The organism is Nocardioides sp. IC4_145, assembly GCF_011250565.1.
Taxonomy (GTDB): Bacteria; Actinomycetota; Actinomycetes; order Propionibacteriales; family Nocardioidaceae; genus Nocardioides.
Map to the genome: position 1 here is coordinate 56,214 of NZ_JAANMS010000003.1, position 57,103 is coordinate 113,316.

Consider the following 57,103-nt stretch of genomic DNA (forward strand, 5'->3'; position numbering starts at 1 on the left):
CCCGGCCAGGACCGCCGGCCGCGCGACGTCGTCCAGCACGACGAACCGCAGCTGGGAGCCGCGCGCCTTCTTGTCCACGCGCATCAGCTCGAGCACGTCGTCGAAGGACGGGCCGGACATCCCCGTGGGGAGGCCGAAGCGGCCGAACAGGTCACGGTGCCGCTGCACCAGGTCGGGGCCGATCCGGCCCTCGAGCCGCGCGAGCTCGGCGACGTACACGCAGCCGAGCGAGACAGCCTCGCCGTGGCGGATGGAGTAGCCGCTGATCGCCTCGATCGCGTGCCCGAGGGTGTGGCCGTAGTTGAGGACCTCGCGACCCGGGTGGCCGTCGCGGCCGCCGGTCTCGCGCAGGTCGGCGACCACGACGTCGATCTTCACGCGGATCGCGCGCTCGACGAGCTCGCGGAGCACCGGGTCGTCGACCCCGAGCGTGCCGGGCTCGAGGGACTCGGCGAGCCGGAGGATCTCCGGGTCGGCGATGAAGCCGCACTTGATGACCTCGGCCAGGCCGGAGACGAGCTCCTCGCCGGCGAGGGTGCGCAGGTAGGACAGGTCGCACAGCACGCCGGCCGGCTCGTGGAAGGCGCCGACGAGGTTCTTGCCGGCCTCGGTGTTGACCGCGGTCTTGCCGCCCACGGCGGCGTCGACCATGGCGAGCAGCGTGGTGGGCACGTGCACGACGCGTACGCCGCGCAGCCAGGTGGCGGCGATGAACCCACCGAGGTCGGTGGTCGCGCCGCCGCCGAGGGTGACGACGACGTCGGAGCGCGTGAAGCCCTCCTGGCCCAGCGCGTTCCAGATCTCGGCCGCGACGTCGACCGACTTCGCCTCCTCGCCCTCGGGCACCGCGAAGACCAGGACCTCGCGCTCGCCGAGGGTGTCGACGAGGTCGTCGGCGTAGGGCTGCAGCCGCGTGTCAACGACCAGCGCGACCCGCTCCGCGGCGTCGCCGACCATGGCCGGCAGGTGGCGGGCCAGGTCGGTGCCGACCACGACGTCGTACGGCGAGGCGCCGCCGACGTGCAGCGTGGTCTCGGCGGTGCCCGCGGTGGGGGTGGGGTCAGTCATCGGGGAAGGGCCTCCAGGATCTCGTCGGCGACCTGCTGGGGGGTGCGCCCGTCGGTGTCGACGACCAGGGTGGCCACCGACTCGTACACCGGCGCCCGCTCGTCGAGCAGCGCCTTGACCCGCGACCGTACGCCACCGACCAGCAGCGGGCGCGACGTGCCGAGGCCGACCCGCTTGACCGCGTCGGCCAGGCCCACGCGCAGGAACACCACGGGGTGGCCGGCGAGCTGCTCGCGGGTCGCGGGGTCGAGGACCGCTCCCCCGCCGAGCGCGAGCACGCCGTCGTGCTCGGCCAGCGCGGTGGCGACCGCGGCCGCCTCGAGCCGCCGGAAGTGCGCCTCGCCGGAGTCGACGAAGATGTCGGAGACCGAGCGGCCCTCGGCCGCCTCGACGTCCTGGTCCGTGTCGCGGGCGGCCACGCCCCACGCGTCGGCGAGCAGCCGGGCGACAGTCGTCTTGCCGGCGCCCATCGGGCCGACGAGCACCGCGCGCGGGCCGTGCGTCGCGGCGCTCACCGGTAGCGCAGGGCGGCGAGGTAGGACTCCGCGTTGCGCCGCGTCTCCGCCACCGAGTCGCCGCCGAACTTCTCCGTCACCGCGTCCGCGAGCACGAGCGCGACCATCGCCTCGGCGACGATGCCGGCGGCCGGGACCGCGCAGACGTCGGAGCGCTGGTGGTGCGCGACCGACTCCTCGCCGGTCGCGACGTCGACGGTGCGCAGGGCGCGCGGGACGGTCGCGATCGGCTTCATCGCGGCGCGCACCCGCAGCACCTCGCCCGTGGTCATGCCGCCCTCGGTGCCGCCGGAGCGGCCCGAGACGCGGCGGATGCCCTCGTCGGTCGGGACGATCTCGTCGTGCGCGAGCGAGCCCGGCGTGGCGGCCAGCTCGAAGCCGTCGCCGACCTCGACGCCCTTGATCGCCTGGATGCCCATGAGCGCGCCGGCCAGGCGCGAGTCGAGGCGGCGGTCCCAGTGCACGTGCGAGCCGAGGCCCGGCGGGAGGCCGTGGACGACGACCTCGACCACGCCGCCCAGGGTGTCGCCGTCCTTGTGCGCCTGGTCGATCCGCTCGACCATCCGCCGGGAGGTGTCGGCGTCGAGGCAACGCACCGGGTCCTCGTCCAGGCGGGCGACGTCGTCGGCCTGCGGCCAGAGCCCGTCGGGGGCACGGACCCCGCCGAGCTCGATGACGTGGGAGACGATGCGGGCGCCGACGGCCTGCTCGAGGAAGTTGCTGGCCACCCGGCCGAGGGCGACGCGCGCCGCGGTCTCGCGGGCCGAGGCGCGCTCGAGGATCGGGCGGGCGTCCTCGAAGTCGTACTTCTGCATGCCGGCGAGGTCGGCGTGGCCCGGGCGGGGGCGGGTCAGCGGCGCGTTGCGGGCCATCGACGCGAGCTCGTCGGGGTCGACCGGGTCGGCCGCCATGACCTTCTCCCACTTGGGCCACTCGGTGTTGCCGACCTGGATCGCGACCGGCCCACCCTGGGACTCGCCGTGGCGCACGCCGCCGACGAGCGTGACCTCGTCCTGCTCGAACTTCATCCGGGCGCCGCGGCCGTAGCCGAGCCGGCGACGGGCCAGGGAGTCCTGGATGTCGGCCGAGGTCACCCGCACGTGGGCGGGCAGACCCTCGAGGATCGCGACCAGGGAGGGGCCGTGGGACTCGCCCGCGGTGAGCCAACGAAGCATGGGCGTCAGTCTCCCACGAGCCCCCGACGCGACCGGACGCTCACCCGGTGACGAGACCGTCGAGCACCGGCTCGCCGATCCACACGCCGAGCAGCGCGGCCACCAGCATGAACGGCCCGAACGGGAACGCCTTGCGCTCCACGACCCGCAGCAGCGACAGCAGCCCGCCACCGACGCCGCCGAGCAGGAACCCGCCGTACACCCCGACGAGCAGCTCGCCCCAGCCCAGGTGCCCGAGCGCGATGCCGAGGAGGCCGGCGAGCCGCACGTCGCCGTAGCCCAGGCCGCGCGGGTGCACGAACCACAGGACGAAGAAGATGCCCCCCGCGAGCAGCCAGCCCCAGAACGCGCGGACCAGGTCGTCGGTGTCCCGCGTGACCACCCAGGTGACCAGCGTCAGGGCGATCGTGAGGAGGTACGTCGGCGCGATCACCTTCGTCGGCAGCAGGCGGGTGCGCCAGTCGACCACCGCGAGGGCGACCGAGACCGGCACCAGGGGCGCCAGCGGCAGCAGGTCCCAGTCGGCGCCGACCGACCAGCCGACCAGCGCCCCCGCCGCGGCGGAGGCGAGCGCCGCCTTCCACACCAGCCCCGGCAGGCGGGCGATGTCGGCGTAGGGCTCCTTGGGTTCCTCCGCCCCCTCCGTCTCCTCCGCGCCGGCGACGACCGGGGCGTCCTGCTCGGCGACCGTGTCGTCGGTGGTGGTCGGCTCCGGCTCGGGGATCCACGCGATGAGCGCCGGCACCACCAGCCCCAGTCCGCCGCAGACCAGCGCGAGCGCCACGGCGGCGACCACCTGGTCGTTCACCGAGCCTCTCCCCCGCTCGCGCTCCCGCTCCCGTGCGTCGCGCCCCCGTGCAGCGCCGCCTCCCCTGCGGCCCGCATGACGGCGACCGACGGCAGCCGGCCGGTGAACAGCTCGACCTGGAGCGCCGCCTGGTGGACGAGCAGGTCGAGCCCGCCGACGAGCACCCGCCCGCCGTGCGCCTCCTCGACCACGGACGCGGCCAGCGGGGTCGGCCACGGGTCGTAGACGACCTCGAAGAGCACCGGCACGTCGCGGCAGCCGGCCACCAGCGCCTCGGTCTGCGCCGCGGCCGGGATCGTCGAGACGACGACGTCGGCCCGCGGCGGGTCCGCCAGGGACGCGAGCACGACCTCGGGCGCGGAGGGATGGCGGCGTACGGCCTCGGCGGCCTCCGCGCCGCGCGCCTCCGAGCGCACGTGCAGGGTGACCCGCTCCGCCCCGAGCTCGCACAGGGCCAGCCCGGTCGACGCCGCGGTCGCACCCCCGCCGAGCACGGCGCCGGCACGGACCGGCCCGTCGTGGCGCTCCCGGACCGCCGCGACCGCGCCCGGCAGGTCCGTGTTGTCCGCGTGCCGGGCTCCCCCGTCGAGCACCAGCGTGTTGGCGGCGCCGACGAGCGCGGCACGGTCGGAGACGTCGTCGGCCAGCCCCATCAGCTCGCGCTTGAGCGGCATCGTCAGCGACAGGCCGCGCCACGAGTCGTCCAGGCCGGCGAGGAAGTCGGGCAGGCCGCCGGCCGGCACGCGGACGGCGTCGTAGGTCCAGTCCAGGCCGAGCTCGGCGTACGCCGCCCGGTGCAGCACCGGCGACAGCGAGTGGGCGATCGGGTCGCCGAGGACGGCGCAGCGCATCAGCAGCGGTCGGACTCGTTGGCGCAGTAGTCCTGCAGCTCCCTCTTGAACGAGAGGAACTCGTCGTAGCTGTCGGTGAACTTGGTCTCGCCCGTCGAGAGGTCGACCGTCACGTAGTAGAGCCACGAGCCCTCGGCGGGGTTCGCCGCCGCCTGGATCGCCGCGTCGCCCGGTGCCTCGATCGGGCCCGGCGGGAGCCCCGGCTGGGTGTAGGTGTTGTACGGCGAGTCCGCCACCGAGTCGATCTGGTCCTGGCTGAGCACGGCGATCGGCTCCTTGCCGAGCGCGTAGTTGACCGCGGCGTCGATCTGCAGCAGGCCGTTGGTCTGGCCGTTGTCGGGGTTCTCGATGCGGTTGTAGATCACCCGCGCGACCTTCGGCATGTCGTCACCGCGGCCCTCGGCCTCGACCAGGCTGGCCACGGTCATCAGCTCGTGCGGGGTGTAGCCGAGCTCGGCCGCGGCGTCCTCCAGGCCGGCCTCGTCGGCCGCCTGGCGCCAGCGGGTCACCATCGCCTGGACCATGTCGAGCGGCTTGGCGTTCGGCCCGAAGGAGTACGTCGAGGGGAACAGGTAGCCCTCGGGGTTGCCGCCGGCGTACTCCGGCAGGCCGATCTTGTCGGGCTGGCCGAGGACCTTCTCGAAGGCGCCCGCGCGGAAGTCGGTGCTCTCCGCGAGGATCTCGACCACCTGGTCGGTGTTGAGGCCCTCGGGGATCGTCACGGCGTTGGTGATGATGTTGGCGGGGTCGACGAGCACGTCGATCGCGTCCTCGGCGGCCATCTCCTTCTTGAGCGGGTAGAAGCCGACCTGGATGCCCGGCGCGTCCGGGTTCGCGGCGGCGGCGTCGATGCAGGCCTGCACCGAGGCGACGACGCCCTCGGCCTTCAGGCCACGGCAGATCGCGGCGCTCGAGTCGCCCTCGACCACCTCGAACGCCACCTCGCCCGTGCCGGGGCCGGCGAAGTCGTCGGGATCGGCGAACTGGTCCTCGACCCACGCGATCCCCCGCGTCACCGCGAAGTAGAGGCCGCCGGCCACGATCGCCAGCGCGACGAGGACGGCCAGGCAACCGGGCAGGCCGCGGCGCTTGCGTCGGCGACGACCGCCGACGGGCGCGGCGCCGTCCCCCGGCAGCAGCGTGTCGCTGGGGTGGCTCGGGTCGCTCACTGGGTCTCCTCGGGCTCCTCGGGCACTGCCCGGACGATCTCGCCGGGGGCGGTCCCCGTCGTGCGCTCGGTGTCGAGCGCGTGCTGCAGGATCAGGACCGCGGCGGCCTGGTCGACGACCGCCCGGCGCTTGCTGCCGGACCGGCCCCGGTCGCGGAGCATAGCCTCCGCCGAGACCGTGGTCAGCCGCTCGTCGACCAGCCGCACCGGTGTCGGCGCGACCCGCTCGGCCAGCCGCGCGGCGAACTCCCGGGTCTTGACCGCCGCCGGCCCCTCGCCGCCGGACAGGCTGCGGGGCAACCCGACGACGACCTCGGCGACCTCGGACTCCTCACGGATCTCGCGCAGGATCCGGGCGATCCGGGCGAGGTCGCCCTTGCCGCGGCGCACGGTCTCGACGGGCGTGGCGAGGAACCCGGTCGGGTCGCTGCGCGCCACGCCGATCCGGGCATCCCCCGGGTCGATCCCGAGCCGTACGCCGTGCCTCAAGCGCCCGCCGTCCGCGCGACCTCGGCGGTCACCAGCGCGAGCGCCTCGTCGACCCGGGTCGTGTCGGTGCCGCCGCCCTGGGCGACGTCGTCCTTGCCGCCGCCCTTGCCGCCGACGAGCGGGCCGACCGCGCGGACCAGCGCGTTGGCCGACAGCCCACGCTCGCGGGCCGCGTCGGTGACGGCCGCGACGACCGCGACCTTGCCGTCGGCCACGCCGATGACCACGACCACGCCGGGCTCGCCCTGCGGCAGCCGGCTGCGGACGTCCATCGCCAGCGTGCGCACGTCCCCGCCGGCCGCGCCGTCGGCGCGGTGGGCGACGACGTGGACGCCGCCCACGACCTCGGCGCCGGCCGCGAGCTGGCCACCGGCGGCGAGCAGCTGGGCGACGCGGGCCTTCTCGGCCTCCTTCTCGACCGCGCGCAGGCGCTCGACGAGCTCGGAGACCCGGCCGACGAGGTCGTCGGGCTGGGTCTTGAGCAGACCGGTGAGCTGGCTGACGACGTCACGCTCGCGGGCGAGGTAGGCGAAGCCCTCGACGCCGGTGAACGCCTCGATCCGGCGGTTGCCCGAGCCGACCGACGACTCGCCGGTGACGACGATCGTGCCGATCTGGGAGGAGTGGTCCACGTGCGTGCCGCCGCAGAGCTCGCGCGACCACGGGCCGCCGATCTCGACCACGCGCACCTTGGAGTCGTCATACGTCTCGCCGAACAGAGCGATCGCGCCCCAGTCCTTGGCCTCGGGGAGCGTCATGTACTGCCAGGAGACCGGCAGGTCGGCGCGGAGCGCGTGGTTGGACACCTGCTCGATGTCACGGACCTGCTGCGGGCTGAGGCCGGTGGTCCACCCGAAGTCGAGGCGGAGGTAGCCCGGCCGGTTGTAGGAGCCCGACTGCAGCGCGGTGGGGCCGAGCACCTCGCGCAGCGCCGCGTGCACCACGTGGGTGCCCGAGTGCGCCTGCCGCGCGCCGGTGCGCCACTCGGGGTCGACGCGGGCGTGCAGCTGCGCCGTCGAGGAGGCGTCGAGCTCACCGTCGACCACGCGCACCTGGTGCACGACCAGGCCGCGGACCGGCCGCTGCACGTCGAGCACCTCGAGCCGGCCGCCGTCGAAATCGATGAGGCCGGCGTCCGCCGCCTGGCCACCGGACTCGGCGTAGAACGGGGTGCGGTCGAGCACGAGCTCGCCGACCTCGCCGGCCGCCAGGGACCGGGCCGGCGCACCGCCGGAGAGCAGCGCCAGCGGGCGGGACTCGGTCTCGAGGGTCTCGTAGGCGAGCCACTCGGTCGGGCCGTGGGCGTCGAGGATGCCGCGGTAGACGCCGGTGTCGGCGTGCTGGCCCTTCTTGGCGCGCGCGTCGGCCTTGGCCCGCTCGCGCTGCTCGGTCATGAGCGCGCGGAATCCCTCCTCGTCGACGCTCAGCCCGGCCTCGGAGGCCATCTCCAGGGTCAGGTCGATCGGGAAGCCGTAGGTGTCGTGCAGCGCGAACGCCTGGTCGCCGGCCAGCCGGGTCGACCCGGAGGCCTTCACCTGCTGGGCGGCCTGGTCGAAGATCTGGGTGCCGGCCTGGAGCGTCTTGCGGAACGCGTCCTCCTCGGCGTACGCCACCCGGCTGATCCGCTCGAAGTCCGCCTCGAGCTCGGGGTAGGACGCCTTCATCCGGCTCATGCTCACCGGCAGCAGCTCGGGCAGCGCGCGGTCCTCGTAGCCGAGCAGCCGCATCGAGCGGACCGCGCGGCGCACCAGCCGGCGCAGCACGTAGCCGCGGGCCTCGTTGCCGGGGGTCACGCCGTCGCCGATGAGCATGAGGGCGCTGCGGACGTGGTCGGCCACGACGCGGAACCGCACGTCGTCGTCGTCGTTCGCGCCGTAGGTCTTGCCGGTCAGCTCGCTGGCGCGCTCGATGACGGGGAAGACCTCGTCGATCTCGTAGAGGTTCTGCTTGCCCTGCAGCAGGTACGCCACCCGCTCGAGGCCCAGGCCGGTGTCGATGTTCTTCGCCGGCAGCGGCCCCTCGACGTCGAAGTCGTCCTTGGCGCGCACGGCGCTGAGCGACTCCTGCATGAAGACGAGGTTCCAGATCTCCAGGAACCGGTCCTCGTCGGCGTTCGGACCGCCATCGGGACCGAACTCCGGCCCGCGGTCGACGTAGATCTCCGAGCACGGGCCACCCGGCCCGGGCACGCCCATGGACCAGTAGTTGTCCTTGAGCCCGCGCTCCTGGATCCGCTCGTCGGGCAGCCCGGCGATCGACCGCCACAGGTCGCGCGCCTCGTCGTCGGACGGCAGCACCGTCACCCAGATCTTCTCCGGGTCGAAGCCGAGGCCACCCTCCTCCACCGAGCCGGTGATCAGGCTCCAGGCGAAGCGGATCGCCCCCTCCTTGAAGTAGTCGCCGAAGGAGAAGTTGCCGCACATCTGGAAGAACGTGCCGTGCCGCGTGGTCTTGCCGACCTCCTCGATGTCGAGGGTGCGCACGCACTTCTGCACGCTCACCGCCCGGTCGTACGGCGCGGACTCCTGCCCGAGGAAGTACGGCTTGAACGGCACCATGCCGGCGTTGACGAACAGCAGGTTCGGGTCGTCCAGCAGCAGCGACGCCGACGGCACGACCGTGTGCGCGTTGGCCTCGAAGTGGGCCACGAACCGCCGTCGGATCTCCGCGGTCTCCATCAGGTGGTGCCTTCCTCGTTCGGTGCTTCGGTATCGGTGTGTTCGGCTGGTAGGGCGGTCGGACCCGCCGGGGCGACGAGCTCCGGCGTCCCGGCCGGCGTGAGGCCCAGCCGGGACCGGAGGTCGACCTCGGCGTCCGCCTTGCCCTGGGCGACCTCGTCGCGGAGCAGCCGGGCGCCGAGCGCCAGGCCGTTCCACCGGTCCCGGAGCCCGTCGGCGGTCAGCGCCTCGGCGGCGCGGCGGCCCCGCACCATGGCGTAGACCCCCGCTCCGGCCCCGGCGACGAACCAGAGGCCGCGGCTCATGCTGCGCTGCCCTCGTCGAGGGCGCCGCGCCGACGCGCCTCCCAGTCCCTGCGGGCGGCGCGCAGGTCGGCACGGCGCTGCTTGCGCGAGCGGCGGACCTCCCGCTTGACCTCGAACCGGATCCGGTTGCGCACCTCGGGAGAGAGCGCCCGGCGCACACCGGCGGCCAGCGACGCCGCCTGCACGACGGACTCGCGCAGCACCAGGTCGGCGAAGAGCGGAGCCGGCACCGCACCGACCGGCTCGACCGGTGTCGGCTCCGGCTCGCCGGCGCGGGTGATGACGAACTCCTCGGCGCGGGTCGCAGGCACCGGGGCGGCGACCCGGCGCTCGAGCGCGTCCAGCCGCTCGTGCAGCGCCGTGGCCTCGGCACGGGCGGCGGCCAGGTCGGCCCTCGCGCGCGCCCGCGCACGTGCGCCGGCGACCCCGACGACGAGCAGCAGCACGAGGAGGACCAGCAGCGCCGCGGCTGCCGCGACCACCGCCCAGCCCGGCAGGCTCCACTCCTCGACCATGGTGCCCGACCCTACCGTCCGGACCGGGTGCCCTTCGCGTCCGGACCACCCGCTCCGCGCACCAGGCGGCGTACCCGCTGCCAGCGCTCCTTGACCGCCGCCTCGGCGCCGAGCGAGGTCGGCTGGTAGTACTCCCGGTCGAGGACGACGTCGGGTGCGTACTGCTGCTCGGCGATGCCGAAGGGCTGGTCGTGGCTGTACTGGTACGTCGACCCGTGCCCCAGCTTCTTGGCGCCGGAGTAGTGGGCGTCGCGCAGGTGCGCCGGCACCGGTCCGATCTTGCCGGCACGCACGTCGGCCATCGCCGCGCCGATGGCGGTCGTGACCGCGTTGGACTTGGGCGCGACCGCGAGCGCGATCGTCGCGTGTGCCAGGGTCAGCTGCGCCTCCGGCATGCCGATCAGCTGCACCGTCTGGGCGGCCGCGACCGCGGTCGGCAGCGCGGTCGGGTCGGCGAGGCCGATGTCCTCGCTGGCCAGGATCATCAACCGGCGGGCGATGAAGCGCGGGTCCTCCCCCGCCTCCATCATCCGCGCGAGGTAGTGCAGCGCGGCGTCCGCGTCGGAGCCGCGCACGCTCTTGATGAAGGCGCTGGTGACGTCGTAGTGCTGGTCACCCTGCCGGTCGTAGCGGACCGCGGCCTGGTCGACGGCCGTCTCGGCCATCTCCAGCGTCACGACCTCCGAGCCGCGGGCCGCGGCCGCGCCGGTGGCGGCCTCGAGGTACGTCAGTGAGCGGCGCGCGTCGCCGCCCGCCAACCGGACGAGGTGCTCGAGCGCCTCCTCCTCGACCGTGAACCGGCCGGCGAGCCCGCGCTCGTCGACCAGCGCCTGGTCGAGCACGTCGCGGACGTGCTGGTCGGTGAGCGACTCCAGCCGCAGCAGCAGGCTGCGGGAGAGCAGCGGCGAGATCACGCTGAAGAACGGGTTCTCCGTGGTGGCCGCCACGAGCGTCACCCAGCGGTTCTCGACCCCCGGCAGCAGGGCGTCCTGCTGGGCCTTGCTGAACCGGTGCACCTCGTCGACGAACAGCACGGTCTCCCGGCCGGTCGCGACCAGCTCGGCCCGAGCGGTGTCGATCGCCGCCCGCACCTCCTTGACCCCTGCGGAGACGGCTGAGACCTCCACGAACCGGCGGTCGGTCTGCTGGCTGACGATCGAGGCGATCGTGGTCTTGCCGGTGCCAGGCGGTCCCCAGAGCAGCAGCGACATCGACTGCTCGTTCTCGATCAGCTGCCGCAGCGGCGCGCCGGGCGCTCGCAGCTGCTCCTGGCCGACCAGCTCGTCCAGGGTCCGCGGTCGCATCCGCACCGCGAGCGGGCTGGACGCGTGGGCCGCCGACGAGAGGGAGCCGCGGCCGGTCACCGGCCGCGGCTCCTCCGCGTCGAACAAGCCTTCCACGAGGTCGGGCTCAGGCGCTCTCGTCCCGGACGATCCGGCGGCCCGGGAAGTCGTACCAGGTGTCGCTGTAGCCCGAGTCGGTGCCGATGTCGGTGTTCCGGTCGGCCCCGGGGACGGGGTCGCCGTGCCGGTCGACGCCGAGCAGCGGGGCGGTCACCGGCTCGGCCGGGTGGTGCCCGATCTCGCCGGCGAAGTGGCACGCGACCTTGTGCCGGCGACCGATCTGCATCAGCGGCGGCTCCACCGCGGCGCAGATGTCCTGCGCGAAGGGGCAGCGGGTCCGGAACCGGCAGCCCGACGGCGGGTTGATCGGGCTCGGCACGTCACCCTGCAGCTGGATCCGCTCGCGCCGGCCGCCGATCGCGGCCTGCTTCACGTCCGGCGCCGCGGAGAGCAGCGCCTGGGTGTAGGGGTGGTTGGCGTGCTGGTAGATCGCGTCCCGCTCGCCGATCTCGACGATCTTGCCCAGGTACATGACCGCGATCTCCGGGCAGAAGTGCCGGACCACCGCGAGGTCGTGGGCCACGAAGAGGAAGCCGATGTTGAACTCGCGCTGGATGTCCTGGAGCAGGTTGATGACCTGCGCCTGGATCGAGACGTCCAGTGCCGAGACCGGCTCGTCGGCGACGAGCAGCTTCGGCTGGAGCGTCAGCGCGCGGGCGATGCCGATGCGCTGGCGCTGGCCGCCGGAGAACTCGTGCGGGTAGCGGTTGTAGTGCTCGGGGTTGAGGCCGACGATCTCCAGCAGCTCCTGGACCCGGCTCAGCACCTGCTTCTTGGGCACCACGTCGTGGATCTCCAGCGGCGCGCCGATGATGCTGCCGACGGTGTGCCGCGGGTTCAGCGAGCCGTAGGGGTCCTGGAAGATCATCTGGATCTCCCGGCGCAGCGGCTTGAGCTGGCGGGCGCCGAGGTCCGCGATGTCGCGACCCTCGAAGTGGATGCTCCCGGCGGTCGGCTTGTAGAGCCGCGTCACCAGGCGGCCGGTCGTGGACTTGCCACAACCGGACTCCCCCACCAGGCCCAGCGACCCGCCGGACTCGATCTGGAAGCTGATGCCGTCGACCGCCTGGACGTGACCAACGGTGCGTCGGATCAGCCCGGACGACTTCACGGGGAAGTACATCTGCAGGTCACGGACGTCGAGCAGGGGCGCGCTCCCGTCCGTGGCGGTCGAAGGGCCTGTGGGGGCCGCATCGGTCATGGTCATGACCGGGCCACCTCCTCCTCGTTCGGGACGGTCGGGTCGGTCAGGTGGCACCGCTTGAGGTGCCCCGGACCGCGCGTGCCGGGGGTGAGATCCGGCTGCTGCGTGACGCACAGGTCGCCTGCGACCTGGTCCTTGTAGCGGCAGCGGGGATGGAAGGCACAGCCGCTGGGCGGGCTCAGCAGGCTCGGCGGGGTGCCCGGGATCGGGACGAGCTTCTCCTCGACGTCCGCGGTGAGGTCCGGGACGCTGGAGAGCAGGCCCCAGGTGTAGGGCATCTCCGGGTGGGTGAGCAGCTCCTTGGTCGGGCCGTACTCCACGGCCTTGCCGGCGTACATCACCAGGACGTCGTCCGCCATCTCCGCGACGACCCCGAGGTCGTGGGTGATGATGATGATGCCGGTGTTGAACTCCCGCTGCAGCTTCTGCAGCAGGTCGAGGATCTGCGCCTGCACCGTCACGTCGAGCGCGGTCGTCGGCTCGTCGGCGATGACCAGGCCCGGGTCGTTGATGAGCGCCATCGCGATCATCGCGCGCTGGCGCATGCCGCCGGAGAACTGGTGCGGGTAGTCGTCGACCCGCCGGTCCGGCTGCGGGATCCCCACGAGCTCGAGCATCTCGATCACCCGGGCGCGGGCGGCCTTCTTGCTCACGTCGTGGTGGACCCGGTAGGCCTCGCCGATCTGGTTGCCGACCGTGTAGTAGGGGTGCATGGCCGACAGCGGGTCCTGGAAGATCATCGCGACCTCCCTGCCCCGCCGCAGCCGCATCTCCTCGTCGGTGATCGTGAGCAGGTCCGTGCCCTCGAGCAGGATCTGCCCGCTGACCTGGGCGCTGGTCCCCCGGTGCAGACCGAGGATGGCTGAGCTCGAGACCGACTTGCCCGAGCCGGACTCGCCCACGATGCCGAGGGTCTTGCCCTTGGCCAGGTCGTACGAGAGACCGTCGGTCGCCTTGACGACGCCGTCCGGCGTCGGGAAGTGCACGCGGAGGTCTCGCACGCTGAGGAAGTTGTCCACCGTCTGAGTCTCTTCCTACCCGAGCCGTACTCGGGGATCGATGAAGGCGTAGGAGATGTCCACGATGATGTTCATCAAGATGACGAACGCACCGGCCAGCACCACGACGCCGATGACGGTCGGGAGGTCCCACGCCTCGCTCGCCTGCACGGTCAGCAGTCCCAGTCCCGGGTAGGCGAAGACCGACTCGGTGATGATCGCCCCGCCGAGCAGCGTCGCGAAGTCGAGACCGGTCATCGTCACCAGTGGGGTCAGCGCCGCGCGCAGGCCGTGCTTGAACAGCACGGTGCGCTGCTTGAGGCCCTTGGACTTCGCGGTGCGGATGTAGTCCTCGGTCATCGACTCCAGCATGAACGCACGGGTCATCCGCACGTAGCCGGCCATGAAGACCAGGGCGAGGGTGAACGACGGGATGATCAGGTTGCCCAGCCAGGACGCCAGGCCGCCGTCCTCGAGGGAGATGTACGTCGGGTACGGCCACAGCTCCCACTTCACCGCGAGGTACTTGAGGAAGAAGACCGCGATGAAGAAGGTCGGGAAGGCGTAGGCGACGAGGGTGAGGCCGACGATGCCGCGGTCGATGAAGGAGCCCTTGAAGACCGCCGCCAGGATGCCGAACAGCACGCCACCGACCAGCCACATCACCAGCGCCACCAGCGCCAGCGAGATCGAGACCGGGGCCGCGTCCACGACCAGGTCGTTGACGGTCGAGGAGTTCAGGTGGGAGTAGCCCAGGCACGGCGCGGCGCAGTGCGTGACCACCTCGGGTGCCGCTGCGCGCAGCTCCTCGTCGGCGGGGAAGTCACGGCCGGCGACGATGCCCTTCATGAACAGCCCCCACTGCTCGTAGACCGGCTTGTCGTAGCCCAGGGCGGCGCGAGCCTGGTCGCGCTGGTCCTCGCTGCAGTTCTTGCCGCAGGCGTAGCGCGCCGGGTCGACGGGCGAGGCGAAGAAGAGGACGAAGGTCACCAGGGTGAGCGCCAGCAGCAGCGCGACACCGATGAACAACCGGCGGACGATGTATGCCCACATCGGTCGGGTCTCACCTCAATCGAGGTCGTCGGGAGGCACCCCGGTGGGGGTGCATGTCTGCGTGGCTCGACGCAGGGTGGGTCGAGCCTGGTCCGGGACGGGCCCGGACCGGGTGCGGTGCCGGGTGCGCGTCGGACGCGCACCCGGCACCGCCGGTGTATCGGTCGTGCAGGTTCAGTCAGCGACCGGGGTCACTGCTGGACGCCGATGAGGCCGATCTCCGGGTAGGACGACGACGCGGCGGTCGTCGTGAAGCCGGTGACCTGCGAGCCGTACAGCCAGTTGAACTTGCTGACGTCCAGCGGGATGTAGGCGACGTCCTCGCCCAGCTTCGCGTCCGCCTCGACCAGGCTCTCGACCTGCGCGTCGACGTCGGAGGCGTTCGCGGCCTCGTCGACCAGCGCCTCGAACTCGTCGCTCTGGTAGCAGCCGTAGTTCTGGCCACACGTGGTGGGCGAGAAGTTCGGGCGGCTGTCGAACAGCGGCGGGATCACGGTCATGGCCGACGGCCAGTCGGCACCCCAGCCGCCCCAGGTGACGTCGAACTCGTCGTCGGGACGCGAGATGACGTCGTAGTAGGTGTCACCCTGCGGCTCGAGCGTGACGTCGAAGCCGGCAGCGTTCCAGCCCTCCTGGACGACCGCCATCGCCTTGTCGGCGGTCGGCGACGTCGGGTAGGCGAGGCTGATCTCGACCGGGGTCTGGACGCCGGCCTCCTCGAGCAGCGCGCGAGCGCCGTCGGGGTCGCCGTCGTTGTTGTTGTCCTCGGCGAAGGCCGGGTTCTCGGTCGAACCGGCGACGTCCGGCGCGACGATCGTCTCGGCGGGAGCCGCGGCGACCTCGCCACCGAGCGCCTTGACGTAGCCGTTGAGGTTCAGCGACATGGCGAGCGCGCGACGGACGTTGACGTCCTGCATGACCTCGCTGTTGAAGTTCGGCGACAGGTACTGGGTGTACGGCGAGAGGACGTTGAGGTAGCGGTCCTCGACCGGGCCGGTGATCTGCGGGAACTGGGTCGGCGCGACGCGGGCCGTGGTGATCGCGTTCTTCACGTCGGCGGCGTCCTGGATGAGCCGGTCGTTGAAGAGCTCACCGGCGGTGTCGGACGGGTCGATCTGGTAGTCGATCTGGTCCGGCAGCGCGAGGCGCAGGGCCTCCGGGTCGTCCGTGGCCGGGTCGTAGTTCTCGTTGCGGACCAGCGTGGCGCCCTGGTTCTTGCTCCACTCGCCGCCCTCGACCTTGTAAGGACCGTTGGAGAGGACCTTCCACTGGCTCTTGGCGCCCTCGTCGAACTCCTCCTTGTACGGGTCGGTCATCATCATGCCCGCGACGGCCTGCGGGAAGTCCGCCCACGGCTTGTTGAAGCGGAAGGTGATGGTCTGACCGTCACAGCTCACGGCCTCCTCGTAGGCGGCCTGCTGCTCCGGGGTCGCCTTGTAGGGGCCCGGGTAGTCCTCCACGTCGATGTAGCTCAGCGTGTAGTTCGGGCCGCCGGTGATGAGGTCGTTGGCGAACACGCGCGAGGTGCCGTACTGCACGTCCTCACACGTGATGTCGCTGCCGTCCTCCCACTTGACGCCGTCCTTGAGGGTGAACTCCCAGACCTTGCCGCCCTCGGACGAGGTGCCGGTGTCGGTCGCCAGGTCGGGCACGGGGGTCGTCGCGACCTCGCCGTCCTCCGACATGGGGAACGCGAGCAGGCCGCGGTAGATCAGACGGCGGTACCAGGCGAGCTGGACGCCGTAGTAGATGCGCTGCGGGTCAGCGGCCTCGTACGGGAAGTGCTGCAGCACCTTGAGGGTGCCGCCCTTCTCACCGGCGACGGCGGCGTTGCCCGAGCCGTTGTTCCCGGAGTCGTCGTCGCTGCCACCCCCGCAGGCGGCCAGGAGCGTCAGCCCCAGGACCGAGGCGGCGGTCGATGCCACCGTCCTCCTCAGCTTCATACCCATTCACTTCCTCCTTCAGTGCGCCGCGCAGGAGCGGCGGGAGCTTCGACGACGACGTGCCGCCGAAAACCTAGGAAAATTCCGTGGCGCCCCGAGAGGGGTCACCGGTGGCCCTTCGGGTCGAGCGCGTCGCGCAGGCCGTCGCCGAGCAGGTTGAAGCTCACGACGATCGCGGCGATGAGGATCGCCGGCACGAAGAAGTAGACCGGGTCGTTCTCCGCGAACTTCAGCGAGTCGGACAGCACGTTGCCGAGCGTCGGCGTAGGCGGCCGGATGCTCACGTTCAGGAACGCGAGGGCCGCCTCGGCCGAGACGAACGCCGGCATGATCAGCGTGAAGGTCACCAGGATCGGCGCCCACAGGTTCGGCAGGATCTCCTTGAAGTACAGGCGGAACTTCGAGGCGCCCATCATCTGCGAGGCCGCGACGAACTCGCGCTCGCGCAGCGAGAGCACCTGGCCGCGGACGATGCGCGCCACGCCGGTCCAGCCGAAGAGACCGAGCACGACCACGACGTACAGCGACTGCGCCGGCGGGCCGGCCGGGACGCCCAGCACCTCGGTGATGAACGCGATGGCCACCGTGGAGAGGGCCAGGAGCATCAGCGTCTGCGGGAAGGCCAGGGTCAGGTCGATCGCGCGACCGATGATCGCGTCGACCCATCCGCCGGAGGCGCCCGAGACGATGCCCAGGGTCACGCCGATGAGGACGGCGATGACCGTGGCGGTCAAGGAGATCGCCAGCGAGAAGCTGATGCCGTACCAGACCCGGGACAGGACGTCGCGGCCGATGCCCGGCTCCACGCCGAGCCAGTGGTCGCCGGAGATGCCGCCCCAGGCGCCGATGGGCAGCTGGAACTCGTTGAGCAGGTCCTGGTTGGAGCTGTACGGGTCGAGGAAGCCGACCTTGACCAGGAGCGGCGCCGAGATGGCCGCGAGGACGTAGAGGACCACGATGACCAGGGCGACCATCGAGAGCTTGTCCTTGAGGAAGCGGGCCCGCGCCAGCTGCCCCGGGGACTTGCTGACGATGGGGCCGGAGTCGCCGCCGTCGGGCTGTTCCTCGTCCACGAAGTGGCTCTCGAGCGCGCTCTCCGGGCTGAGCGGTGCAGTCATGTCCCGCCTTGTACGTCGTTGGGTGGTCGATCGGCTGGTCGTGCCGGACAGGGGTACTGGACCCCACGCCGCCCGGGGGATCGCCCCGGCGCCGGAGCGACTCTAAGCGACCGTCCAGGAGGAATCGGTCACCGGCGTATAACGATCTGGCCAACCAGTTCGCTGGGTGCGTCACAGCCCCCGGGGACGGTCGTCCCCGGGTCGCTCAGGCCTGATCAGGCCTGCTCCGGCCCGCTCTCGCCGTCCTTCGCAGGGGTCGCGTCGACGCCGGCCTCCTTGCGCTGGGCAGGGGTGATCGGTGCGGGAGCGGCCGTCAGCGGGTCGAACCCGCCGCCGGACTTCGGGAAGGCGATGACGTCGCGGATGGAGTCGGCGCCCGCGAGGATCGCGCAGATGCGGTCCATGCCGACGGCGATGCCGCCGTGCGGGGGCGCGCCGTACTTGAAGGCGTCGAGGAGGAAGCCGAACTTCTCCTGAGCCTCCTCCTCGCCGATGCCCATGACCGAGAAGACGCGCTTCTGGACGTCCTCGCGGTGGATGCGGATCGACCCGCCGCCGAGCTCGCTGCCGTTGCAGACGATGTCGTAGGCGTAGGCGAGCGCCTCGCCGGGGCTCTCCTCGAGGGTGTCGAGGAACTCGGGCTTGGGGCTGGTGAAGGCGTGGTGGACCGCGGTCCACGCTCCCCCGCCGACCGCGACGTCGCCGCTCGCGACGGCCTCGCTGGCCGGCTCGAAGAGCGGTGCGTCGACGACCCAGGTGAAGGCGAACGCCGACTCGTCGATGAGGCCGCAGCGGCGACCGATCTCCAGGCGCGCGGCGCCGAGCAGCGCGCGGCTGGACTTGGTCGCGCCGGCGGCGAAGAAGATGCAGTCGCCCGGCTCGGCGCCGACGTGGGCGGCCAGGCCGGCCTTCTCCTCGTCGGTGATGTTCTTGGCGACCGGGCCGCCGAGGGTGCCGTCCTCCTGGACGAGCACGTACGCCAGCCCGCGCGCGCCGCGCTGCTTGGCCCACTCCTGCCACGCGTCGAGCTGCTTGCGCGGCTGGCTCGCGCCGCCCGGCATGACGACGGCGCCGACGTACTCCGCCTGGAAGACGCGGAACGGCGTGTCCTTGAAGTACTCGGTGCACTCGACGAGCTCGTTGCCCATCCGCAGGTCCGGCTTGTCCGAGCCGTACTTGGCCATCGCCTCGGCGTAGGTCATCCGCGGGATCGGGCGCGGGATCTCGACGTCGATGAGCGCCCACATCGCGGCCAGGACGTCCTCCATCAGCGCGATGACGTCCTCCTGCTCGACGAAGGACATCTCGATGTCGAGCTGGGTGAACTCCGGCTGCCGGTCGGCGCGGAAGTCCTCGTCGCGGTAGCAGCGCGCGATCTGGTAGTAGCGCTCCATGCCGCCGACCATCAGCAGCTGCTTGAACAGCTGGGGGCTCTGCGGCAGGGCGTACCAGCTGCCCGGGTGCAGGCGCGCAGGCACGAGGAAGTCGCGCGCGCCCTCGGGCGTGCTGCGGGTCAGCGTCGGGGTCTCGACCTCCACGAAGTCGTGGCGGTCGAGCACGTCGCGCGCGGCCTTGTTGACCTTGCTGCGCAGGCGGATCGCGGCGGCGGGGCCGGAGCGGCGCAGGTCGAGGTAGCGATACTTGAGACGGACCTCCTCGCCGACCTCCCCACTCGACGACTGAGCGTCGCTGATCGGGAAGGGCAGCGGCGCGGCGGTGCTGAGCACCTCGACCTCGGTGGCGACGACCTCGATCGCACCGGTGGCCAGGTTGGGGTTCTCGTTGCCCTCCTTGCGCGCCGTCACCTCGCCGGTGACCTTGAGGCAGAACTCCGCACGCAGCTGGTGGGCGACCTCCTCGTCGCGGATGACGACCTGGACCACGCCGCTGGCCTCGCGCAGGTCGATGAAGGCCACGCCACCGTGATCGCGACGGTTGGCCACCCACCCGGCGAGGGTGACGGTCTGGCCGACGTGCTCGGCGCGGATGGCGCCGGCGTCATGGGTGCGGATCACTGCTGCTCCTGATCTGTGCTCGACACGACCTTCGGTCGGAGGTCGTCGGTGGGGGGCGTCCAGGTGGCCGGGTCCGCGGCCACCTGCTCCCCGGTGCGGATGTCCTTGACCTGGTGCTCGCCCGGCGCGTCGCCGGTGAACCAGACGTACGGGATGCCCCGGCGCTCGGCGTACCTGATCTGCTTGCCGAACTTCTGCGCGTTCGCGGCGACCTCGCACGGCACGCCGTTGGCGCGGAGGGCGGTCGCGATCGCGTCCGACTCCCCGCGGGTCTCCTCGCTGGTCAGCGCCACGAGCACGACCGAGGGGACCTTGCGGTCGGCGACGAGCGCGCCGCGGTTGAGCAGCGGGACCAGCACGCGGCTCACGCCGAGGCTGATGCCGACGCCGGGGTACGTCGTGCGCCCGTCGCTCGCGAGCGCGTCGTAGCGGCCGCCGGAGCAGATCGAGCCCAGCGACTCGCTGCCCTCCAGGCGGGTCTCGAAGACCGTGCCCGTGTAGTAGTCCAGCCCGCGCGCGATCGACAGGTCGGCCTCGATGGAGACCTTGTCGCTGGTCAAGGCGGCGCAGCCGCGGACGAGAGCGGCGAGCTCGGCCAGGCCCTCCTCGAGCAGCGGGTCCTCGACGCCGAGGGCGCGCACCCGCTCGACGAAGGAGTCGTCCGCGCTGCGGATGGTCGCCAGCTCCAGGCACCGGTCGGCCTGCTCGGCGGTGAGGCCGGCCTCGTCGACGAGCATGCCCTTGACCGTCTCGGCCGGGAGCTTGTCGAGCTTGTCGACCAGCCGCATGACCTCGGCCGGGTCGGGCGCGCCGACGCCGGTGTAGAAGCCCTGGATGAGCTTGCGGTTGTTGACTTGGAGCCGAAACGGCGGCAGGCCCAGCACATCGGGGTCGGCGAGCCGGGACAGCGCCTCGACCATGACGCGGGTGACCTCGACGTCGTGGTGGAACGGCAGCTCGTCCTTGCCGACGATGTCGATGTCGGCCTGGGTGAACTCGCGGTAGCGGCCGTCCTGGGGCCGCTCGCCGCGCCAGGCCTTCTGCACCTGGTAGCGGCGGAAGGGGAACTCCAGCTTGCCGGCGTTCTCCAGCACGAAGCGCGCGAACGGCACGGTGAGGTCGAAGTGCAGGCCCAGGCCGGCGTCGGTGCCGGCGTCGGTCTCCTGCAGCCGGCGCAGGACGTAGACCTCCTTGGAGGTGTCGCCCTTGCGCAGCAGCTGGTCCATCGGCTCGACCGCGCGGGTCTCGATGCCGGCGAAGCCGTGCAGCTCGAAGACCTCGCGCAGGGTGTCCACGACCTGCTGCTCGACGAAGCGCTGCTCGGGGAGCAGCTCGGGGAACCCGCTGAGCGGGGTCGGCTTGGCCATGGTCACAGCCCCCGGGTCACGGGGTCGGTGGCGCCGCCGGCCGGGCCGCCGTCGGTGTCCTGCAGGTCGAGGAGGAACGGGTTGGTCGCCCGCTCGCGCCCGATCGACGTCTGCTCGCCGTGGCCGGGCAGGACGACGACGTCGTCGCGCAGCGTCAGCACCTTCTCCTTCAGGCTCCGCAGGATCGTCGGGTGGTCGCCACCCGGCAGGTCCGTGCGCCCGATGGAGCCGGCGAAGAGCAGGTCGCCGGAGAACATGACCTCGCTGACCCCTTCCTGCTCGTAGGGCGAGCGGAACGTCACGGATCCCTCGGTGTGGCCCGGGGTGTGGTCGACGACGAAGCGCAGTCCGGCCAGCTCGAGCTCCTGGCGGTCGGACAGCTCGCGGACGTCGTCGGGCTCGGCCCACTCGTAGGAGCCGCCCAGCATCATCTGGGTGGTCTCGCGGGACATGCCGGCCATGGGGTCGGTCAGCAGGTGCCGGTCGTCGGGGTGGATCCAGGCGGTGGCGTCGTAGGTCCCGGCGACGGGGGCGACGCACCACATGTGGTCGACGTGCCCGTGGGTGACGAGGACGGCGACCGGCTTGAGCCGGTGCTCGCGGACGACCTGCGCCACGCCGTCGGCGGCGTCCTTGCCGGGGTCGATCACGACGCACTCGGTGCCGGGCCCGGTCGCGGCGACGTAGCAGTTCGTCCCCCAGGGCCCAGCGGGGAATCCGGCGATCAGCACCGGGTCAGGCTACCCGTGGGTCGCCCGGTCGGTCGCACCGGGATTCGGCCCGGCGCCGCGCGCGGCCCACGCCGAGCGCCGTACCTGACTAGGATCGTTGTCTGCGGAAGCGAGCCGCCCGCGACCACCGATGCGAGGGACCAGCAGTGACGAGCCATGAGTGGGGCCGAGTCGACGACGACGGCACCGTCTACGTCCGGACCGCAGACGGGGAGCGCCCCGTCGGTCAGTACCCCGAGGGCACCCCGGAGGAGGCGCTGGCCTTCTTCACCGAGCGGTACGCCGCGTTGTCCTTCGAGGTCGAGCTGCTCGAGCAGCGGGTGCGCTCCGGCGTGCTCTCCCCCGAGGAGGCGGCCGAGTCGGTCAAGACCGTCCGCGCCCAGGTGACCGACGCCCGCGCCGTCGGCGACCTCGCCGCACTCGGCGCCCGCCTCGACGCGCTCGGCCCGGTCATCGCCACCCAGCGCGAGGCGCGCAAGGCCGAGAAGGCCGCGCGCTCGGCCGAGGCGAAGGCCGCCAAGGAGAAGCTCGTCGGCGAGGCCGAGAAGCTGGCCCAGGGCTCGGACTGGCGGCACGGCGCCAACCGGCTGCGCGAGCTGCTCGACGAGTGGAAGGCGCTCCCCCGGATCGACCGCGCCTCCGACGACGCGCTGTGGCGGCGCTTCTCGTCCGCGCGCACGGCGTACACCCGGCGCCGCAAGTCGCACTTCGCCGAGCAGAACGAGAAGCGCGACGCCGCGCGGGCCGTCAAGGAGCGGCTCGTCGTCGAGGCCGAGAAGCTCGCCGCCTCCACGGAGTGGGGTCCGACCGCCGGGCGCTACCGCGACCTGATGCGGGACTGGAAGGCCGCCGGTCCCGCGCCGAAGGAGGTCGACGACGCGCTCTGGAAGCGGTTCCGGGCCGCGCAGGACACGTTCTTCGGCAACCGCGACGCCGCGGCGGCCGAGCAGGACCAGGAGTTCGCCGCCAACGCCGAGGTCAAGGAGCAGCTGCTCGTCGAGGCGGAGGCCCTGCTGCCCGTCTCCGACGTCGAGAACGCCAAGCGCGCCTTCCGTGACATCGCCGACCGCTGGGACGCCGCCGGCAAGGTCCCGCGGGACCGGATGAAGGAGCTCGAGGGCCGCATCCGCAAGGTCGAGCAGGCCATCCGCGCCGTCGAGGACGAGCAGTGGAAGCGCTCGGACCCCGAGAAGTCCGCCCGCGCGGGCGACATGGTCCTCAAGCTCGAGGCCGCCATCGCCCAGGTGCAGGCGGAGCTCGACCGCGCCCGCGCCGCCGGCAACGAGAAGAAGGTCCGCGACCTGGAGGAGAACCTCGCCTCCCGCCAGCAGTTCCTCGACATGGCCCGGAAGGCCTCCGCCGACTTCTCCGGTTGAGGAGGGCCGGGCGGGGGACGAGCCCGGCCCTCCTCAAGGAGGAGGTCGAGCAAGCCCCGCGACCGAGCTTGCGAGGTCGCGACGGGCGTGTCGAGACCCGGTGGGACGAGGCAGGGCGGCGACCATGGTCGCCGCCCTGCGTCACGTCCGGGGTTTCGACACGCTCGCTGGCGCTCGCTGCTCGACCAGCAGGCAGCTCCTCGACCCCGAACGGGTGGGTCAGGAGGTGACGCGGTAGGCGTCGAAGACGCCGGGGACGCCGCGGACGGCCTTGAGGACCTGGTCGAGGTGCTTGGCCTCGGCCATCTCGAAGGTGAAGCGGCTCTTGGCGACGCGGTCGCGGGTGGTCGACAGGTTGGCACTGAGGATGTTCACGTGGGCGTCGGAGAGCGCCATCGTGATGTCGGACAGCAGGCGGGCCCGGTCGAGCGCCTCGACCTGGATGTTGACCAGGAACGACGAGGAGCCGGTCGGCGCCCACTCGACGTCGAGCACCTTCTCGGGCTGGGACTTCAGCGAGGCGGCGTTCGTGCAGTCCTGGCGGTGCACCGAGACTCCCCCGCCCTTGGTGACGAAGCCGAGGATGTCGTCGGGAGGCACGGGAGTGCAGCACTTCGCGAGCTTGACCCACACGTCGGGCGCGCCCTTGACGATGACGCCGGCGTCGCCGCCGGACGGTGCCACCTTCGAGCGGCCACGGCGGCCGGTGATGGTGACGGCCTCGGCGAGGTCCTCCTGCGCGGCCTCGCTCCCGCCGTGCTCCTCGATGACGCGCTTGACGACCGCCTGGGCCGACAGGTTGCCCTCGCCCACGGAGGCGTAGAGCGCGGAGACGTCCGCGATGTTGAAGTGCCGGGCGGCCAGCGTGAGCGACTCGTGCGACATCAGCCGCTTGAGGGGCAGCCCCTCCTTGCGCATGAGCTTGGCGATCTGCTCCTTGCCCTGCTCGATCGCCTCCTCGCGGCGCTCCTTGGAGAACCACTGGCGGATCTTGGAGCGGGCGCGCGGGGACCGCACGAAGGTCAGCCAGTCGCGCGAGGGGCCGGCGTTCTCGGACTTGGAGGTGAAGACCTCGACCACGTCGCCGTTCTCGAGGGTCGACTCGAGCGGCACGAGGCGCCCGTTGACGCGCGCCCCGATCGTGTGGTGCCCGACCTCGGTGTGCACGGCGTACGCGAAGTCGACCGGGGTCGAGCCGGCCGGCAGGGCGATGACGTCGCCGCGCGGGGTGAAGACGTAGGTCTCGGCGCGGTTGATCTCGAAGCGCAGGGACTCCAGGAACTCCCCCGGGTCCTCGACCTCGCTCTGCCAGTCCAGCAGCTGCCGGACCCAGGTCATGTCGTCGCCGTCGGCGAGCCGGTCGGTGTCGAGGCCGGCGCGGCCGTCCTCCTTGTACTTCCAGTGCGCGGCGACGCCGTACTCGGCACGGCGGTGCATCGCGAAGGTGCGGATCTGCACCTCGACCGGCTTGCCCGCCGGGCCGATGACCGTCGTGTGGAGCGACTGGTACATGTTGAACTTCGGCATCGCGACGTAGTCCTTGAACCGGCCGAGGACCGGGTTCCAGCGCGAGTGCAGCACGCCGAGGACGGAGTAGCAGTCGCGGTCCTCCTCCACGAGGATCCGGATGCCGACCAGGTCGTAGATGTCGGTGAACTCGCGGCCGCCGACGATCATCTTCTGGTAGATCGAGTAGTAGTGCTTCGGCCGGCCGGTGACGGTGGCCTTGACCTTCGCCTCGCGCAGGTCGTTCTCGACCTGGCTGATCACCTCGGCCAGGAACTGGTCGCGCGAGGGCGCCCGCTCGGCGACCATGCGGACGATCTCGTCGTAGATCTTGGGGTGCAGGGTCGCGAACGCGAGGTCCTCCAGCTCCCACTTCAGCGTGTTCATGCCGAGGCGGTGGGCCAGCGGCGCGTAGATGTCGAGGGTCTCGCGAGCCTTGCGCTCCTGGGTCTCCTGCTTGACGTAGCGCAGGGTCCGCATGTTGTGCAGCCGGTCGGCGAGCTTGATGACCAGCACGCGGATGTCGCGCGACATCGCCACGATCATCTTGCGGATGGTCTCGGCCTCGGCGGTGTCGCCGTAGACGACCTTGTCGAGCTTGGTCACGCCGTCGACGAGCTGAGCGACCTCGTCACCGAAGTCCTTGCGCAGCTGGTCGAGCGTGTACGGCGTGTCCTCGACCGTGTCGTGGAGCAGCGAGGCCACCAGCGTCGGCTCGGTCATGCCGATGCCGGCGAGGATGGTGGTGACCGCGAGCGGGTGCGTGATGTACGGGTCGCCGCTCTTGCGCATCTGCGTGCCGTGCATCTTCTCGGCGACGTCGTACGCGCGCTCGAGCAGGGCCAGGTCGGCCTTGGGGTGGTTGGCGCGCACTGAGCGGAAGAGCGGCTCGAGGACCGGGTTGGTCGGCTGGCTGCGCGTGCCCATCCGCGCCAGGCGCGCACGCATGCCGCGGGTGCTCGACGGCGGCGAGGTGGTGGACTCCGCCGGCGTCGGACGAGGCGGCCGTGGCCGGTCGGGCGCGCGCCCGCCGGTCTTGGCGGGCGTGCGGTCCTCGGTCACACAATCCAGTCTAGGCCGTCGCGGGACGGTCAGATGACCGCGATGCTGTGGACCGGCAGGTCGCCGACGACGTCCCGGCCGCCGAGGAAGCCGAGCTCCATCAGCACGGCCACCCCGACCGGTGTGGCGCCGCACGCCTCGACGAGCTCACGGGCCGCGCGCACCGTGCCGCCGGTGGCCAGCACGTCGTCGACGAGCAGCACCCGCTCCCCCGCGGACACGGCGTCGTGGTGCAGCTCGAGGGTCGCCTCGCCGTACTCCAGCGCGTAGGAGACCGCGTGCGCGCCGCGGGGCAGCTTGCCCGCCTTGCGCACCGGCACGAAGCCCGCACCGAGGGCGAGCGCCACCGGCGCGGCCAGGATGAACCCGCGGGCCTCCATGCCGACGACCTTGTCGACGACCGCGTTGCCGTCGGCGTCCCGTCCGGCCTCGGCGATCGCTTCGACCACGGCGCTCAGGCCCTGGTGGTCGGCGAGCAGCGGCGTGATGTCCTTGAAGACGACCCCTGGCTCCGGGAAGTCCGGGACGTCGACCACCAGGCGCTCGAGCGCCTCGCGGGCCGCGGCCATGCGCGGCCCGCGGTGCGGGGAGGTCACCGGCGGACTACTTCTTGCCGCGCTTGGAACGCGTGACGCGCGAGGGCTGCTGCCGGCCGGCGGCACCGCTGGGGCGCACGTCGCCCTTGGCCTGGGGCACGACGCGGCCGCGGCCGCTCGCCTCGGGCTGCCGCTGGGGGGTGGTCGCCACCGGACGCTGCACCTCGGGGGTGTCGTCGTCGACCAGCTCCGGGTCCGCCTCGGGGTCCCAGGCCTGGTCGGCGACCGGGGCGTCGGACGTGACGGCGGGGACCATGGCGTACCGGTCGGCCTGGGCGCGGGCCTTCGCCTTGGCGTGCCGCTCCTGGAGCTTGACGTCGGTCTCGGTCGACTTCAGGTGCACCAGGACGCGCGGGGCGATGACCACCGAGGAGTAGACACCGGCCGCCATGCCGACGAACTGCGAGAGCGCCAGGTCCTGCAGGGAGCTCGCGCCGAGCTGGATCGCGCTGACGTAGAGGATCGCGCCGATCGGGATCAGCGCGACGATGCCGGTGTTGATCGAGCGCACCAGGGTCTGGTTGACCGCGAGGTTCGCCGCGTCGGAGTAGGACTGGCCGGGCTGGAGGTACTCGTTGGTGTTCTCGCGGACCTTGTCGAAGACCACGACGGTGTCGTAGAGCGAGAAGCCGAGGATCGCGAGCAGGCCGGTCACCGCCGAGGGGGTCACGGGGAACCCGGAGAGCGCGTAGATGCCGACCGTGATCGCGATGTCGTGGGCGAGCGCGACCATCGCGGCGATCGACATCTTCCACTCGCGGAAGTAGATCCAGATGAAGATCATCGTCAGCGCGAGGAAGACCGCGACGCCGATGGCGGCGCGCTCGGCGACCTGCTGGCCCCAGCTCGCGCCGATCTCGTCCTGGGAGATGTCGTTGAGGGGGTCGTCGATCGCGACGGTGTCGGTGATGGCTGCGACGACCCGGTCGTTCTCCTCCGCGTCGAGGTCCTCGACCTGGATGAGCAGCGATTCGCCGGCGGTGGTGACGACGGGCGACTCGGCACCCTCGACCCCCGCGTCGGCCACGGCCTCGCGGAGCGCGTCGGCGTTGTCCTGCGTGGCCGCCGAGGCACCCACGGCGACGCGGTACTGCGTGCCGCCGGTGAACTCGATGCCGAAGTTGAGGCCCTTGACCACGATGATGCCGATGGCGAGGCCCACGAACACCAGCGAGATGGCGTACCAGAGGGGCTTGCGACCGACGAAGTCGATCGACCGGCGGCCGTTGTAGAGCTCGTTGCCGAGCCGGGAGAACTTGCCCATCAGGCGTTACCTCCAGCGGGGACCCGGTCCATGCCGAGCGTCTCGGGGCTGAGGCCGGACAGGCGGCCGCCGCCGTTGAAGAACTTGTACCGCGCGAGGTAGGACACCGCAGGCTTGGTGAACCAGAAGAGCACCGCGAGGTCGATCAGCGTGGACAGGCCGAGCGCGAAGCCGAAGCCCTTCACCGCGCCGGTCGCGAAGATGTACAGCACCGCGGCGGACAGCAGCGAGACGGTGTTCGCGGCGAGGCGGGTCACCTTCGCGCGCTTCCAGCCGGTCTCCACCGCGACCCGCATGGACTTGCCCTCGCGCATCTCGTCGCGGATGCGCTCGAAGAACAGGATGAAGGAGTCGGCGGTGACACCGACGGCGATGATCAGCCCGGCGATGCCAGGCAGGGTCAGCGTGAAGCCGGCCGTCTCGCTGAGAAGCAGCACCAACGCGTAGGTGATGAGCGCGGCGACCGCCAGCGAGCCGAGCACGACCACGCCGAGGCCGCGGTAGTAGACGAGGCAGTAGAGCATCACCAGGGCGAGGCCGAGGCCGCCGGCCCAGAGGCCCGCCGAGAGCTGGTCACCGGCGAGCGAGGGGCCGATCGTCTCGGACGACACGTCGTCCTGGAACGCGATCGGCAGCGCGCCGAACTTCAGGCTGGTCGCGAGGCTCTGCGCGGAGGCCTCGGTGAAGTTGCCCTCGATCTGCGCCTGGCCGTTGGTGATCAGGCCGTTCATCGTCGGAGCGGAAAGCACCTCACCGTCGAGCACGACCGCGAACTGCCCGCCGTTGTTCACGAGCTTGCGGGAGATGTCGGCGAAGGTCTTCGTGCCGGCGCCGTTGAACTCCAGCGCGACGACCCACTGCACCTGCTGCTGCGGGATCTGGGCCGAGGCGTCGGTGAGCTGCGTGCCCTCGATCGCCGAGGGCGACAGCAGGTACTTCACGACCGTGCCGTCCTCGAACGTCTCGCAGGAGACCAGCGGCTTGTCCGGGTTGTCCTCCACCGGCGGCATGGTGCCGTCCGCCGGGCAGGTGAACTCGTTGTACGCCTTGATGGCCGCCTCGTTCGGCGCGTCGACCCAGGTCAGCGGGTCGGTGGCGTTCTTGCCGCCGTCCGGGGCGGGAACCATCGAGGGGCTCGGCGACCCGGACGGGTCCTCGGTGCCCTCGTCGGTGCCGTTCTCGGCGCCGTCGCCGGTGTCCTCGGAGGGCTCGGCGCTCGGGCTGGCGGTCGCGTCCGCCGTGGCCAGGCTCTTCGTGGCGAAGCCGACCGGCGGGCGGTTGTTGCTGCCCTGTTGGTCGCCCTCGCCCCCGTTGCCGCCGTTGTTGCCGCGGTTGTTGCCGCCGTCGCCGCCCTGGTCACCGCCGGTGCCGGGATCGATCTGCACCGCGGAACCGTCGGGCAGGCCGCCGGTTGCGCCGGGGTCGAGCGCGGGGCCCTGGCCGCCGCCGGCCGCACAGGGACCGGGGTTGATCTCCGAGCACGCCACCAGGCGGAACCGCAGCTGCGCCTGGCGCTTGACGGTCTCGAGGAGGTCGCGCCGGGAGCTGCCGGGGATCTCCACGACGATGATGTTGCTGCCCTCGGTGACCACGTCGGCCTCCGCGACACCGGAACCGTTCACCCGGTCGTCGATGATCTGGCGGGCCTGCTCGAGGCTGTCATCGGCCGGGTCGTCGTCGGAGGCCACGAGCGTGATGCGCGTGCCGCCCTGGAGGTCGAGGCCCAGCGCGGGCTTCCAGGTGCCGGCCAGGACCACGAGCCCGTAGAGCAGCGCCATGCCGAGGAAGAACACCACGAGGGTGCGTCCGGGGCGGGGCTTGCGTGCCATGTCAGATCTCCTCCGGCCCGCCGGCTGCGGCGGGCCCTGGCTGTGCGACGGTGCCGATCGCGCCGCGAGCGACGGTCACGACGACCCCCTCGGCGATCTCGACACGTGCGGTGTCGTCGGTGAGCTCGCGCACCGTGCCGAGGAAGCCCGAGGTCAGGACGACCTCGTCACCCACCCCCAACGACGACTGCATGCGGACGAGTTCCTTCTGGCGCCGGGAAGCCGGCCTGATGATCAGGAGCCAGAAGAGGAGGGCGATGCCGACCAGCGGCAACAGGGAGGCGAGCTCCACGGACGAACCTCTCGAGCGGTGACGGGGAGGCCGCTCACCCGGGCGAGTCCCGGGGCGGCCGACGGGCAAGCATACCTACGGGCTTCCCCGCCCGGACGAATCCCAGGAGACGCGGCCCGTCACTCCTCGAACAGGGTCGGCTCCCCGGCCGGGTCGGTCGCGGCGGCCGCCGGGACGCTCAGGCCGAGGTGCTCCCAGGCGGCCGGCGTCGCCACCCGGCCACGCGGCGTACGCGCCAGGAAGCCGTTGCGGACGAGGAACGGCTCGGCGACCTCCTCGACCGTCTCGCGCTCCTCCCCCACGGCGACCGCGAGCGTCGAGACGCCGACCGGTCCGCCGCCGAAGCGGCGGCAGAGGGCGTCGAGCACGGCCCGGTCGAGGCGGTCCAGCCCGAGCTGGTCGACCTCGTAGAGGTCCAGCGCCGCCTCGGCGACGGCGCGGGTGACCACGCCGTCGGCGCGGACCTGGGCGTAGTCGCGGACCCGGCGCAGCAGCCGGTTGGCGATGCGCGGCGTGCCGCGCGAGCGTGACGCGATCTCCGCGCTGCCCTCGTCGGTCAGGTCCACGCCGAGCAGACCGGCGGAGCGGTGGACGATGAGGTCGAGCTCGTGCGGCTCGTAGAACTCCAGGTGGGCGGTGAACCCGAACCGGTCGCGCAGCGGGCCGGGGAGCAGGCCCGCACGGGTGGTGGCTCCGACCAGCGTGAAGGGCGGCAGGTCGAGCGGGATCGCGGTCGCGCCCGGCCCCTTGCCGATCACGACGTCGACGCGGAAGTCCTCCATCGCCATGTAGAGCATCTCCTCGGCCGGCCGGGACATGCGGTGGATCTCGTCGACAAAGAGCACCTCGCCCTCGTTCATCCCCGAGAGGATCGCCGCGAGGTCGCCGGCGTGGGTGATCGCCGGGCCGCTCGTCAGCCGCAGCGGGACGGACATCTCGGCGGCGATGATCATGGCCAGCGTCGTCTTGCCGAGGCCCGGCGGACCGCTGAGCAGCACGTGGTCGGGCGCCCGGCCGCGCCGGCGGGCGGCCTCGAGCACCAGGCCGAGCTGGTCGCGGACGCGGGCCTGGCCGACCACCTCGTCGAGGGTGCGCGGGCGCAGCGCCGCCTCGACGGCGCGCTCGTCGCCCTCCGCCTCCGCCGCGGTGATCGACCGGAGGTGGGTCTCCTCGGCCGCGGCCAGCTCGTCCTCGTGGAAGGGCACGGCGATCAGGCCTTGCTGAGCGTGCGGAGGGCTGCGCGGAGCAGCGTCGCGACGTCGGGAGCGCCACCGGCTTCGGGCGCCACGGCGTCGATCGCCTTCTCGGCGTCCTTCGCGGACCAGCCGAGCCCGACGAGACCCTGGTGCACCTGCTCGCGCCACGGCTCGCTCCCGGCAGGGGCGGGCACGGTGGTGGTTCCGGTCGGCGGGCCGATTCGGTCCTTGAGCTCGAGGATGATCCGCTGCGCGCCCTTCTGGCCGATGCCGGGCACGCGGGTCAGCGTCTTGACGTCGTCGCTGCTGATGGCGCGGCGCACGTCGTCGGGGCTCAGCACCGCCACCATCGCCTGGGCGACCTTGGGGCCGACGCCGGAGGCGGTCTGCACGAGCTCGAAGACGCTCTTCTCGTCCTCGTCGGCGAAGCCGTAGAGGGTCATCGAGTCCTCACGCACCACCATGCTCGTGGCCAGCGTGGCGCTCTGCCCGGTGCGCAGGCCGGCGATGGTGCCCGGCGTGCACATCAGCTCGAGGCCGACGCCGCCGACCTCGAGGACGGCGCTGGTGAGCGAGACCCCGGCGACCTGGCCGCGGACGAAGGCGATCAACGTCTGCTCCTCGTGGTTGCTGCCGCCAGCGCGGCGTCGATGCGGGCTTGGGCTCCCCCGCGCCAGATGTGGGTGATCGCGAGCGCCAGGGCGTCGGCGGCGTCGGCCGGCTTCGGCATGGCGTCCAGGCGCAGGATGCGGGTGACCATCGCGCCGACCTGCGCCTTGTCGGCCCGGCCGTTGCCGGAGACCGCCGCCTTGACCTCGCTCGGCGTGTGCAGCGCGATCGGCAGCCCACGGCGGGCGGCGCAGACCATCGCGATCCCGCTGGCCTGCGCGGTGCCCATGACCGTGCTGACGTCGGAGCGGGCGAAGACCCGCTCGACCGCGACCGCGTCGGGCCGGTGCTCGTCGAGCCAGGCGTCGACGCCCTTCTCGATGGTCACCAGCCGCTCCGCGACCGGCCGGTCGGCGCTGGTCCGCAGCACGTTCACGTCGACCAGGGTGAGCGGTCGACCGACCGAGCCGTCGACCACGCCCATCCCGCAGCGGGTCAGGCCGGGATCGATCCCGAGCACGCGCATGGCCAGCCTTCCGTCGAACGTCTGTTCGGGAGGAACGCTAGCCGCCGGGCCCGACGTACGCCGTCACGACACGCCCGCGGCGTACCGGCTCGGTCGCGGTCAGGCGTCCGCGGCCTCGAGCTCGGCCATCACGTCGGCCGGGACGTCGACGTTGCTGAAGACGTCCTGCACGTCGTCGAGGTCCTCGAGGGCGTCGATGAGCTTGAAGACCTTGCCCGCGGCGGTCGCGTCGACGGGGATGTCCATCGTCGCGACGAACTGGACGTCGGCGGAGTCGTAGTCGATGCCGGCGGCCTGGAGCGCGGTGCGGACGGCGACGAGGTCGGTGGCCTCGGAGATGACCTGGAACTGGTCACCGAGGTCGTTGACCTCCTCGGCACCGGCGTCGAGGGTGGCCTCGAGGACGTCGTCCTCGGAGACCTCCTTGCCGCCCTCCTGCGCCTTGGCGACCAGCACGACGCCCTTGCGGTTGAAGAGCCGGGAGACCGAGCCGGGGTCGGCCATGGTGCCGCCGTTGCGGGTGACCGCGGTGCGGACCTCCATCGCGGCACGGTTCTTGTTGTCGGTGAGGCACTCGACCAGGAGGCCGACGCCGGACGCGCCGTAGACCTCGTAGGTGATCGTCGTGTAGTCCGCGCCGCCGGTCTCGGCACCGGAGCCGCGCTTGACCGCGCGGTCGATGTTGTCGTTGGGGACCGAGGACTTCTTGGCCTTCTGGATCGCGTCGTACAGCGTCGGGTTGCCCGAGGGGTCGCCGCCGCCCATGCGGGCCGCGACCTCGACGTTCTTGATCAGCTTGGCGAACATCTTGCCGCGCTTGGCGTCGATGGCGGCCTTCTTGTGCTTCGTGGTCGCCCACTTGGAGTGGCCAGACATGCGTCCCTCTTCCCGCGCCGGTCATGTGCTGGTGCGGTCCCCCGCACCAGCCGTCGATCCTAGCGGCGCCCGGGCCGATCGGCCGACGAGGTCAACGCACCGGCCCGCGCACCAGGTCGACGAAGAGACGGTGCACCCGACCGTCGCCGCCCACCTCCGGGTGGAAGCTCGTGGCGAGCAGGTGGCCCTGGCGCACGGCGACGGGATGGCCGGCCGCCTCGGCGAGCACCTCGACCCCGGGCCCGACCTCCTCGACCCACGGCGCGCGGATGAACACCGCGTGCACCGGTTCGTCGATCCCGGTCACCGGCAGGTCGGTCTCGAACGAGTCGACCTGCCGCCCGAACGCGTTGCGCCGCACCGTCACGTCGAGCCCGCCGACCGTCTCCTGGCCCGCCGCGCCGTCGCGCACCCGGTCGGCGAGCAGGATCATCCCCGCGCACGTGCCGAAGGCGGGCATGCCGCCGGTGATCCGCTTCCTCAGTGGGTCCAGGAGGCCGAAGGTGCGCAGCAGCTTGGCCATCGTCGTCGACTCACCGCCGGGCAGGACGATCCCGTCGACCTCGGCGAGCTCGCTCTCGCGGCGGACCGTGACCGCGTCGACACCGAGGTCGGTCAGGGTGCGAACGTGCTCGCGGACGTCTCCCTGCAGGGCGAGGACGCCGATGGTGGGTGGCACGGGCTGGACGATAGGCGCCGGGCCTGCTCTCCGCGCATCCGCGTCGCCGCGGTGCGGCCGCCGCCTGCGGAGCCGCCTGCGATGGGTCGTGTGCTCCAGGTCGCGGGCCAGCGCGTCCTCCGGCACACGACCCCGCGCACAGCGGCCGGCCCGGCGCGGGGGCGGGGGCGGGGGCTTCGAGACAGGCGCTGCGCGCCTTCCTTAACCAGCCGCCCGAGGCGCTGCGGGCCTTCCTCAACCGGAAGTCGAGCGGAGGGTGACGACGGTGATCTCGGGCGCGGCGCCAGTGCGGACGGGCGGGCCGGAGGTGCCGACACCGCGGGAGGTCACGACGGTGACGCCGTCGACGACGTCCACGCCGGCGAGGGTGGGTTGCTGGAGCGGCACGAGCCAGCCGAACGGCCAGATCTGGCCGCCGTGGGTGTGGCCGGAGAGCTGGAGGTCGACGCCGGCCGAGGCGACGAGCTGGCGCGGTTCGTGGGCGACGTACACCACGTAGTCCTCCGGCCGCGTCCCGGAGAGCGCGGCGGCCGGGTCCGGCTCGAGGGCGCCGGTGCCGATCTCGTCGTGGACGCCGGCGACGACGAGGGGGTCTCCCCCGCGCTCGAGGACGACGTGCTCGTTGCGGAGGACGTCGACGCCGAGGGTCTCGAGCCGGTCGAGGTACGCCGGGGCGTCACCGGTCTCGATCTCGTGGTTGCCGGACACGGCGACGACGCCGAGCGGCGCGTCCAGGTCGGCGAGGGGGTCGAGGTCGGGGCCGGTGTACCGCTCGCGGCCGTCGACGAGGTCGCCGCCGAGCACGACCAGGTCCGGGTCCTGCGCGTTGACGAGGTCGACGACGCGGCGGGTCCAGGCCTCGCCGTGGACGACACCGACGTGCAGGTCGGTCAGCAGCACGATCCGCGCGCCGTCCCAGCCGTCGGGCAGCGCCGCCGACCCGACGTCGTACGCCGTGGCGCGCGGCCGCTGCGCGACGACGGCGCCGACGGCCATCACCGCCAGGGCGAGGACGACGACCACCGGGGTGCCGACGCGGAGCAGCCGTTCGCGGGCGGCGCGGCGGCCGAGCAGCCGGAGCACCAGCGAGGCGAGGGCGAGCAGGAGGCAGCCGACCGTGAGGTACCAGGCGAGCCCCAGCCAGGACAGCCCGAGCCACAGCACCGGCCGGAGCGGGGCGGGGTCGATCGTGCGGTAGGCGACGTTCGTGGCGGCGTAGAGCAGCAGCCCGCCGACGACCACGACGAGCGAGAGCCGCCGCGCCCACCGCGGGGCGCCGCTGACGACCGCGAGGCGACGGTGCAGCCACCGCGCCCACCACACGACGGACGCGACGAGCAGCAGCAGCGCGAGGACCCCCAGCACCTGGCCGAGCCAGGTGTCCTGCACGTCGCTCAGGAGGTCACCAGCCGCGCTCGGCGAGGCGGTGGGGCTGCGGGATCTCCTCGACGTTGATGCCGACCATCGCCTCGCCCAGGCCGCGGGAGACCTTCGCGACCATGTCGGGGTCGTCGTGGAAGGTCGTGGCCCTGACGATCGCCTCGGCCCGCTGCGCGGGGTTGCCGGACTTGAAGATGCCCGAGCCGACGAAGACGCCTTCGGCACCGAGCTGCATCATCATCGCCGCGTCCGCGGGCGTGGCGATGCCGCCGGCAGTGAACAGCACGACCGGCAGCTTGCCGGTCTCGGCGACCTCCTTGACCAGGTCGTACGGCGCCTGGAGCTCCTTGGCCGCGACGTACAGCTCGTCGCCCTCGAGTGCCGCGAGCCGGCGGATCTCGCCGCGGATGGTGCGCATGTGGGTGACCGCGTTGGACACGTCACCGGTGCCGGCCTCGCCCTTGGAGCGGATCATCGCCGCGCCCTCGGTGATCCGCCGCAGCGCCTCCCCGAGGTTGGTCGCACCGCACACGAACGGCACGGTGAACGCCCACTTGTCGATGTGGTTCGCGTAGTCGGCGGGCGTGAGCACCTCGGACTCGTCGACGTAGTCCACGCCGAGCGACTGCAGCACCTGCGCCTCCGCGAAGTGGCCGATCCGCGCCTTGGCCATGACCGGGATCGAGACGGCCTCGATGATCCCGTCGATCATGTCCGGGTCCGACATCCGCGAGACGCCGCCCTGGGCCCGGATGTCGGCCGGCACCCGCTCGAGCGCCATGACCGCGACGGCGCCTGCGTCCTCGGCGATCTTGGCCTGGTCGGGGGTGACGACGTCCATGATCACGCCGCCCTTGAGCATCTCCGCCATGCCGCGCTTGACGCGGGTGGTGCCGGTGGTGGGGCCGTCGGTGGTGGAGGCGTGGCTCTCGGTCATGCGAGGAGCGTAGGACGCTTTACCCGGCGGACGGACTTCCGTCCGCCAGGGCTGCGAGCGCCTGCCGGCGCACCACCCAGATGCGCTGCACGACGGTGATCGTCGAGGCGATCGCGAGCGCCCAGAGGGCGACGTGCATGAGGACCGGGAGGTCGAAGATCGCGCCGAGGCCGGTCATCACGAGGATCGCGACGAGCCGGTCCGCGCGCTCGGCGATGCCCACCTTGGCGGTGTAGCCGAGGCTCTCCGCGCGCGAGCGGGCGTAGGAGGTGACGCTGCCCATGACCAGGCAGACGAGCGAGAGCACGAGGTAGAGCCGGCTGTCGCCCTCCCACGCGAAGTACAGGGCGAGCCCGCCGAAGATCGCGCCGTCGCCGATCCGGTCGAGGGTCGAGTCGAGGAACGCGCCGAAGCTGCTGGAGCGGCCGGTCGAGCGCGCCATGTAGCCGTCGAGCAGGTCGCTGAAGACGAACGCCGTGATGACGAGGGTGCCGATGAGCAGCTCCCCCTGCGGGTAGAACACCAGCGCGCCCGCGCACACCCCGAGCGTCCCGACGAGGGTCACGGCGTCGGCGCTGACCCCCAGCCTGATGAGCAGGTGGGCGACGGGGGCGAGGACCTTCGTCCAGAAGGCGCGGAAACGTTCCAGCATGGCGGCAGCAGGCTAGCGGTCGAGCAGCCGCGCGCAGACCTCGCCCACGGCGGTCGGCGGCCCCGCGACGTACCAGTCCTTGCCCGCGACCTCGACGTGCCGCGTCACTCCCCCGACGCCCCGGATGATCGCCGCGCCCGGCAGCTCGTCCCACGGCGCGACGGAGTGCTGGAAGACCAGCCCCACCCGCCCGGTCGCGACGCCGACCTGGTCCATGCTCATCGAGCCGAACCACCGCAGCGCCGCGGCACCACCGGCCGCGCGACGCCATGCGGCACCGACCTCGCCCTCGAGGAAGGGCGGGTGCAGGTACGTCGCGATGCTGATCTCCGCGAGCGGCCGGTCGACCAGCGGGGCCAGCGGACGGCCGTCGCGGGTGCTCGGCAGCGCCGGCCCGCCGACGTACGTCGCCCCGCCCATCGGGTCGTGGACCGCCCCGACCAGCAGGTCCTCGGTGTCGCGCAGACCCACCGCGGAGCACCACCAGGGCAGGTCGTTGACGAAGTTGTAGGTGCCGTCGACGGGGTCGACGACCCAGGAGCGGCCGGTCGTGCTCTCGGCGACGTGCCCGTGCTCCTCGCCCAGCACGGCGTCGCCCGGGCGCTCGGCGCGGAGCCGGCCGGTCACCAGCTCCTCGGCGGCGCGGTCGGCCGCGGTGACCACGTCGGAGATGGACGTCTTGTAGTCGAGCCGGAGCCCGTCGGAGCGCATCCGGCGGGCGAGCGTGCCGGCCTCCCGCACCAGGTCGGCGGCGAGCCGGGCGTCGTCCTCGGGCGTCGGGAGCGTGGTCACGCCGTCGGCCACGCCTCGGCGAGCAGCGCGCGGGTGTCGCCCAGCAGCTCGGGCAGGGTCTTGGTGCGACCGATGATCGGCATGAAGTTCTGGTCGCCGGGCCAGCGCGGCACCACGTGCTGGTGCAGGTGGGCGGCGATGCCGGCGCCGGCGATGTGCCCCTGGTTCATGCCGATGTTGAAGCCACCCGCTCCGGAGACCCGCCGCACGACGCGCATCGCGTCGCGGGTGAGGTCGGCGATCTCCGCGGCCTCCTCGTCGGTGGTCTCGGTGTAGTCGGCGATGTGGCGGTAGGGGCAGACCATCAGGTGCCCGGGCGCGTAGGGGTAGAGGTTGAGCACGACGAACGACAGCTCACCGCGGTGCACCACCAGGCCCTCGTCGTCGGCCAGGGACGGGATCCGGCAGAACGGGCACTCCCCCGACGAGGCGTCGGCCGGCTTGTTCTCGCCGCGGATGTAGGCCATCCGGTGCGGGGTCCAGAGCCGGTCCAGCTCGTCGGAGCGGCCGATGCCGTCCTGGTGCAGCGTGTCCACGTCCGCTCGGTCCTCTCCGTTCACGGGGTCGCCTGCGTCCGGGCCACCGCGACCAGGTCCTCGACGCTCTGCTTCGGGTCGAGCTCGAAGCCGAGGGCGCGGGCGTGGCCGGCGAGGATGTACCAGACCGACCCGGTCACCAGCTCGACCAGCTTGGGCGCGGCCGGCACCCGCTCGGGCCGCGCCATCCACCGGCGCACCGCGCCGAAGACCGCACCGACCAGCCCGAAGACCAGCGGGTCGATGGCCGCGCGCTCGTCGTCGCCGAGATCGAGACCGAGCATCTCGACGGCGGTGGTGATCACCTCGCAGACCTGCCCCGCGATCTGGGTCAGCCCCTCCTGCAGCGGACCGGTGCCCTCGCCCTGCTCGGCGACCCGGTGCAGTGCCGGGTGCGCGACCGCCCAGCCGACGTACGTCGCCACGATCCGCTCGACGATCTGCGGGATCGTGCCCTCGAGGCCGATCTCCGGGAGCAGCTCGGCCCACAGCCCGTCGAGGATCTCGGCCTGCACCGCCCGGTCGAGGTCGGAGCGGTCCGCGAAGTGGCGGTAGACGACGGTGCGGTTGAGGCCGGCCCGCTCGGCGATCTGCTGGACGTGGAACTCGGCGCCCGGCTCGCCGTCCTCGATGACCGCGATCGCGGCGTCGAGGATCTGCTGGCGCCGCTGCTGGTTGTGGCGGTCCCAGCGCGCCTGGCGCCCGTCCGGGCGGGCGTCCTCACTCGTCGCCATCACGTCCTCGTTCCGTCCCCGGGTCGCGCCTCCGCGACCCCCGCTCGACGGGGGTCAGGCTATCCGGCGACCTGTGACCTGGCGGAGGGGTAGTGTCGTCGGACGGGGCCACCCAGGCCCTCCACCGAGGGATCCCCCATGAGCGACAAGTCGCCGCGCCAAGGAATGTCGAAGAAGTCCGGCAAGTCGATCAAGGAGAAGCGGGGCGAGAAGCGCGCCAAGGCCGCCTCCGACCACGCCAGCTCCATGGAGCAGGTCACCGCCAAGAAGCGCTGACCGCGCGCCGGCCCCTCCTCCCGCGTCGCAGCGTGATCGCGCGCGCGTCGTCGGGGTCGGTGATCTTGACCCGGGGACGGCCCGCGGCCTCGCCGCGGCGCCGCTCCTCGCGGTCGATGGCGCGCCAGCCCGCCAGGTCCACGACGGGTACGTCGCGGCGCGCGAGCACCGCGGCCAGGTCGCCGTCGCGGGTCGCCGGCGCCTCCAGCAGCCCCGCGTCGAGGTCGTCGAGCAGTGCCTCGACGGTCTCCTGCGCGCAGATCTTGTTGGTGCCGAGGAACCCGGTCGGTCCGCGCTTGGCCCACCCGGCGACGTACGTGCCCGGCTCGACGCGTCCCCCGACGTTCGGCACGGTGCCGGTGACCGGGTCGTGCGGCAGGCCGGCGACGGGCACACCCCGGTAGCCGACCGAGCGCAGCACCATCCCGGCCTCGAGCACCTCGGTCTCGCCGGTCGCCTTCGCGCGCGGCACGCCGGCGGCGTCGGGGACCAGCTCGTTGCGCACGACCTCGACGCCCTCGGTCCGGCCGGTGCCCACGATGCGCACCGGTGAGGCCAGGAAGCGCAGGACGATCCGGCGCTTGCGGGGATCGGTCCGGCGGGCCGCGAGCTCGCGCAGCACCCGGGCGCGCACGTCGTCGCCGGTCACCTCCGCGCCGCCGAGGTCGGCGACGACGTCGACGTCGCGCAGGCCGGCGAGGCCGATCAGCTCGGGAGTCGTGAAGGACGCCTGGTCCGGGCCGCGCCGACCCAGGACGACCACCTCGCGCACGGCACTGGTGCGCAGCGCGGCCAGCGCGTGGTCGGCGAGGTCGGTGGTGGCGAGGGCGTCGGGGTCGGCGGTGAGCACCCGCGCGACGTCGAGCGCCACGTTGCCGTTGCCGACGACCACCACCCGCTCGTGGTCGAGGTGCACCTCCAGGTCGCGGTGGTCGGGGTGGCCGTTGTACCAACCCACCAGCGCGGTCGCCGAGCACGACCCGGGCAGGTCCTCCCCCGGCACGTCCAGGCGGCGGTCCGCCGACGCGCCGACCGTCCACACGACCGCGTCGTAGTGCTCGTCGAGCTCCGCGCGCGTGACGTCGCGGCCCACCTCGACACCGAGCAGGTAGCGGAAGCCGGGCTGCTCCTCGATCGCACGGAACAGCCGCTCGGCGTCCTTGGTGTGGCGGTGGTCGGGCGCGACACCCGCACGGAGCAGCCCGTACGGCGTCGGCAGCCGGTCGAGCACGTCGACGGTGACCTCGGGGTGGCACAGCAGCTCGTCGGCCGTGTAGAGCCCGGCCGGTCCGGCGCCGACGACGGCGACGCGGACCGGCCGGGGCCGCCGCAGCCGGCGCTGAGGGGGGACCAGCGCTAGCGGGGTGCGGTCGGCATGGGGGAAGACGTCGTAGTAGGCCGCGTTGACCTCGCGGAACGGCTCCTGCTCGGGCGTCAGCGCGGTGTCCGGCACGATCGCCCCGACCGGGCACGCCGTGGTGCACGCGCCGCAGCCGACGCACGAGCGCGGGTCGACGTACAGCATCTCGGCGGTGGCGAACCCGGGCTCACCGGGCGCGGGGTGGATGCAGTTGACCGGGCAGGCGACGACGCAGGAGGCATCGGCGCAGCAGGACTGCGTGACGACGTACGGCACGGGTCTGCGCTCGACCCGGGATCAGGAGGCGGCCGAGGCCGGCTGGCTGCGGAAGCGCGAGCTGCGCCCGTCGATGCCCATCGCCCGCCAGAGCAGGCGGGAGGCGGGATTCATCATCCCGGTGCGCTCAGCGAGCATCCGCACGTCGGCGAAGAGGTCGCGCAGGAACTTCCGCGACTCCGGCGCGCGCCACCACACGTCGCGCACGACCGAGCGCGGGATGCCCATGTCGCGGCGGGCCTTGCGGCCCGGGCGGAGGATCTGGTCGCAGAGCCAGCGCATGATCAGCGGCACGACCAGCGAGAGCACGAACCGCTCGACCCGGCGCAGGCGCGGGGCGCGGTGCTCGAGGTAGGTGTGGGCGAAGCCGATGTGGCGCGCCTCTTCCGCGACGTGGATCTGCATGATCCGCCGCAGCAGCGGGTGCGTGTCGTCCCCGGCGCGCAGCACCGCCTTCTGCACGTGGTCGATCGGCTCCTCGCCGGCGAGCACGCCGTAGAAGAAGCCGAACGGGACCCACTTCGCGAACAGCGGCAGGAACGGCGCCACCGCCCGGAACGCCCAGGTGCCGCCCGCGACGTCCTGACCGGAGCGGTTCACGAACTCCTGGAACATCTGGGTGTGGTGGCACTCCTCGGTCGCCTCGTGGGTGGAGTACCGGAACTCCGGGCTGCCGTTGCGCAGGCCGAACGCGTAGTTCATCAGGCCGCTGATGAGGATCTGCTCGAACTGCAGACCGACCTTGGTGACGTTTGCCTGGCGGTAGAGCCCGATCTCGACCTGTCGCTCCAGCGGCAGCGACCGGTACCACGGGTGGCGCCCGAGCACGTCCCCCGCGGGCAGCACCCAGCGGGGGTCGGCCGGGTCCACGGCGTACGCCGGGTCGTCCCACGCGATGTCGCGGAACGCGTCGAAGTGCTGCTCCACCGACGCCTCCGACAGCGTGCGGAGGGTGTCGTCGTACGAGCGGCCGGTGAGGTCGGTCTGCAGGTCCGTCGCGGTCATGCCGACCACGTTAGTGCGACACCACGTCCGATGTAAATGGGTGTGTGCGACGCGTGTCGCGGGTAAGGGGCCGGATTGCCGGCTCAGCGCTGCGGCAGGGACGACCGAGGCCCGCCCCCGGACGAGCGGGGACGGGCCTCGTGGCCGGAGCGGCGGTACGCCGCCGGCCGGGTCAGACCTGCGTGCGGGCAGCGACGGCCTCGCGGACGCGGGCGATGGCCTCCTCGATCGGCACGCCGTTGTCCTGGCGGCCGTCGCGGTAGCGGAAGGAGACCGCGCCGGCGGCGAGGTCGTCGTCGCCGGCGATCATCATGAACGGCACCTTCTGCAGCTGCGCGTTGCGGATCTTCTTCTGCATCCGGTCGGTGGAGTCGTCGACCTCGACGCGCAGCCCCTCGGTGCGCATCCGCTTGGCGACGTCCCACAGGTAGTCCTCGTGCCGCTCGGCGATCGGGATCGCCTGGACCTGGACCGGGGCGAGCCACGGGGGGAACGCGCCGGCGTAGTGCTCCACGAGCACGCCGAGGAACCGCTCGATCGAGCCGAACTTCGCCGAGTGGATCATCACCGGCTCCTGCCGGGTGCCGTCGGCCGCCTGGTACTCCAGCCCGAAGCGGTGCGGCTGGTTGAAGTCGTACTGGATCGTCGACATCTGCCAGGTCCGGCCGATCGCGTCGCGAGCCTGCACCGACACCTTCGGGCCGTAGAACGCCGCGCCGCCCGGGTCGGGCACGAGCTCGAGGCCGGACTCCTCGCAGACCGCGCGCAGCACGCGGGTGGCGGTCTCCCACTGCTCGTCGGAGCCGATGAACTTGTCGGGCTTGGAGTCGTCGCGGGTCGACATCTCCAGGTAGAAGTCGTCGAGCCCGAAGTCGCGCAGCAGGCCGAGGACGAAGTCGAGCAGGTGCTTGATCTCGCCGGCGGCCTGGTCGGGGGTGACGTAGGAGTGCGAGTCGTCCTGCGCGAAGCCGCGGACGCGGGTCAGGCCGTGCACGACGCCGGACTTCTCGTAGCGGTAGACGTGGCCGAACTCGAAGAGGCGCAGCGGCAGCTCGCGGTAGGACCGGCCGCGCGAGGCGTAGATGAGGTTGTGCATCGGGCAGTTCATCGCCTTCAGCTGGTACTTCGCGCCCTCGAACTCCATCGGCGGGAACATCGTGTCGGCGTAGTAGGGCAGGTGTCCTGAGGTGTGGAACAGCCCGTCCTTGCTGATGTGCGGGGTGCCGACGTAGGAGAAGCCCTCCTCGATGTGGCGCTGGCGGACGTAGTCCTCCATCTCCCGCTTGATGACTCCACCCTTGGGATGGAAGACCGGCAGGCCGGAGCCGAGCTCGTCGGGGAAGCTGAACAGGTCGAGCTCGCGCCCGAGCTTGCGGTGGTCGCGCCGCTCGGCCTCCTCGATCCGGTGCAGGTGCGCCTCGAGCGCCTCCTTGGACTCCCAGGCGGTGCCGTAGATGCGCTGCAGCTGCTTGTTCTTCTCGTCTCCGCGCCAGTACGCCGCGGCGCTGCGCATCAGCTTGAACGCCGGGATCCGCTTGGTGGTCGGCAGGTGCGGGCCGCGGCACAGGTCGCTCCACGCCACGTCGCCGTTGCGGCGGACGTTGTCGTAGATGGTCAGCTCGCCCGCGCCGACCTCGACGCTCGCGCCCTCGGCGGCGTCGTCGCTGGTGCCCGAGCCCTTGAGGCCGATGAGCTCGATCTTGTACGGCTCGTCCTGCAGCTCGCTCAGCGCGTCCGCGTCGGTGGTGACGCGGCGGGAGAACTTCTGGCCCTCCTTGATGATCTTGCGCATCCGGGACTCGATCTTCTCGAGGTCCTCGGGGACGAACGGCGTCTCGACGTCGAAGTCGTAGTAGAAGCCGTCGGTCACCGGCGGGCCGATGCCGAGCCTGGCCTCCGGGAACAGCTCCTGCACGGCCTGCGCCATCACGTGCGCGGTGGAGTGGCGCAGCACGTCGAGCCCGTCGGGGCTGTCGATCGCGACGCCCTCGACCTCGTCGCCGTCGGCGAGCTCGTGCGAGAGGTCGCGCAGCTCGCCGTTGACCCGCGCCGCGATGACGCTCGGGTCCCCGGCGAACAGCTCCCAGGCCTTGGTGCCCGTCGTGGTCGCCTTGTCCTGACGCTCATCGGCGTGGACGAGGACGACTCTCATGTCGGACACGATCTCTCCTGGAGGTTCGGGACGGCGCCGGCCGGTCGGCCGGACGCTCGATGCTATCGACCGGCCGCCCACCGCCTCGCGTCGATATCCCGTGGTGGTCGGGCGCGACCGCTGCGAGGATCCGGGGCGTGACCGGCTCGCCCGATGGACTCCTGCTCGAGACCGACCGCCTGCGCATCCGGCCGTGGCGCCACGACGAGGCGCCCCGCCTGCTCGACATCCTCAGCCGGGTCGAGGTCGCCCGCTGGCTCGCCGACGGACCGCCGCAGCTGATGCAGGACCTGGCCGAGGCGCACGCCCGGATCGACCGGTACGCCGAGCGGTCGGCCACTCCGCCGCGGGGGATCTGGGCGGTGGAGGTGGCGGCGACCGGCGTGGTCGCCGGCACGGTGCTGCTGCTGACGCTGCCGAACGCCGAGGCCGACGAGGTCGAGATCGGCTGGCACCTGCACCCCGACTCGTGGGGCAAGGGGTACGCGAGCGAGGCAGCCCGGGCCGTGCTCGACCACGCGTTCGCCCACGGTCTCGACGAGGTGCTGGCGGTGACCCACCTGGACAACGTCCGATCGCAGGCCGTCATGGCACGCGTCGGCCTGACCGACCGCGGCGTCGTCGAGAAGTGGTACGACGAACCGTCGCGGCTCTTCGGCATCACCGCCGACGAGTGGCACGCGAAGCGCGCGAGGCCGGCTCCCTGAGGGGAACCGGCCTCTGGCCTGCGGCGGTGACGGTGGGCGATACTGGGTTCGAACCAGTGACCTCTTCGGTGTGAACGAAGCGCGCTACCACTGCGCCAATCGCCCGTCCTGCACCCTGCGGTGCGGCCGAAACTGTAGCCCATGCCGGGGGCGCTCTCCCAACCGGCCTTCCGGGCGCGCCCCACCCGGGGTCGTGTGCTCCAGCACGCGCGTGCACGCGTCCGCAGGCACACGACCGGCCCGCCGCCGCGCTCGGGATCAGGCGCCGAGCAGCTCCGGCTCGCGCTCGCGCCACACCCGGACGGCCTCGGAGGTGACCGGGCCGGGCGCCGGGAGCTCGCGGTCGTCCCAGTGGCTGACCGCCTGGACGTCGCGGGTGGTGGAGACGAGGAAGACCTCGCTCGCGTGCTCGATGACGCCGATCGGCTCGTCGACCTCGCGGCCGCCGAACCACTCGAGCACCAGCCCGCGGGTGACGCCGGCCAGGCAGCCGCTCGCGAGGGTGGGGGTCCGCAGCTCGCCCTCGACGACGTAGAAGACGTTCGACCCGGTGCCCTCGCACAGGTCGCCGGCGAGGTTGGCGAAGACCGCCTCGCTCGCCCCTCGACGCCTGGCCTCGGCGAGCGCCACCACGTTCTCGGCGTACGACGTCGTCTTGAGGCCCGCGAGCGCCCCGCGCTCGTTGCGGGGCCAGGGCACGGTGGCGACCCGGGTCACCGGCTCGGCCGGTCCCATGCCGTCGGCGACGACGACCAGCGTCGGCGCGGCGTCGCCGCGACCGGAGCCGAGCGGGGCCGGCCCACCCGTGTAGGTGATGCGCAGCCGGCCGAGCGGCAGGTGCTCGGCGCCCAGCACGGCGTCGACGCCACGGCGTACCGCGTCCGCGTCGAGAGCCGGCAGGCCCAGCCCGGCGGCGCTGCGCTCGAGCCGCTCGAGGTGGCGGCTGAGCGCGAACGGCTGCCCCTCGACGACCTTCACCGCCTCGAAGACCCCGTCCCCGACGGTGAAGCCGTGGTCGCTCACCCCCACCGCGGGAGCGCTCGCATCGGGCAGGAGACGGCCGTCCATCCAGGCGTGCATGACGCCACTGTAGGGAGCAAGCCACCCGTCCGACCCCCTCCCGAAACGCCGACGACACCCCGATTTTGCGCCCCCCAGGGCATCGGCTAATGTTCCTGTCGCACGCCGGCCCCGGCCGGAAGCAAGCGGACGTAGCTCAGTTGGTAGAGCGCAACCTTGCCAAGGTTGAGGTCGCGAGTTCGAGCCTCGTCGTCCGCTCGCAGAGGTCTTTCCACCGGTCCTTCCATGGAAGGACCAGCACGGTGGGTTGGCCGAGAGGCGAGGCAACGGACTGCAAATCCGTCTACACGGGTTCAAATCCCGTACCCACCTCGAGCACAAACTGCAGACTTGGGCGATTGGCGCAGTGGTAGCGCGCTTCCTTGACACGGAAGAGGTCACTGGTTCAAACCCAGTATCGCCCACCAGATCGAACCCCCTGGCCCTCGGCCAGGGGGTTCGCTGGTTTCTCGGGCCCTCCTACTCGGATCGGTGTCGTCCGGGCTCCCGCCTCCTCACGACGTACGCCGCGTGGGCACCGCCCAGCGGATCGTGGTGCCCCGCCCCGGGGCTGAGGTGATGTCGCAGGAGCCGCCGAGCTCGGTGGCGCGCTGGCGCAGGTTGCGCAGACCGGACTCGCGCGCGTCCGCGGGCAGGCCACGCCCGTCGTCGGTGACGGTGAGGACGACCTCGCGGCCGACGACGAGGTGGACGTCGACCGCAGAGGCGTCGGCGTGCCGGCCGGCGTTCGAGAGTGCCTCGCCGAGCACGGCCAGCAGGTGCGGGGCGACCTCGGCGGGCACGAGCGTGCGGACCGGGCCGTCGAGGCGGAGCGTCGGCCGCACCTTCAGGGTCTGCGCGGCCCGGTCGACCAGCCGCTCGACCTCGGCCTGGAGGTCGGAGCGGACGTCGGTCGAGCCAAGCGCGAAGATCGAGCGACGGATGTCCTTGATGGTGGCGTCGAGCTCGTCGACGGCCTCCTCGACCCGGGCGGCGAGCTCGGGCTGCTGGAGCTGCCGGGCGGTGCCCTGGAGGCCGAGGCCGACGGCGAAGAGCCGCTGGATGACGAGGTCGTGGAGGTCGCGGCCGATCCGGTCGCGGTCCTCGAAGACGGCGAGCCGCTGCTGGTCGGCGCGGGCGCGGGCGACCTGCAGCGCGAGGGCGGCCTGCTCGGCGAACGCGGCGGGGTGGGCGAGGTCGAGCTCGCGGTGGCGGTGGGCGTGCGCCGGCGCCCAGCCGAGGACGAGCACGCCGTGCGCCTCGTCGGCGGTGCGCAGCGGCACGGTCAGGGCGGGACCGAGCGCCGGCCAGTCGGCGGCGGCGTGCCCCGCCTCGGTCACGTCGGGCACCGACGACGGCGCGTCCCTCGCGGGGTGCGCCGCGACGCCCGCCGGCACCGGGACCGCGGCGCCGGAGACGGCTACCGCGACGGGGTCGTCCGGGGCGCCGGCGACCACCCACGCGAGGTCGGCGCCGGCGGCCTCGCGGGCCAGGGCGACCACGGCCCGGACGGCGTCGGCGGTCACCTCGTCGACCGGCACGCCGTGGGGGTCCGCACCCGAGAGCAACGAGGTCACCTCGGCGGTGGCGGCCAGCCAGCGCTGCCGGACCTCGGCCTCCTCGTAGAGCCGCGCGTTCTCGATCGCGACGCCGGCGGCCGCGGCGAGGGCGACCACGACCTCCTCGTCGGTCTCGGTGAAATCGACGCCGCCCTCCTTCTCCGTCAGGTAGAGGTTGCCGAAGACCCGGTCGCGGATCCGCACGGGGACGCCGAGGAACGAGCTCATCGGCGGGTGGCCGGCGGGGAAGCCGTACGACGCCGGGTGCTCGGCGAGGTCGTGCAGGCGCAGCGGCTCGGGCCGGTCGATGATGAGGCCGAGGATGCCGTGGCCGCGGGGCAGGTCGCCGATCGTGTGCACGACCTCGGTGTCCATGCCGTGGTGGACGAAGGTGCTGAGCGGCCGGTTCGGTCCGCCACCGATGACGCCCAGCGCGGCGTACTGCGCCCCCACGAGCCGGCTGGCCACCTCGACGATGCGCGAGAGCACCCCGTCGAGGGAGAGGTCGGCGGCCATCGTGACGACCGCGTCGAGCAGCAGCCGCAGCCGCTCCTGCTCGTCGATGACGCCCTGGACCCGGCCGAGCACCTCGCGCAGCAGCTCGTCGAACCCGGCGGTGTGCAGGTCCGGTGAGCCGTCGTCCGCCGCCATGGCCCGCACCGTAGCGTGCCGGGCCCTTGGTCCCGGGACACCGTGACCTTGCGCCCTGCCGCCGCCGGCCCGCTGGGCCGGAGGCTGACGGCATGACCACCCCGACCTCGACCGAGCTGCGTGACCTCACCACCCGCGAGTGCTGGGATCTGCTCGCCACCCGCACCCTCGGCCGCATCGCGTGGACGGCCGCCGACGGCCCGGTCGTGCTGCCGGTGAACTACGGCGTGGCGGGCGAGACGCTCTGGATCCGGACGTCGGCGTACGCCGCGTTGGTGCGGGAGGCCGACCAGAGCCCGGTCGCCGTCGAGGTCGACCTCGTCGACGAGACGACGCGCACGGGGTGGAGCGTGCTGGTCCGCGGGACGGCGCACGTGCGCTTCCCGAGCGACGGCGGCGCCACTCCCCCGGACGTCGAGACCTGGCCGGCCGGGCCACGGCCGCTGTGGGTCGTCGTCGACCCGCGCGAGGTGACCGGCCGGCGACTGGTCCCGCGGGACTGACGCGCCCTACCGCTTGTGCTTGGTGGCGTAGATCGCCGCCTGCGTGCGGCTCTCCAGCCCGAGCTTGGCCAACAGCGAGGACACGTAGTTCTTCACGGTCTTCTCGGCGAGGAACAGCCGCTCGCCGATCTGCCGGTTCGTCAGCCCCTCGGCGATGAGGTCGAGGATCTTCTGCTCCTGGCCGGTCAGCCGGTCGATCCCTTCGTCCGTCGGCGGACCGCTCCGCAGTCGGTCGAGCACCTGCGCGGTCACCGCGGGGTCGAGCATCGACTGGCCCTCCGCCACCCGGCGGACGGTGTCGAGCAGGTCCGCGCCGCGCACCTGCTTGAGGAGGTAGCCGGCCGCCCCGGCCATGATCGCAGCGAACAGCGCGTCGTCGTCGTCGTACGACGTCAGGATCAGTGCCTTGATCGCCGCGTCGCGGGAGCGGACCTCGCGGCAGACGTCGATGCCGGACCCGTCCGGGAGGCGGCCGTCGAGGATCGCGACGTCCGGGCGCAGAGCCGGGATGCGGCGCGCGGCCTCCTCCGCGAGCCCGGACTCCCCCACCACCTCGATGTCGCCCTCGCTCTCGAGAAGCTCGCGGATCCCGCGCCGGACGATCTCGTGGTCGTCGAGCAGGTACACGCGGATCTTGGTGGACGTCTCCTCGGCCATGCGGCCGAACCTAGCGCCCACCGGCCCGGGGCACCGAGGCTCTTCGCCCCCGAGTGGTCGGGACCTTGGTCCCTGCCGCCCCACCGCTGGAGGACGCACGCTGGACGAGCACCACCCGCCGTCCGAGGAGCCGACCATGCTGTCCCACGCCACGCGCACCGAGCTCGCCGCCCTCGTCGGGCTCGCCTGCCGGGCGCCCAGCGTGCACAACACCCAGCCCTGGCTGTGGCGCGTCGACGGCAGCGACGAGCACCCGGTGGTCGAGGTGTACGCCGACACCTCGCGCCGGCTGCCGGCCACCGACCCGGCGGGGCGGAACCTGCTCGTCAGCTGCGGTGCGGCGCTGCACCACCTGCGGGTCGGTGCCGCCGCCCACGGCTGGGTGCCCACGGTCGACCGGCTCCCCGACGTACGCCGTGGCGACCTGCTCGCGCGCGTGTCCTTGCAGCGCGGGGAGGTCTCGACGACCGCCGCGCGCGACCTGGCGGCGATCGCGGCGCGGGTCACCGACCGCCGGCGGTTCACGTCGTGGCCGGTGCCGGACAGCCGCGTCGAGCACCTCGCGGCGACCGGCTCGCGGGAGGGCGCCACCGTCGTGCCGCTCCTGGACCTGGCGCGGCGCCACCGCACCGATCTGCTGTTCCTGCGGGCCCGAGCGCAGCAGACCGGGGACCGCCGGCTGCACGAGGAGCAGCGCTCGTGGGTCGACCACGGCGCGCGCGACGGCGTGCCGGCCGCGCTGGTGCCAGCCGGGGGCGGCAGCCGGTTCGAGGACGCCCCGCCCGTCGAGGACGGGGTCGAGCACACCGACGGGGTGCTGGTGGTCGGCACCGCGCACGACGCGCCGCTGGATCACCTGCGCGCCGGCGAGGCGCTGAGCGCGGTGTGGCTGCACGCCACCACCGACCGGCTGTCGGTCGTCCCGCTCAGCCAGGTGGTCGAGGTGCCGGAGACGCGGGCGGCACTGCGCCACGAGGTGCTCGACGGCGCCCTGCACCCGCAGCTGGTCGTGCGGATCGGGTGGCAGGAGATCGCCCGCAGCACGCTGCCGCGGACGCCGCGGCGCGACGTCGACGACGTGCTGCTCGGCTGAGGGCTCTCCGGCCGGGCCCGCGGGGCGGAGGGCCTGCCCGACCGGGACCAAGGTCCCGCCGGCTTGGGGACCGTCGCCCGTGCCGGAGGACCGGGCCGGATTCCTAGCGTGGGCACGCCGGAGAACCGGCGCCAGAACCACGTCAGGAAGAGGGACCGTGGACCCGCTCGACATCGCCCGGTGGCAGTTCGCCATCACGACCGTCTACCACTTCATGTTCGTGCCGATCAGCATCGGCCTCTCGGCGATGGTCGCCGGCTACCAGCTCGCCTGGTTGCGCACCGGCAACACCCAGTGGCTGCGGCTGACGCGCTTCTTCGGGAAGCTCTTCCTCATCAACTTCGCCATCGGCGTGGTGACCGGCATCGTCCAGGAGTTCCAGTTCGGCATGAACTGGAGCGACTACAGCCGTTTCGTCGGTGACGTCTTCGGCGCCCCGCTTGCCATCGAGGGGCTGCTGGCGTTCTTCCTCGAGTCCACGTTCCTCGGCCTGTGGATCTTCGGCTGGGACCGGCTGCCCGCGAAGCTGCACAACGCCTGCATGTGGCTGGTGCACCTCGGGACGCTGTTCTCGGCGTACTTCATCCTCGCCGCGAACTCCTGGATGCAGCACCCGGTCGGCTACGACTACAACCCCGAGACCGGGCGCGCGGAGATGACCGACTTCGCCGCGGTCATGTTGAACAAGGTCCAGCTCGTGACCTTCCCGCACGTCGTGCTGGCGGCGTACATGACCGCCGCCGCGTTCGTCGTCGGCATCGCGTTCTGGCACCTGCGCCGCGAGCAGGCCCTGGACCCGACGAGCACCGAGTCGGGCATGTGGCGCAAGGCCACCCGCACCGGCGCGTGGATCGTGCTCGTCACCGGCCTCGGCGTCGCCGCGATCGGCGACGTCCAGGGCAAGGTGATGACCGAGGTCCAGCCGATGAAGATGGCGGCCGCCGAGGCGCTCTACGAGACCGAGCAGCCTGCGTCGTTCTCACTGCTGACGATTGGCACCCCCGACGGCGAGCAGGAGAAGCTCGCGATCACCATCCCGCGGCTGCTGTCCTTCCTCGCGACCGGCACCACCGACGGCGAGGTCAAGGGCATCCGCGAGCTGCGCGAGACCTACCGGGAGACCTACGGCCAGGACCCCGGTGAGGCGTACTACTCCGCCGGCGACTACACGCCGAACATCCCGACGACGTACTGGACCTTCCGCTTCATGATGGGCCTCGGCTTCCTCGCCATGGGCGTGGCGACCTGGCTGCTCTGGGCGACCCGGAAGGGCCGCGCGCCCGTCGGCCGCCTGCTGTACGTCGCCGTCGTGCTGCTCCCGTTCATGCCCCTGTTCGCCAACTCGATGGGCTGGATCTTCACCGAGATCGGCCGCCAGCCGTGGGCCGTGTTCGGACTGATGACGACCGCCGCGTCGGTCTCCCCCGGCGTCAGCGCCACCGAGATGCTCATCTCGCTGATCACCCTCACCGCGGTCTACGGAGTCCTCGCCGTGGTCGAGGTGCGGTTGTTGCTGACCTACATCCGCAAGGGCGCCGACCCGGTGGCCGAGGACGACCTGCCCTCGGTGCGCACCGACGACGACGCCGACAAGCCCCTCGCCTTCGCCTACTGAGCCGACCCGGCACCCAAGGAAGACCTGCACCCATGGAACTCACCACTGTCTGGTTCGCGCTCATCGCGGTGCTCTGGATGGGCTACTTCGCCCTCGAGGGCTTCGACTTCGGCGTCGGCATGCTGCTGCCCGTCCTCGGCCGCAGCGACCGCGAGCGCCGCGTCCTCATCAACACCATCGGCCCGGTCTGGGACGGCAACGAGGTCTGGCTGCTCGTGGCGGGAGGCGCGACCTTCGCGGCGTTCCCCGAGTGGTACGCCACCCTCTTCAGCGGCTTCTACCTCCCGCTGCTGCTGATCCTGGTCGCGCTGATCGTGCGCGGGCTGGCCTTCGAGTACCGCCACAAGCGCGACGACACGACCTGGAAGTCGCGTTGGGACTCGGCGATCATCGTCGGCTCGTTCGTGCCGGCCTTCCTGTGGGGCGTCGCCTTCGCCAACATCCTGCGCGGGGTGCGGATCGATGCGGAGATGGAGTACGTCGGAGGCTTCTTCGAGCTGCTCAACCCCTACGCGCTGCTCGGCGGCGCGACGACCCTGCTGCTGTTCCTCACCCACGGAGCCGTCTTCGTCTCGCTCAAGACCGACGGCCCGATCCGCCACGAGGCGCGGGCGCTGGCCGCCAAGGCAGGCGTCGCCGCCGCGGCCGTCACGGTGGTGTTCCTCGCCTGGACCCAGCTGCAGACCGGCACCGGCGCCTCCCTGGTCGCCTTCGGCGTCGCTGCCGTCGCGCTCGTCGCCGGCCTGGTGGCGCTGCCCGCCGGTCGCGAGGGCTGGGCGTTCCTGGGGACGTTCGTCGCGATCGCCCTCGGCGTCGCCGGGCTGTTCCTCGCGCTGTTCCCCGACGTGATGCCCACGACCCTCGCCGACGGCACGGGCCTGACGACCACGAACGCCGCCGCGACGGCGTACACCTTGAAGATCATGACCGTCGTCGCGGCGATCTTCACCCCGCTGGTGCTGGCCTACCAGGCGTGGAGCTACTGGGTCTTCCGCAAGCGGATCGCTGTGCACCACATCCCGGAGCCGGTCCTCGCCGGGCGGGGCTCGTGAGGCCGACCGACCCGCGGCTGCGGCGCCAGCTGGCCCCTGCTCGGGGGCCGCTGGCCGGCGTGCTGGCCGCGGGCCTCGCCGGCGCGGTGCTCGTCGTCGGGCAGGCGTGGGTCGTCACCGGACTCGTCGTCGCGGTCGTGCGCTCCGAGCCCCTGGGCGGCTGGGCGCTCGCCGCGGCCGCCGTCCTCGGGCTGCGGGCGCTCAGCGGCTGGAGCGGCGACGTCCTCGCCGCCCGGGCCGCCGCCCGCGTCGGCACCCACCTGCGCCGCCAGGTCGTCGGGGCGTTGCTCCGGCGGGGCACGGCCGGACCCGGCGACGCGGTCCTCCTCACCCGCGGCGTCTCGGCGGCCGAGCCGTACCTCACCCGCTACCTCCCTGCCGTCGTCCTCGCCGGCGTGCTCCCGCTCCTGACCCTCGCGGTCATCGCGACCCAGGACCTGCTGTCCGCGGTGATCGTCGGCGCGACGCTGCCGCTCGTGCCCGTCTTCGGAGCGCTCGTCGGTCTGGCCACGCGCGACAAGGCCAAGCAGCAGTGGCGCGCGATGTCGACGCTGTCCGGCCACTTCCTCGACGTCGTCCGCGGACTGCCCACGCTCGTCGCCCACTGCCGGGCCCGCGCCCAGTCGCGCACGATCGGCGAGGTCACCGACCGCTACCGCCGCGCCTCGCTCGGCACGCTGCGGCTGGCCTTCACCTCCTCCGCCGTGCTCGAGCTGGTCGCGACCCTCTCGGTCGCCCTGGTCGCGGTCACCGTGGGCGTCCGGCTCGCCCACGGCGACCTGGCGCTGACGACCGCCCTCTTCGTGCTGCTGCTCGCCCCCGAGGCTTACTGGCCGCTGCGCCGCGTCGGTGCGGAGTTCCACGCCGCCGCCGAGGGCGTCGCGACGTTCGAGGCCGTCGACGCACTCGTGTCGGCCGCGCCCTCGCCGTCCGCCGAGCCCCCGACCGCCGACCGGGGTGACTCCGGTGATCTCGAGGTCCGCGGCCTCACCGTCACCCACCCGGGCCGCACCGTGCCGGCCGTGGACTCGATCACCACCACCGTCCCGGCGCGCGGGGTCACCGTCGTGACCGGACCGTCGGGCTGCGGCAAGTCCACCCTGCTCGCCGCCCTGGCCGACCTGCTCGCGCACGAGCCGGACGCGGTCACCGTCGGCGGCCGTCCCGCAGCCGGCAACGGCTGGCAGTCGCAGGTGGCGTGGCTACCTCAGCGGCCGGTCTTCGTCGCCGGCACCGTCGCCGACAACCTGCGCCTCGGCACCCCGGACGCCACCGACGACCAGCTGTGGTCCGCGCTGCGCCGCGTCGCGCTCGAGGAGCGCGTCCTCGCGCTTCCCGAGGGGCTGGCCACCCCGCTCGGCGAGGACGGTCTCACCCTCTCCGCCGGCGAGCGCGCCCGCCTGGCGCTGGGCCGGGTGCTCGTCGCCGACCGGCCCTGGGTGCTGCTCGACGAGCCGACCGCCCACCTCGACGACGTGACCGAGCGGGTCATCGTCGACACCGTCGCCGAGCTCGGCCGCACCTCCGGCGTGGTGGTCGTCGCGCACCGGCCCGCCCTCCTCGCCGTCGCCGACCACCACCTCGCGATGACCGCTCCCCGGGCAGCCGAACCCGCCGAGGTGGCACCCCTGCAGGGTCGAGGTGGCACTCCTGCAGGTCCGGCCCCGGCCCGGACCACCGAGCGCGCCGGAGACACTGCTCCCGTCGAGCCGGACCGAGCCGGGAGCCTGTGGCCGGCGACGATCGTCGGCGCGCTGGCCTCCGCGTCCGGGGTCGCGCTCACCGCCACCGCGGGGTGGCTGATCGTCCAGGCCTCGACCCGGCCCGCCGTGCTGACGCTGATGGTCGCGGTCGTCGGGGTGCGGGCCTTCGGCCTGACCCGGCCGGTGCTGCGGTACGCCGAGCGGTTGCGCTCCCACGACGTCGCGCTGCGGCTGCTGGCCCGCCGCCGCGTCGAGGTGTACGACGCGCTGGTGCCGCTGGTGCCGGGTCGTCTCGGCCGCCGTCGCGGCGACCTGCTCGCCTCGGTGGTCGACGACGTGGACGGCGTGGTCGACCGCGAGCTGCGCGTGCGGATGCCCGTGCGGCAGGCCGTCATCGTGGTGCTGCTGGCCGGTGCGGTCGCGACCTGGCTGGCCCCCGGGGCCGGCCTCGTGGTCACGACCGTCGCGGCCCTGGCCGGCGGCACCGCCTTCCTCCTCGCCCGGCTGGGCGCCGACGCCGCGGAGCGCTCGGCCGTCGAGCACCGGGCCGCGCTCTCCGAGGCCGCCGTCGAGGTCACCTCGGTGCTGCCGGAGCTGGTGATGTGGCAGGCCGGGGGCCGGGCCGCGGACCGGGTCGGCGGCCTGAGCGACCGGCTGGGCGGCTCGACGCTGCGCTCGGGGGCGTGGACCGGCGCGGCCCGGGCCGCCGTGCTCGCGGCCACCGGCGGATCGCTCGCGCTGACCGCCTCGGTCGCGGCCGACGCGGTGGTGGCCGGCGGGATCTCCGGACCGATGGCAGCCCTGCTGGTGCTGCTCCCCCTGGCGCTCGCCGACGTGCTGCTCCCGCTCGCCGATGCCGGTGCGCTCTCCTCGCGCACCACCGCCGCGGCCGCCCGGCTGCACGACCTCGAGCACCAGGCACCCGCGGTCCGGGCGACGGTCGCGACCGCCGAGCCGGACGGGCACCGGGTCGAGGTCGACGACGTCCGCGGCGGCTGGGACGGCGCCCGCACCGGCCTGCGCGCGGCGACCTTCGACGTCGCGCCCGGCGACCGGGTCGGCGTGGTCGGGCCCTCCGGGGCGGGGAAGAGCACCCTCGCTGCGTTGCTGCTCCGCTTCCTCGACCCGGCCGCGGGCACGGTCCGGCTGGGCGGCGCGCGCACCACCGACGTCCTGCCTGACGACGTACGCCGTCTGGTGGGGCTGGTCGACGACGACCCGCACGTCTTCGCCAGCACGCTCGTCGAGAACGTGCGTCTCGCCCGGCCCGGCGCCAGCGACGCCGACGTCGAGGACGCGCTGCGTCGCGCCCGGCTCGGCCGCTGGCTCGACGCGCTGCCCGACGGCCTGCACACCTGGGTCGGCGAGGGCCACGCGCAGGTCTCCGGCGGCGAGCGCGCCCGGATCGCGGTGGCCCGCTCGCTGCTGGCCGCCCACCCGGTCCTCGTCCTCGACGAGCCCACCGCGCACCTCGACACCGCCACGGCCGGCGAGCTGGTCACCGAGCTGCTGACCGGTCCGCGGGAGCGGAGCCTGGTGTGGATCACCCACGACGGCAGCGGGCTCGACCTGGTCGACGCTGTCGTCGACCTGGGCGCACGGGTCGGCTCCGGGGACGCGGACCCGAGCCGGGTCAGGTGAGCCGGCGGAAGTCCTGGGCGCGGACCGGGTCCCAGCCGGTGCCCAGGCTGCGACCGGTGAGCTCGGTCCAGACCAGGCGCACCACGACCGTGCGCTCGCCGGGCGCCCAGGTCCGAGGCGGGCGGGTCCGCTCGAGGTCGGCGATCGCCTCGGGGTCCGCCGGCTCGTGCAGCGGACCGCGTGCCATCACGCTCCAGCCGCGCTGGTCGGCGTGGTCCACGCCGTCGACCTCGAAGGCGACCGGACCGCCCGGCTGGTCCCGCACGAACTGCGCCAGCGCCGAACCCGGCAGGGTCCGCACCAGCACCGCCTCGTCCAGCACGCTGTAGTTCACCGGGTGCAGCCGCGGACCGTCGTGCGCCCAGAACGCGATCCGCCCCACCACGCCGCGCTCCAGCAGCGTGCGGCACTCGTCCTCGTCCAGCTCCCGCTCCGACCTCATGCACCGATGGTGCCCGACGCCCGGGCCTTTGGTCCCGGGCAGGAAGGGCCCTCCGCCTGTGGGCGCGACCACAGCGCCCGCGGGAACGTGGAGCCATGGAAGAGACCACCACCCAGATCCCCGCCGGGAGCGTCGTCGTCGGCGTCGACGGCTCCGCCCACGCCGCGGCCGCGGTCACCTGGGCCGCCGACCAGGCCGTCGCCGACGGCCGCCGGCTGGTCCTGCTGCACGCCGCGGACCCGCTGAACACCCAAACGAGCATGTGGCTGACCTCCATGGCCGTCGACCCCGCGGAGGTACGCCGCGACATCGAGGCCGCGGGCCGTGACCTGCTGGCGCGCACCGCCGCCGCGGTCGCCACGACCCACCCGGGCGTCGAGGTGCTCCAGGTCCTGCGGCTTGTCGACCCGCGCCAGGCGCTCATCGACGCCTCGGTCGTCGCCGACGCCGTCGTCGTCGGCTCCCACGGTCGCGGGCCGGTCACCAGCCTGCTCCTCGGCTCGGTCGGCGTCGCCGTGGCCCGCCACGCGACCGGCCCGGTCGTCGTCGTGCGGCCCACCCGCCCCGGGGACACCCGCCGCGGGGTCCTCGTCGGCGTGGACGGCACCGAGCGCTCGCTGCCGGCCCTCGAGGCGGCGTACCGCCACGCCTCGACGCGGCGCCTGCCGCTCACCGTCGTCCACTGCTTCTGGGACGTCGTCGCCGCCAGCACCACCGCGCACGTCGTGCCGGTGACCGGCTCCGAGCTCGACGACCTGCGCCGCCTGGTCGCCGAGAGCGTCGCCGGCATGTCGGAGAAGTTCCCCGACGTCGAGGTCACCCTCGAGCTGGCCCGCGGCCTCGCCGAGGAGGTCATCGGCCGCGAGTCCGCGGCGCGTGACCTCGTCGTCGTCGGCCGCCACCACGCCGGCCCCCTCACCGCCCTGCTGCGCGGCTCGGTGAGCACCGCCGTCGTCGAGCACGCCACCTGCCCGGTCCTCGTCGTCCCCGACGCGGACTGAGCGCTCCACCACCCATCGCCCGCTCCACAGAAGAGAGAAGGAGGTCACGACATGACCACCACCGCACACACCCACCGCACCGCCCGGACCGTCGCGCCGGAGCAG

Annotated in this window: 52 protein-coding genes and 4 tRNA genes (2 of these 56 only partly in view); 13 read left to right on the plus strand and 43 right to left on the minus strand. The window is 72.7% G+C overall.

Translation table 11 applies throughout. The annotated features are described in order from the left end of the window. From aroB to G6553_RS02750, 19 genes are all read right to left on the minus strand, one after another. Positions 1–1,068, minus strand: the 5' portion of a protein-coding gene (aroB, locus tag G6553_RS02660) for a 3-dehydroquinate synthase (protein ID WP_166188934.1). Its footprint begins 72 nt before the window's first position; only the first 1,068 of its 1,140 coding nucleotides appear in the window; the start codon lies at positions 1,066–1,068; the stop codon falls past the left edge of the window. Continuing rightward, the gene (locus G6553_RS02665) at positions 1,065–1,538 is read right to left on the minus strand and encodes a shikimate kinase (RefSeq protein ID WP_166189075.1); all 474 of its coding nucleotides are present in this window, start codon (positions 1,536–1,538) and stop codon (positions 1,065–1,067) included. The genes aroB and G6553_RS02665 overlap by 4 nt, the downstream gene beginning before the upstream one ends. 41 nt (positions 1,539–1,579) lie before the next feature. Further along, positions 1,580–2,758 (minus strand): chorismate synthase, encoded by a 1,179-nt coding sequence (gene aroC, locus G6553_RS02670; RefSeq protein WP_166188936.1) that lies wholly within the window; start codon positions 2,756–2,758, stop codon positions 1,580–1,582. Between the two features lie 40 nt (positions 2,759–2,798). Then, a complete protein-coding gene (locus G6553_RS21990) occupies positions 2,799–3,566 on the minus strand; it encodes an A24 family peptidase (RefSeq protein WP_166188938.1) in 768 nt (255 codons plus the stop codon). Continuing rightward, the gene (locus tag G6553_RS02680; RefSeq protein WP_166188939.1) at positions 3,563–4,417 is read right to left on the minus strand and encodes a shikimate dehydrogenase; all 855 of its coding nucleotides are present in this window, start codon (positions 4,415–4,417) and stop codon (positions 3,563–3,565) included. Before G6553_RS02680 ends, G6553_RS21990 begins: the two co-directional genes overlap by 4 nt. Continuing rightward, on the minus strand, positions 4,417–5,586 hold the full coding sequence (mltG, locus tag G6553_RS02685) for an endolytic transglycosylase MltG (protein ID WP_166188941.1): 1,170 nt from the start codon (positions 5,584–5,586) through the stop codon (positions 4,417–4,419). The genes G6553_RS02680 and mltG overlap by 1 nt, the downstream gene beginning before the upstream one ends. Then, the gene (gene ruvX, locus G6553_RS02690) at positions 5,583–6,074 is read right to left on the minus strand and encodes a Holliday junction resolvase RuvX (RefSeq protein WP_166188943.1); all 492 of its coding nucleotides are present in this window, start codon (positions 6,072–6,074) and stop codon (positions 5,583–5,585) included. Before ruvX ends, mltG begins: the two co-directional genes overlap by 4 nt. Then, the gene (alaS, locus tag G6553_RS02695; RefSeq protein ID WP_166188945.1) at positions 6,071–8,752 is read right to left on the minus strand and encodes an alanine--tRNA ligase; all 2,682 of its coding nucleotides are present in this window, start codon (positions 8,750–8,752) and stop codon (positions 6,071–6,073) included. The genes ruvX and alaS overlap by 4 nt, the downstream gene beginning before the upstream one ends. Next, positions 8,752–9,057, minus strand: a complete 306-nt coding sequence (locus G6553_RS20615) for a DUF6167 family protein (RefSeq protein ID WP_207619270.1) — start codon at positions 9,055–9,057, stop codon at positions 8,752–8,754. The genes alaS and G6553_RS20615 overlap by 1 nt, the downstream gene beginning before the upstream one ends. Then, the gene (locus G6553_RS02705; protein WP_166188946.1) at positions 9,054–9,572 is read right to left on the minus strand and encodes a hypothetical protein; all 519 of its coding nucleotides are present in this window, start codon (positions 9,570–9,572) and stop codon (positions 9,054–9,056) included. Before G6553_RS02705 ends, G6553_RS20615 begins: the two co-directional genes overlap by 4 nt. Before the next feature lie 11 nt (positions 9,573–9,583). Next, positions 9,584–10,972, minus strand: a complete 1,389-nt coding sequence (locus tag G6553_RS02710; protein ID WP_347565453.1) for a replication-associated recombination protein A — start codon at positions 10,970–10,972, stop codon at positions 9,584–9,586. Between the two features lie 10 nt (positions 10,973–10,982). Next, a complete protein-coding gene (locus tag G6553_RS02715) occupies positions 10,983–12,182 on the minus strand; it encodes a dipeptide ABC transporter ATP-binding protein (RefSeq protein WP_166188948.1) in 1,200 nt (399 codons plus the stop codon). Beyond that, complete coding sequence (locus G6553_RS02720) at positions 12,179–13,198, minus strand: ABC transporter ATP-binding protein (RefSeq protein WP_166188950.1); 1,020 nt, start codon at positions 13,196–13,198, stop codon at positions 12,179–12,181. Before G6553_RS02720 ends, G6553_RS02715 begins: the two co-directional genes overlap by 4 nt. Positions 13,199–13,213: 15 nt before the next feature. Then, positions 13,214–14,230, minus strand: coding sequence for an ABC transporter permease (locus tag G6553_RS02725; RefSeq protein WP_166188951.1), 1,017 nt, complete (start codon positions 14,228–14,230; stop codon positions 13,214–13,216). A gap of 191 nt (positions 14,231–14,421) precedes the next feature. Continuing rightward, positions 14,422–16,155 (minus strand): ABC transporter substrate-binding protein, encoded by a 1,734-nt coding sequence (locus tag G6553_RS02730; RefSeq protein WP_347565454.1) that lies wholly within the window; start codon positions 16,153–16,155, stop codon positions 14,422–14,424. A gap of 122 nt (positions 16,156–16,277) precedes the next feature. After that, positions 16,278–17,291, minus strand: a complete 1,014-nt coding sequence (locus G6553_RS02735; RefSeq protein ID WP_166188954.1) for an ABC transporter permease — start codon at positions 17,289–17,291, stop codon at positions 16,278–16,280. 215 nt (positions 17,292–17,506) lie between these two features. Further along, positions 17,507–19,306, minus strand: coding sequence for an aspartate--tRNA ligase (gene aspS / locus G6553_RS02740; RefSeq protein ID WP_166188956.1), 1,800 nt, complete (start codon positions 19,304–19,306; stop codon positions 17,507–17,509). Next, a complete protein-coding gene (gene hisS / locus G6553_RS02745) occupies positions 19,303–20,673 on the minus strand; it encodes a histidine--tRNA ligase (RefSeq protein ID WP_166188958.1) in 1,371 nt (456 codons plus the stop codon). Before hisS ends, aspS begins: the two co-directional genes overlap by 4 nt. Before the next feature lie 2 nt (positions 20,674–20,675). Then, on the minus strand, positions 20,676–21,404 hold the full coding sequence (locus tag G6553_RS02750; RefSeq protein WP_166188960.1) for an MBL fold metallo-hydrolase: 729 nt from the start codon (positions 21,402–21,404) through the stop codon (positions 20,676–20,678). Positions 21,405–21,550: 146 nt separating this feature from the next. Here G6553_RS02750 and G6553_RS02755 point away from each other — a divergent pair, with 146 nt between their 5' ends. Then, positions 21,551–22,780: a DUF349 domain-containing protein gene (locus tag G6553_RS02755; RefSeq protein ID WP_166188961.1), complete on the plus strand. Its 1,230-nt coding sequence runs from the start codon at positions 21,551–21,553 to the stop codon at positions 22,778–22,780. Between the two features lie 219 nt (positions 22,781–22,999). On the opposite strand, the gene G6553_RS02760 is transcribed toward G6553_RS02755, so the two are convergent. From G6553_RS02760 to G6553_RS02835, 16 genes are all read right to left on the minus strand, one after another. Then, positions 23,000–25,234: a bifunctional (p)ppGpp synthetase/guanosine-3',5'-bis(diphosphate) 3'-pyrophosphohydrolase gene (locus tag G6553_RS02760; protein WP_166189079.1), complete on the minus strand. Its 2,235-nt coding sequence runs from the start codon at positions 25,232–25,234 to the stop codon at positions 23,000–23,002. A 143-nt stretch (positions 25,235–25,377) separates the two neighbouring features. Next, positions 25,378–25,917, minus strand: a complete 540-nt coding sequence (locus G6553_RS02765) for an adenine phosphoribosyltransferase (RefSeq protein WP_166189080.1) — start codon at positions 25,915–25,917, stop codon at positions 25,378–25,380. A gap of 34 nt (positions 25,918–25,951) precedes the next feature. Further along, positions 25,952–27,208 carry a protein translocase subunit SecF gene (gene secF / locus G6553_RS02770; protein ID WP_166188963.1) on the minus strand — a complete coding sequence of 419 codons (1,257 nt, stop codon included), beginning with the start codon at positions 27,206–27,208 and terminating at the stop codon, positions 25,952–25,954. Continuing rightward, entirely contained in the window at positions 27,208–29,037 is a 1,830-nt protein-coding gene (secD, locus tag G6553_RS02775) for a protein translocase subunit SecD (protein WP_166188964.1), read from the minus strand. Before secD ends, secF begins: the two co-directional genes overlap by 1 nt. Before the next feature lies 1 nt (position 29,038). Then, positions 29,039–29,329 carry a preprotein translocase subunit YajC gene (gene yajC, locus G6553_RS02780; RefSeq protein ID WP_166188966.1) on the minus strand — a complete coding sequence of 97 codons (291 nt, stop codon included), beginning with the start codon at positions 29,327–29,329 and terminating at the stop codon, positions 29,039–29,041. 119 nt (positions 29,330–29,448) lie between these two features. Next, a complete protein-coding gene (ruvB, locus tag G6553_RS02785; protein WP_347565455.1) occupies positions 29,449–30,534 on the minus strand; it encodes a Holliday junction branch migration DNA helicase RuvB in 1,086 nt (361 codons plus the stop codon). Between the two features lie 5 nt (positions 30,535–30,539). Next, complete coding sequence (ruvA, locus tag G6553_RS02790; protein ID WP_166188967.1) at positions 30,540–31,136, minus strand: Holliday junction branch migration protein RuvA; 597 nt, start codon at positions 31,134–31,136, stop codon at positions 30,540–30,542. After that, positions 31,133–31,660 (minus strand): crossover junction endodeoxyribonuclease RuvC, encoded by a 528-nt coding sequence (gene ruvC / locus G6553_RS02795; RefSeq protein WP_166188969.1) that lies wholly within the window; start codon positions 31,658–31,660, stop codon positions 31,133–31,135. The genes ruvA and ruvC overlap by 4 nt, the downstream gene beginning before the upstream one ends. Before the next feature lie 99 nt (positions 31,661–31,759). Then, a complete protein-coding gene (locus G6553_RS02800) occupies positions 31,760–32,536 on the minus strand; it encodes a YebC/PmpR family DNA-binding transcriptional regulator (protein WP_166188971.1) in 777 nt (258 codons plus the stop codon). Between the two features lie 91 nt (positions 32,537–32,627). Further along, the gene (gene pdxT, locus G6553_RS02805; protein WP_166188973.1) at positions 32,628–33,215 is read right to left on the minus strand and encodes a pyridoxal 5'-phosphate synthase glutaminase subunit PdxT; all 588 of its coding nucleotides are present in this window, start codon (positions 33,213–33,215) and stop codon (positions 32,628–32,630) included. 234 nt (positions 33,216–33,449) lie between these two features. Further along, positions 33,450–34,604: a metallophosphoesterase gene (locus G6553_RS02810; RefSeq protein WP_207619272.1), complete on the minus strand. Its 1,155-nt coding sequence runs from the start codon at positions 34,602–34,604 to the stop codon at positions 33,450–33,452. A gap of 13 nt (positions 34,605–34,617) precedes the next feature. Beyond that, the gene (gene pdxS / locus G6553_RS02815; RefSeq protein ID WP_166188975.1) at positions 34,618–35,532 is read right to left on the minus strand and encodes a pyridoxal 5'-phosphate synthase lyase subunit PdxS; all 915 of its coding nucleotides are present in this window, start codon (positions 35,530–35,532) and stop codon (positions 34,618–34,620) included. Between the two features lie 19 nt (positions 35,533–35,551). Then, the gene (pgsA, locus tag G6553_RS02820; protein WP_166188977.1) at positions 35,552–36,184 is read right to left on the minus strand and encodes a phosphatidylinositol phosphate synthase; all 633 of its coding nucleotides are present in this window, start codon (positions 36,182–36,184) and stop codon (positions 35,552–35,554) included. A 12-nt stretch (positions 36,185–36,196) separates the two neighbouring features. After that, entirely contained in the window at positions 36,197–36,976 is a 780-nt protein-coding gene (locus G6553_RS02825) for an inositol monophosphatase (RefSeq protein WP_166188979.1), read from the minus strand. Next, the gene (locus G6553_RS02830) at positions 36,973–37,512 is read right to left on the minus strand and encodes an HIT domain-containing protein (RefSeq protein ID WP_347565456.1); all 540 of its coding nucleotides are present in this window, start codon (positions 37,510–37,512) and stop codon (positions 36,973–36,975) included. Before G6553_RS02830 ends, G6553_RS02825 begins: the two co-directional genes overlap by 4 nt. 20 nt (positions 37,513–37,532) lie before the next feature. Next, positions 37,533–38,246 (minus strand): TetR/AcrR family transcriptional regulator, encoded by a 714-nt coding sequence (locus tag G6553_RS02835; protein WP_166188981.1) that lies wholly within the window; start codon positions 38,244–38,246, stop codon positions 37,533–37,535. 138 nt (positions 38,247–38,384) lie between these two features. Between G6553_RS02835 and G6553_RS02840 the strand changes: the two genes are divergently transcribed. Then, entirely contained in the window at positions 38,385–38,522 is a 138-nt protein-coding gene (locus G6553_RS02840) for a hypothetical protein (protein ID WP_166188983.1), read from the plus strand. Here the strand turns inward: G6553_RS02840 and G6553_RS02845 are convergent. The 3 genes from G6553_RS02845 to thrS all read right to left on the minus strand — a co-directional run bounded on the left by G6553_RS02845 (position 38,503) and on the right by thrS (position 43,324). Further along, positions 38,503–40,158: an FAD-dependent oxidoreductase gene (locus tag G6553_RS02845; protein WP_166188984.1), complete on the minus strand. Its 1,656-nt coding sequence runs from the start codon at positions 40,156–40,158 to the stop codon at positions 38,503–38,505. The two genes, G6553_RS02840 and G6553_RS02845, sit on opposite strands and share 20 nt — an antisense overlap. A 21-nt stretch (positions 40,159–40,179) precedes the next feature. After that, the gene (locus G6553_RS02850) at positions 40,180–41,163 is read right to left on the minus strand and encodes a diiron oxygenase (RefSeq protein ID WP_166188986.1); all 984 of its coding nucleotides are present in this window, start codon (positions 41,161–41,163) and stop codon (positions 40,180–40,182) included. A 172-nt stretch (positions 41,164–41,335) separates the two neighbouring features. Further along, positions 41,336–43,324 (minus strand): threonine--tRNA ligase, encoded by a 1,989-nt coding sequence (thrS, locus tag G6553_RS02855; protein WP_166188988.1) that lies wholly within the window; start codon positions 43,322–43,324, stop codon positions 41,336–41,338. A gap of 128 nt (positions 43,325–43,452) precedes the next feature. Between thrS and G6553_RS02860 the strand changes: the two genes are divergently transcribed. Beyond that, a complete protein-coding gene (locus G6553_RS02860) occupies positions 43,453–44,022 on the plus strand; it encodes a GNAT family N-acetyltransferase (RefSeq protein ID WP_207619274.1) in 570 nt (189 codons plus the stop codon). Between the two features lie 33 nt (positions 44,023–44,055). Here the strand turns inward: G6553_RS02860 and G6553_RS02865 are convergent. Together G6553_RS02865 and G6553_RS02870 are read right to left on the minus strand one after the other, a co-directional pair. After that, a tRNA-Val gene (locus G6553_RS02865) sits at positions 44,056–44,127 on the minus strand. 153 nt (positions 44,128–44,280) lie between these two features. Next, entirely contained in the window at positions 44,281–45,102 is an 822-nt protein-coding gene (locus tag G6553_RS02870) for an aminotransferase class IV (protein ID WP_166188991.1), read from the minus strand. Between the two features lie 125 nt (positions 45,103–45,227). Here G6553_RS02870 and G6553_RS02875 point away from each other — a divergent pair. The 3 genes from G6553_RS02875 (at position 45,228) to G6553_RS02885 (ending at position 45,509) form a co-directional block, all read left to right on the plus strand. Beyond that, positions 45,228–45,300: transfer RNA gene (locus G6553_RS02875), tRNA-Gly, on the plus strand. A 43-nt stretch (positions 45,301–45,343) separates the two neighbouring features. Continuing rightward, positions 45,344–45,414 (plus strand) — tRNA-Cys (locus tag G6553_RS02880). Between the two features lie 20 nt (positions 45,415–45,434). Beyond that, positions 45,435–45,509, plus strand: a tRNA-Val gene (locus tag G6553_RS02885). An 87-nt stretch (positions 45,510–45,596) separates the two neighbouring features. On the opposite strand, the gene G6553_RS02890 is transcribed toward G6553_RS02885, so the two are convergent. Next, entirely contained in the window at positions 45,597–47,291 is a 1,695-nt protein-coding gene (locus G6553_RS02890) for a GAF domain-containing protein (protein WP_166188993.1), read from the minus strand. Between the two features lie 92 nt (positions 47,292–47,383). Between G6553_RS02890 and G6553_RS02895 the strand changes: the two genes are divergently transcribed. Beyond that, entirely contained in the window at positions 47,384–47,794 is a 411-nt protein-coding gene (locus tag G6553_RS02895) for a pyridoxamine 5'-phosphate oxidase family protein (RefSeq protein WP_166188995.1), read from the plus strand. Between the two features lie 6 nt (positions 47,795–47,800). On the opposite strand, the gene G6553_RS02900 is transcribed toward G6553_RS02895, so the two are convergent. After that, on the minus strand, positions 47,801–48,451 hold the full coding sequence (locus tag G6553_RS02900; protein WP_166188997.1) for a response regulator transcription factor: 651 nt from the start codon (positions 48,449–48,451) through the stop codon (positions 47,801–47,803). 136 nt (positions 48,452–48,587) lie between these two features. Here G6553_RS02900 and G6553_RS02905 point away from each other — a divergent pair, with 136 nt between their 5' ends. From G6553_RS02905 to cydD, 4 genes are all read left to right on the plus strand, one after another. Continuing rightward, positions 48,588–49,544: an NAD(P)H nitroreductase gene (locus tag G6553_RS02905; protein WP_166188999.1), complete on the plus strand. Its 957-nt coding sequence runs from the start codon at positions 48,588–48,590 to the stop codon at positions 49,542–49,544. Positions 49,545–49,701: 157 nt separating this feature from the next. Next, positions 49,702–51,159 carry a cytochrome ubiquinol oxidase subunit I gene (locus tag G6553_RS02910; protein ID WP_166189001.1) on the plus strand — a complete coding sequence of 486 codons (1,458 nt, stop codon included), beginning with the start codon at positions 49,702–49,704 and terminating at the stop codon, positions 51,157–51,159. A gap of 32 nt (positions 51,160–51,191) precedes the next feature. Continuing rightward, the gene (gene cydB, locus G6553_RS02915) at positions 51,192–52,211 is read left to right on the plus strand and encodes a cytochrome d ubiquinol oxidase subunit II (protein WP_166189003.1); all 1,020 of its coding nucleotides are present in this window, start codon (positions 51,192–51,194) and stop codon (positions 52,209–52,211) included. Next, positions 52,208–55,555 (plus strand): thiol reductant ABC exporter subunit CydD, encoded by a 3,348-nt coding sequence (cydD, locus tag G6553_RS02920; RefSeq protein WP_166189005.1) that lies wholly within the window; start codon positions 52,208–52,210, stop codon positions 55,553–55,555. Before cydB ends, cydD begins: the two co-directional genes overlap by 4 nt. Here the strand turns inward: cydD and G6553_RS02925 are convergent. Further along, complete coding sequence (locus tag G6553_RS02925; RefSeq protein ID WP_166189007.1) at positions 55,548–55,997, minus strand: pyridoxamine 5'-phosphate oxidase family protein; 450 nt, start codon at positions 55,995–55,997, stop codon at positions 55,548–55,550. The two genes, cydD and G6553_RS02925, sit on opposite strands and share 8 nt — an antisense overlap. Before the next feature lie 95 nt (positions 55,998–56,092). Here G6553_RS02925 and G6553_RS02930 point away from each other — a divergent pair, with 95 nt between their 5' ends. Both G6553_RS02930 and G6553_RS02935 read left to right on the plus strand, forming a co-directional pair. Beyond that, positions 56,093–56,998, plus strand: coding sequence for a universal stress protein (locus tag G6553_RS02930; protein WP_166189009.1), 906 nt, complete (start codon positions 56,093–56,095; stop codon positions 56,996–56,998). Between the two features lie 51 nt (positions 56,999–57,049). Then, a protein-coding gene (locus tag G6553_RS02935) for a hypothetical protein (protein ID WP_242679918.1) crosses the window boundary here: on the plus strand, positions 57,050–57,103 show its start. It continues 531 nt past the right edge of the window; the window shows 54 of its 585 coding nt (coding positions 1–54); the start codon lies at positions 57,050–57,052; its stop codon lies beyond the right edge, outside the window.

Bases quoted from the DNA above. Each gene is read 5' to 3' on its own strand.
- G6553_RS02665 (WP_166189075.1), bottom strand. From the start codon at position 1,538: ATGGGCGCCGGCAAGACGACTGTCGCCCGGCTGCTCGCCGACGCGTGG.
- aroC (WP_166188936.1), bottom strand. From the start codon at position 2,758: ATGCTTCGTTGGCTCACCGCGGGCGAGTCCCACGGCCCCTCCCTGGTC.
- G6553_RS02680 (WP_166188939.1), bottom strand. From the start codon at position 4,417: ATGCGCTGCGCCGTCCTCGGCGACCCGATCGCCCACTCGCTGTCGCCG.
- alaS (WP_166188945.1), bottom strand. From the start codon at position 8,752: ATGGAGACCGCGGAGATCCGACGGCGGTTCGTGGCCCACTTCGAGGCC.
- G6553_RS20615 (WP_207619270.1), bottom strand. From the start codon at position 9,057: ATGAGCCGCGGCCTCTGGTTCGTCGCCGGGGCCGGAGCGGGGGTCTAC.
- G6553_RS02705 (WP_166188946.1), bottom strand. From the start codon at position 9,572: ATGGTCGAGGAGTGGAGCCTGCCGGGCTGGGCGGTGGTCGCGGCAGCC.
- G6553_RS02715 (WP_166188948.1), bottom strand. From the start codon at position 12,182: ATGACCATGACCGATGCGGCCCCCACAGGCCCTTCGACCGCCACGGAC.
- G6553_RS02725 (WP_166188951.1), bottom strand. From the start codon at position 14,230: ATGTGGGCATACATCGTCCGCCGGTTGTTCATCGGTGTCGCGCTGCTG.
- G6553_RS02735 (WP_166188954.1), bottom strand. From the start codon at position 17,291: ATGACTGCACCGCTCAGCCCGGAGAGCGCGCTCGAGAGCCACTTCGTG.
- hisS (WP_166188958.1), bottom strand. From the start codon at position 20,673: ATGGCCAAGCCGACCCCGCTCAGCGGGTTCCCCGAGCTGCTCCCCGAG.
- G6553_RS02760 (WP_166189079.1), bottom strand. From the start codon at position 25,234: ATGCGTGCGCGCCTGGCGCGGATGGGCACGCGCAGCCAGCCGACCAAC.
- G6553_RS02765 (WP_166189080.1), bottom strand. From the start codon at position 25,917: ATGGCCGCGGCCCGCGAGGCGCTCGAGCGCCTGGTGGTCGACGTCCCG.
- secF (WP_166188963.1), bottom strand. From the start codon at position 27,208: ATGGGCAAGTTCTCCCGGCTCGGCAACGAGCTCTACAACGGCCGCCGG.
- secD (WP_166188964.1), bottom strand. From the start codon at position 29,037: ATGGCACGCAAGCCCCGCCCCGGACGCACCCTCGTGGTGTTCTTCCTC.
- ruvC (WP_166188969.1), bottom strand. From the start codon at position 31,660: ATGCGCGTGCTCGGGATCGATCCCGGCCTGACCCGCTGCGGGATGGGC.
- G6553_RS02800 (WP_166188971.1), bottom strand. From the start codon at position 32,536: ATGTCTGGCCACTCCAAGTGGGCGACCACGAAGCACAAGAAGGCCGCC.
- pdxS (WP_166188975.1), bottom strand. From the start codon at position 35,532: ATGACCGAGAGCCACGCCTCCACCACCGACGGCCCCACCACCGGCACC.
- pgsA (WP_166188977.1), bottom strand. From the start codon at position 36,184: ATGCTGGAACGTTTCCGCGCCTTCTGGACGAAGGTCCTCGCCCCCGTC.
- G6553_RS02835 (WP_166188981.1), bottom strand. From the start codon at position 38,246: ATGGCGACGAGTGAGGACGCCCGCCCGGACGGGCGCCAGGCGCGCTGG.
- G6553_RS02840 (WP_166188983.1), top strand. From the start codon at position 38,385: ATGAGCGACAAGTCGCCGCGCCAAGGAATGTCGAAGAAGTCCGGCAAG.
- G6553_RS02850 (WP_166188986.1), bottom strand. From the start codon at position 41,163: ATGACCGCGACGGACCTGCAGACCGACCTCACCGGCCGCTCGTACGAC.
- G6553_RS02870 (WP_166188991.1), bottom strand. From the start codon at position 45,102: ATGCACGCCTGGATGGACGGCCGTCTCCTGCCCGATGCGAGCGCTCCC.
- G6553_RS02890 (WP_166188993.1), bottom strand. From the start codon at position 47,291: ATGGCGGCGGACGACGGCTCACCGGACCTGCACACCGCCGGGTTCGAC.
- G6553_RS02895 (WP_166188995.1), top strand. From the start codon at position 47,384: ATGACCACCCCGACCTCGACCGAGCTGCGTGACCTCACCACCCGCGAG.
- G6553_RS02900 (WP_166188997.1), bottom strand. From the start codon at position 48,451: ATGGCCGAGGAGACGTCCACCAAGATCCGCGTGTACCTGCTCGACGAC.
- G6553_RS02905 (WP_166188999.1), top strand. From the start codon at position 48,588: ATGCTGTCCCACGCCACGCGCACCGAGCTCGCCGCCCTCGTCGGGCTC.
- cydB (WP_166189003.1), top strand. From the start codon at position 51,192: ATGGAACTCACCACTGTCTGGTTCGCGCTCATCGCGGTGCTCTGGATG.
- G6553_RS02925 (WP_166189007.1), bottom strand. From the start codon at position 55,997: ATGAGGTCGGAGCGGGAGCTGGACGAGGACGAGTGCCGCACGCTGCTG.
- G6553_RS02930 (WP_166189009.1), top strand. From the start codon at position 56,093: ATGGAAGAGACCACCACCCAGATCCCCGCCGGGAGCGTCGTCGTCGGC.